The 46,042-nt window shown below is 70.2% G+C and carries 28 protein-coding genes; 15 read left to right on the top strand and 13 right to left on the bottom strand.

Annotated elements, in window-relative coordinates; all coding sequences use genetic code 11:
* Window positions 1–376: 376 nt before the first annotated feature.
* Genes chrA through ACZ5IK_RS25185 form a run of 3 tightly spaced genes read right to left on the bottom strand, consistent with a single transcriptional unit; the run spans window position 377 to window position 3,106 of the window.
* On the bottom strand, window positions 377–1,579 hold the full coding sequence (gene chrA / locus ACZ5IK_RS25195) for a chromate efflux transporter (RefSeq protein ID WP_465489906.1): 1,203 nt from the start codon (window positions 1,577–1,579) through the stop codon (window positions 377–379).
* The gene (locus ACZ5IK_RS25190; protein ID WP_465489943.1) at window positions 1,576–2,313 is read right to left on the bottom strand and encodes an arsenate reductase/protein-tyrosine-phosphatase family protein; all 738 of its coding nucleotides are present in this window, start codon (window positions 2,311–2,313) and stop codon (window positions 1,576–1,578) included. Before ACZ5IK_RS25190 ends, chrA begins: the two co-directional genes overlap by 4 nt.
* A gap of 55 nt (window positions 2,314–2,368) precedes the next feature.
* Window positions 2,369–3,106, bottom strand: coding sequence for a phosphotransferase family protein (locus tag ACZ5IK_RS25185; protein ID WP_465489905.1), 738 nt, complete (start codon window positions 3,104–3,106; stop codon window positions 2,369–2,371).
* 96 nt (window positions 3,107–3,202) lie between these two features.
* Here ACZ5IK_RS25185 and ACZ5IK_RS25180 point away from each other — a divergent pair, with 96 nt between their 5' ends.
* Entirely contained in the window at window positions 3,203–3,697 is a 495-nt protein-coding gene (locus ACZ5IK_RS25180) for a GNAT family N-acetyltransferase (RefSeq protein WP_465489904.1), read from the top strand.
* Window positions 3,698–3,873: 176 nt separating this feature from the next.
* On the opposite strand, the gene ACZ5IK_RS25175 is transcribed toward ACZ5IK_RS25180, so the two are convergent.
* On the bottom strand, window positions 3,874–5,328 hold the full coding sequence (locus tag ACZ5IK_RS25175) for a M28 family peptidase (protein WP_465489903.1): 1,455 nt from the start codon (window positions 5,326–5,328) through the stop codon (window positions 3,874–3,876).
* 250 nt (window positions 5,329–5,578) lie between these two features.
* Window positions 5,579–7,297, bottom strand: coding sequence for a non-ribosomal peptide synthetase (locus ACZ5IK_RS25170; protein WP_465489942.1), 1,719 nt, complete (start codon window positions 7,295–7,297; stop codon window positions 5,579–5,581).
* Window positions 7,298–7,839: 542 nt separating this feature from the next.
* Here ACZ5IK_RS25170 and ACZ5IK_RS25165 point away from each other — a divergent pair.
* The 11 genes from ACZ5IK_RS25165 to ACZ5IK_RS25115 are packed head-to-tail and all read left to right on the top strand — an operon-like array spanning window position 7,840 to window position 25,603.
* Window positions 7,840–11,553, top strand: coding sequence for a condensation domain-containing protein (locus tag ACZ5IK_RS25165; RefSeq protein ID WP_465489902.1), 3,714 nt, complete (start codon window positions 7,840–7,842; stop codon window positions 11,551–11,553).
* 15 nt (window positions 11,554–11,568) lie between these two features.
* Window positions 11,569–15,258, top strand: coding sequence for an amino acid adenylation domain-containing protein (locus ACZ5IK_RS25160; protein ID WP_465489901.1), 3,690 nt, complete (start codon window positions 11,569–11,571; stop codon window positions 15,256–15,258).
* Window positions 15,255–15,434: an MbtH family protein gene (locus ACZ5IK_RS25155; protein ID WP_101607084.1), complete on the top strand. Its 180-nt coding sequence runs from the start codon at window positions 15,255–15,257 to the stop codon at window positions 15,432–15,434. The genes ACZ5IK_RS25160 and ACZ5IK_RS25155 overlap by 4 nt, the downstream gene beginning before the upstream one ends.
* Window positions 15,431–16,705: an ATP-grasp domain-containing protein gene (locus tag ACZ5IK_RS25150; RefSeq protein WP_465489900.1), complete on the top strand. Its 1,275-nt coding sequence runs from the start codon at window positions 15,431–15,433 to the stop codon at window positions 16,703–16,705. Before ACZ5IK_RS25155 ends, ACZ5IK_RS25150 begins: the two co-directional genes overlap by 4 nt.
* A gap of 23 nt (window positions 16,706–16,728) precedes the next feature.
* Window positions 16,729–18,300 carry a condensation domain-containing protein gene (locus tag ACZ5IK_RS25145; RefSeq protein ID WP_465489899.1) on the top strand — a complete coding sequence of 524 codons (1,572 nt, stop codon included), beginning with the start codon at window positions 16,729–16,731 and terminating at the stop codon, window positions 18,298–18,300.
* Complete coding sequence (locus tag ACZ5IK_RS25140; protein ID WP_465489898.1) at window positions 18,297–19,658, top strand: serine hydroxymethyltransferase; 1,362 nt, start codon at window positions 18,297–18,299, stop codon at window positions 19,656–19,658. The genes ACZ5IK_RS25145 and ACZ5IK_RS25140 overlap by 4 nt, the downstream gene beginning before the upstream one ends.
* Window positions 19,658–20,374 carry a hypothetical protein gene (locus ACZ5IK_RS25135; RefSeq protein ID WP_465489897.1) on the top strand — a complete coding sequence of 239 codons (717 nt, stop codon included), beginning with the start codon at window positions 19,658–19,660 and terminating at the stop codon, window positions 20,372–20,374. Before ACZ5IK_RS25140 ends, ACZ5IK_RS25135 begins: the two co-directional genes overlap by 1 nt.
* On the top strand, window positions 20,371–22,188 hold the full coding sequence (locus ACZ5IK_RS25130) for an amino acid adenylation domain-containing protein (RefSeq protein ID WP_465489896.1): 1,818 nt from the start codon (window positions 20,371–20,373) through the stop codon (window positions 22,186–22,188). The genes ACZ5IK_RS25135 and ACZ5IK_RS25130 overlap by 4 nt, the downstream gene beginning before the upstream one ends.
* On the top strand, window positions 22,185–23,483 hold the full coding sequence (locus ACZ5IK_RS25125) for a cytochrome P450 (protein ID WP_465489895.1): 1,299 nt from the start codon (window positions 22,185–22,187) through the stop codon (window positions 23,481–23,483). Before ACZ5IK_RS25130 ends, ACZ5IK_RS25125 begins: the two co-directional genes overlap by 4 nt.
* A 30-nt stretch (window positions 23,484–23,513) precedes the next feature.
* Window positions 23,514–24,308, top strand: a complete 795-nt coding sequence (locus ACZ5IK_RS25120; RefSeq protein ID WP_410598237.1) for a thioesterase II family protein — start codon at window positions 23,514–23,516, stop codon at window positions 24,306–24,308.
* Entirely contained in the window at window positions 24,305–25,603 is a 1,299-nt protein-coding gene (locus ACZ5IK_RS25115) for an MFS transporter (protein ID WP_465489894.1), read from the top strand. The genes ACZ5IK_RS25120 and ACZ5IK_RS25115 overlap by 4 nt, the downstream gene beginning before the upstream one ends.
* A gap of 217 nt (window positions 25,604–25,820) precedes the next feature.
* Here ACZ5IK_RS25115 and ACZ5IK_RS25110 read toward each other — a convergent pair whose 3' ends face one another.
* The 6 genes from ACZ5IK_RS25110 to ACZ5IK_RS25085 all read right to left on the bottom strand — a co-directional run bounded on the left by ACZ5IK_RS25110 (window position 25,821) and on the right by ACZ5IK_RS25085 (window position 34,091).
* Window positions 25,821–26,453 (bottom strand): nucleotidyl cyclase domain-containing protein, encoded by a 633-nt coding sequence (locus ACZ5IK_RS25110; protein WP_465489893.1) that lies wholly within the window; start codon window positions 26,451–26,453, stop codon window positions 25,821–25,823.
* A 151-nt stretch (window positions 26,454–26,604) separates the two neighbouring features.
* The gene (gene sbnB, locus ACZ5IK_RS25105) at window positions 26,605–27,603 is read right to left on the bottom strand and encodes a 2,3-diaminopropionate biosynthesis protein SbnB (protein WP_465489892.1); all 999 of its coding nucleotides are present in this window, start codon (window positions 27,601–27,603) and stop codon (window positions 26,605–26,607) included.
* Between the two features lie 60 nt (window positions 27,604–27,663).
* Window positions 27,664–29,904 (bottom strand): lantibiotic dehydratase, encoded by a 2,241-nt coding sequence (locus ACZ5IK_RS25100; RefSeq protein WP_465489891.1) that lies wholly within the window; start codon window positions 29,902–29,904, stop codon window positions 27,664–27,666.
* A 20-nt stretch (window positions 29,905–29,924) separates the two neighbouring features.
* The gene (locus ACZ5IK_RS25095; protein ID WP_465489890.1) at window positions 29,925–30,854 is read right to left on the bottom strand and encodes a threonine ammonia-lyase; all 930 of its coding nucleotides are present in this window, start codon (window positions 30,852–30,854) and stop codon (window positions 29,925–29,927) included.
* Complete coding sequence (locus ACZ5IK_RS25090) at window positions 30,851–33,148, bottom strand: lantibiotic dehydratase (RefSeq protein WP_465489889.1); 2,298 nt, start codon at window positions 33,146–33,148, stop codon at window positions 30,851–30,853. The genes ACZ5IK_RS25095 and ACZ5IK_RS25090 overlap by 4 nt, the downstream gene beginning before the upstream one ends.
* Window positions 33,141–34,091, bottom strand: a complete 951-nt coding sequence (locus ACZ5IK_RS25085; protein WP_465489888.1) for an ornithine carbamoyltransferase — start codon at window positions 34,089–34,091, stop codon at window positions 33,141–33,143. Before ACZ5IK_RS25085 ends, ACZ5IK_RS25090 begins: the two co-directional genes overlap by 8 nt.
* A gap of 256 nt (window positions 34,092–34,347) precedes the next feature.
* Here ACZ5IK_RS25085 and ACZ5IK_RS25080 point away from each other — a divergent pair, with 256 nt between their 5' ends.
* On the top strand, window positions 34,348–34,968 hold the full coding sequence (locus ACZ5IK_RS25080) for a response regulator transcription factor (protein WP_168214294.1): 621 nt from the start codon (window positions 34,348–34,350) through the stop codon (window positions 34,966–34,968).
* Window positions 34,965–35,555 (top strand): response regulator transcription factor, encoded by a 591-nt coding sequence (locus ACZ5IK_RS25075; RefSeq protein ID WP_465489887.1) that lies wholly within the window; start codon window positions 34,965–34,967, stop codon window positions 35,553–35,555. Before ACZ5IK_RS25080 ends, ACZ5IK_RS25075 begins: the two co-directional genes overlap by 4 nt.
* A 16-nt stretch (window positions 35,556–35,571) precedes the next feature.
* Here the strand turns inward: ACZ5IK_RS25075 and ACZ5IK_RS25070 are convergent, their stop codons facing one another.
* Together ACZ5IK_RS25070 and ACZ5IK_RS25065 are read right to left on the bottom strand one after the other, a co-directional pair.
* Window positions 35,572–37,080 (bottom strand): amidase, encoded by a 1,509-nt coding sequence (locus tag ACZ5IK_RS25070; protein ID WP_465489886.1) that lies wholly within the window; start codon window positions 37,078–37,080, stop codon window positions 35,572–35,574.
* Window positions 37,077–44,345 (bottom strand): amino acid adenylation domain-containing protein, encoded by a 7,269-nt coding sequence (locus ACZ5IK_RS25065; RefSeq protein WP_465489885.1) that lies wholly within the window; start codon window positions 44,343–44,345, stop codon window positions 37,077–37,079. The genes ACZ5IK_RS25070 and ACZ5IK_RS25065 overlap by 4 nt, the downstream gene beginning before the upstream one ends.
* A gap of 178 nt (window positions 44,346–44,523) precedes the next feature.
* On the opposite strand from ACZ5IK_RS25065, the gene ACZ5IK_RS25060 reads away from it, so the two are divergent.
* On the top strand, window positions 44,524–45,768 hold the full coding sequence (locus ACZ5IK_RS25060) for an MFS transporter (protein ID WP_465489884.1): 1,245 nt from the start codon (window positions 44,524–44,526) through the stop codon (window positions 45,766–45,768).
* Window positions 45,769–46,042 lie beyond the last annotated feature (274 nt).

Genomic DNA, 46,042 nt, shown 5'->3' with positions numbered 1-46,042 from the left:
TCCCCCCCTCCGCCCCCCCCCCCCCCCCCCCCCCCCCCCCCCCCCCCCCCCCCCCCCCCCCCCCCCCCCCCCCCCCCCCCCACCCCGGGAGGTCGGATCTGGACTGGCCGACGAGAGCCGACCGCACTCCAACTGTCCATATAGGACATGCTCGGGCGGCTAATGTCTTTTTAGCGCCCATATGCGCGCAACTAAACCGTGAAATGTGTCCCTTAAGGACAGTCAAGGCTCCTCAGGTCTCCCTGGGGAGCCTGCCCCCGCCACCGAGCCCGCCACATTGACTTACCCCCCATAGAACCCGAAACGCCACTCACGACCAACCCGACCCACACGGCCTGCACCTCCAGCCCATGCCAGGCCCGTCCCCTCATTACGTTCAAATCGGCAAGGGCACGCCGGCGAGCGCGAGTACCGTCCCCGCGCCGGCCGCGGCGAGGATCGTGGTCACCACGCCACGCCGTAGCGCGAACAACAGGATCACGGCACCGGCGAGGACGGCGTATTGCCACGCTTGGGTCAGGCTGAGCGCGAGCGGGATCGCCGAACCGAGGATCGCGCCGACAGCGGCAGGACCCGCGCCGTCGAGGAACGCCCGCACGTTCGGATTGCCGCGAAGCCGGTCGAAATGCTTGGCACCGAACAAGATGAACAGGAACGACGGGGTGAAGGCGACCAGTGCGGCCAGGATGCCACCGGCGAGCCCGGCGGCGGCGTAGCCGACGACGGCGACGGTCTGCACCACCGGCCCCGGGGTGACCTGGCCGAGGGCGACCGCGTTGAGGAATTGCCCGGCGCTCATCCAGTGGTAGGTGTTCACCGCGTCGTCCTGCATGAGCGGGATGATCACGAAGCCGCCGCCGTAGGACAGCATCCCGACCTTGAGTGCCACCCACGCCACGGACGCGAACACACCGGCGCCCGCGACCGCGGTGGCCCACGATTGAACAGGTACGGCAAGAAGCGCCGTACCTGCTTCGCCGGTCCGCGCCCGGTGCACGGTCAGTTCGATCAGCCCGCAGCCGAGCAGGACCAGCACCAGCCACGGACCGAGCGTGGCCGCCGACGCGATACCCGCGAGGACGTACAGGGCCCAGCGAATGCGGCCGGTGGTGGCCGCACGTCGCCGGCCCGCCGGGATCAGGCCCATCCCCGCGTGCACCGCGACGGCGGCGACCGCCGCGCCCGCGCCCGCTCCGGCCCCGCGAACCCAGGCAGGCGGAGACCCGGTGAGGAACAGCGCCGCCAGCGCCAAGATCACGATGAGGCCAGGGACGATGAACGCCGCACCTCCGACCAGTGCTCCCGCGCGGCCGCGCACCCGCCAAGCGGTGAAGATCGCCAGCTGGGTCGACGCCGGGCCGGGCAGCAGATTACAGGCGGCGATCGCGTCTTCGAACTCCTGGTCCGACAACCACTTCTGGCGCTGCACGCACAACTTCCGGAGCAGCGCGATGTGAGTCGGCGGGCCGCCGAAGCCGACACACCCGATCCGACCCCATTCCTTCAGCACCTTCCCAAGGCTCGGCGCGACGGTCCCGTCCTCTGTGGACTTTCCCGGCGTCCCGGGCTCCCCTGTCATCGGGCGGGTGAACCGAGCTGGGCGGTGAGAAAACCGATCCGGCGGTCCAGCTCCACGGCGAGGCGACGGAACGCCGGATAGGTCTCTCCCAGTTCGTCCGCTTCCCTGGCCGGGTCCGGCAGACTCCAGTGGACGACGCGCGGATGCCCGGGGAATTCCGGGCAGACCTCGCGGACCCGGTCACACAGGCTGATCACCCACTGGAAACGTTTGCGTCGGAGACCGTCCACAGAGGCCGGTTCGTGAGTCAAGGCGATTCCGCGCTCGGCGAGAGCCCGAACGGCGTGGGGGTGCAACGGTTTCGGATGACTTCCCGCGCTGGACACCTCGACCGACTCACCGGCTCGATGTCGTAGCAACGCCTCGGCCATCGGTGACCGGCCACTGTTGCCGGTGCACAGGAACAGCACCTTGGGCCGGGACGCCGTTCGCTTCTCACTCCCCAGGTTCGGCACGAGACCAGGGTGCAGCGCGCTTCCCGCTTCGGCCAACGAATCCGCGCACCGTTCAAGATCGAGGTGGTAGTAGGTGTCTCGGCCGTCGAAGCTGCTCTGCCGCGCCGTGACCAGCTCCGCCGCCCGCAACTTGCGCAAGTGGTACGACACCAGGTTCTGCGGCTGCCCGACGCTCTCCACCAGCTCCCGCACCCGGCGATCGCCGTGCGCCAGCTCGCGCAGCAATCGCCAGCGCAGCGGTTCACTCGCCAGCCGCACGAACGGCGGCGGCTCGGACATTCCGGTGATCGTCACGAGCCGGAGGATACATCAATCCAGGTTGATGCACCTGGATCTACCTTCCGGATTTCAAGACGTCGATCTCGCAGCCTGGCGCGGCCGGATCGAAGCCGTGCTCGACCAGCCAGCGGATCCCCAGCAAGCTGCGCGTCGACCACCACGCGCGGATCACGGCGAGGTCGACACCGGCGCCGTAGCCGTCGATCACGTCACCGAGGTGCTCCTCGTGTCCGAGCGTCAACGTGGCGAGGTCGAACAGGGCGTCGCCCCGGGCGGCCTCGGTCCAGTCGAGCACACCGGTGACCTCGTCTCCGTCGGTGAAGACGTGCGCGATCTGCAGGTCGCCGTGGATGAACACCGGCGTCCACGGCCGGAGCGCGGCCTCGGCGATCTCGCGGTTACGCGTGACCAGGTCGGCAGGCAGGACGCTGTTCGCGACGAGCCACTCGCATTCCCTGTCGAGGTCTGCCGCGAAATCGCCGGGACTCCGGCCCGGCCACGGGGGCAAGGGCGCGTCGTGCACCCTCCGCACGGCGGCCCCCGCCGCGGCCCAAGCCTCCGGCGACGCGGTGGACGGCTCGCCGAGACGGCCGAGCGCCCTGCCGGGAAGCGCGGCGAGCGCGAGCACGGGCGGTTTCCGCCACAGCACCTCCGGAGTCGGGATCGGCGCCAGGCTCATCGCCTCGACCTCGACATCGGCGCGCGCCTGATCGGTGTCGATCTTCAGGAACAGCTCACCGACCCGCAGAGTCGCGCACTCGTGGTGCGCGACGACGACCTCGACTTCCGCCATGACGGCCATTGTCACCGGGAAGAGCGCGGACGTCGCCGTATTTACGGTCCCTGGTAGAACGGGTGTCGGCCGAGATCATCTCCGAGAGGGAGCGGCATGTCCGAGCTTCGCCAAGCCCGCGTAACCGACCACGGCGCGATCGTCGACCGGGTGCACCGGTGGTGGGGCGACTCACGCACTCCCGCGCAGGCCCGCGAACTCTCCCTCTTGCTCCCCAAGCTGTTCTTGCAGTTCTTCTCCGGCACGAGCCTGGTCCTGGAGGACGAAACCGGCGTCAGGGCTTTCCTTGTCGGCTTCTACGCCGCCGACAATGACGTGGAGGCGTACATCCATTTCGTCGGAGTGGACCCGAAGCTTCGCGGACAGGGCACCGCTCGCCGTCTGTACACGACCTTCTTCCAGCGTGCCGCCGAGGACGGCCGGACGGAGGTGCGGGCGATCACCTCGCCGGGCAACACCGGATCGATCGCCTTTCACCGCGCCATGGGGTTCGCGCTCGAACACGGGGACCGGATGGTCGACGGGCTTCCCCTGCACAGCGACTACGACGGGCCCGGCCATGACCGGGTGTGCTTTCACAAGAAGATCTAGCCGCGAAGGGCGGGCAGATGTCCTGTCGGGTGACAAGTCCGCGTGTGGAACCCGGCTGTCGTTTGACTTACCCCTCAACAGAACCCGAATCGCCACTCACGACCACCCGGAGTTCCCACTACCCGCCCCCTGACCGCGGCGGGCGCCCGTGAGCGCCCGCCGCCGTCACTTCAGGCTCACTTGCGGCCGTTGATGTCCGCCGTCGTGATCGCGAACCGGCCGACCGCCCACGCCATGGACCGGCTGAACTGGTCGAAGATGGTCTGGTTCACGTTGCTGTAGCCGTCGCATCCCTGGTGGTAGCAGGGATCCAGCATCTGCCCTTCGACGCCGCCGAACAGCTTCACCCACTCCGCGGACTTCAACCGGTCCGAGCCCGCGTTCACGCCACCGGCGGCGATCCCGGCGTTGACGAACGCGGTGTGGTCGGATCGGCCGTCCAGCACCAGGTCGACGGTCGGGAGCTTCTGGTCGGCGAAGTAGCCGTGGACCAGCTGCGAGATCTTCGCGGAGCCTGCCGGGGCAGGCCCTTCGGGTGTCTGTCCACTGTAGACCTGGCGGGCGAAGTTCGGGGAGCCGATCATCTCCAGGTTCAGGTACAGGGCGGTCTGCTTCCGCTGTTCCGGGGTCAGCTGGTCGACGTAGTACTGCGACCCGGAAAGGCCCTTCTCCTCCGCCGCCCACCAGGCGAAGCGAACCTTGTTGCGGAGCAACGGCGCATAGCGCTTGAGCTGCAGTGCCGTCTCCAGCACGGTCGCTGCGGCGGCGCCGTTGTCGTTGGCGCCGGGCGTCGTGTCCACGCTGTCGAGGTGCGCGCCCATGACGATCGTGTTGTCCGCGCGGCCGGTCGGGGTGTCGGCCAGCAGGTTGAACGTCCGGGTGGTCGAGTCCTGTCCGCGCAGGTCGAGCCGCACGGTGACCGGACCTGCGGCCACATCGGCGGCGAGCCGTTCGGATTCACCGCGGGGCAGGGTCGCCGACGGGATCTTGGCGTCCTCGGGCGGAACCATCCGGTAGCGGAGGTTGAGATCGGGGTTCGGCGAGTCCGCGTTCATCAGCATGGCCGCCGCGCCCACGGCGGCGGCGGTGTTCTGCTTCTGCGTGATGAAGCAGTCCCCGACCCTGACCAGGACGATCTTGCCCCGCACGTCCTGTCCCGCGTAGTCCTCGGCAGTGCAGCCGGTGTCCTTGACGGCGGGTACGGCGACGGTCGCGGTCAGCCCTTCGGCCGGCGTGGAGACGGCGAACCTGACGATGAGCGGCCGCAGCGCGCGGGCGTTCGGCGAAACCACTTCCGCACGTTCGGAGTGGATGGCGTAGTCACGGAAAGAGAATTCCTGGCGTTGGACCTGGTAGCCCGCGGCCCGGAGTTTTCCGGTCAGATAATCCGCCGAGGCGGTGTAGCCGGGGGACGCCGAATCGCGGTGGCCGCCGTTCGCCGCCGTCGCGGCCATCAATTCGCGCAGGTGGCGAGCCGAATTCGCGCCGGTGACCTGGTCCGACATACGTTCGGCCAGCCAGTTCGCGGGTCCTCCGCCGGTCGCCTGCGCCGTACTCGTGGCCAATTGCGGTATGACCAGCAGGGCGGCGGCGAGAACGGCCGTCGCCTTCCTGAATCGTGATTTCCTCATGCTGTGGTACCCCCATTGTTCATCTCGGTGGTGTCGCCACTGTGGCACCGGGAACGCGCGCAACCGAAATCGCACCGGTAACCCGCCGGTGCGATTTCGGACGTACTCCCCAGTGCGCCAGATGATAGCCGCCCGCTATCCGTGGGCGACCCCGGAGCAGGATAAGCAGCGCCGGGCGGTGGTCTATACCGCCAAAGTGGTGTTCCGCCATCCGGGGCCGATTACCGCCGGTGATATTTCTGTCGGCTGATCAAAGTTCGACGACGGGTACGGCCGCCACCGGTGCACTACCACCCAGCGCTTTGGCCAAATCGGCGATCGTCGGCTGGTCGAAGAGCTGGGCGATGGTGATTCCGGGGTAATGTTTGCGCAGCCGCGCGAATACGGCCAGCGCCTTGAACGAGTCTCCGCCGCTCTCCAGGAATCGGTCGCTCCGCCCGATGTCGGCCCGCCCCAGTACCTCCCACCACACCCGGGCGATGACGTGTTCGTCCGGCGACTCCGGCGGTTCGGCGGGCTCGTTTCCCAGGTCAGACGGTTCCGCGGCGAGGGCACGCAGTTCCGCCGTGTCGACCTTGCCGTTGACCGTGACCGGGATCCGGGGGACCAGATGGAAGCGGCTGGGCACCAGTTCGGAAGGCAGCCGCTCCAGCAGCTTCTTCCCCAGCCCGGCGGGGTTTTCCGGGCCGACCACGTAGGCGGCCAGTTCCAGCGGTCCTTCCGCGGATCGTTCGCCCGCGACCACCGCCTGCCGGATCCCGGGCAGGGCGAGCAGGGCGGCCTCGACCTCGCCAGGCTCGATGCGGTGACCGCGGATCTTCAGCTGGCCGTCGGCGCGGCCGAGGTACTCCAGTTCCCCTCCCTCGCGCCGCACGACGACGTCGTCCGTGCAGTAGAAACGTGTCCCCTCGACCTCGGGGAACTTCGCCGCGGTCAGTTCGGGGTCGTTCCGGTAGCCGCGGGCCAGTGACGCCCCTCCGATGTGGAGGACACCGGGCTCACCGTCCGGGACGGGCGCGCGCCGCTCGTCCAGCACCCGGAATTCGGTACCCGACAAGGGCAGCCCGATCGGTACCCTGGCGGCGCCGGGCTCGACCCGGACCTCGTGCATGGTCACCACGATCGTGGCCTCGGAAGGGCCGTATCCGTTGTAGACCTTGAGATCCGGCCTCGCGGCAAGGATCGCTTCGGCGAGTCTGGGCGGGAACGCCTCCCCGGCGAGCATGACCGCTCGGGCGGGCAACACGTCGGCGACGTCGCCCGTGCCGGCGATCGCCTCCATCTGGGACGGCACCAGCGTGACCCAGTCGACCGGATGCTCCCGGATCTCCGCGGCGAAGGCCACCGGGTCCAGGATGGTCTCACGGTCGTAGATGTCGAGCCGGGCACCGGTGAGCAAGGCGCCGTACACCGAGACTTTGCCCAGGTCGGCCGCGAAGGTCGTGGCCAGGCCGTAGCTGCCGATTTCCAGTCCGGCCAAACCCCGGGTGAAACCCTCGAGGTAATTCGTCACCGCCCCGTGGGTGACCTCGACCGCCTTCGGCTTCCCGGACGAACCCGAGGTGAATACCAGGTAAGCAAGTTCTTCCGGTGTCCGGCCAAGATCGACGCGATAGGGGGCGGGCGGCGTGCGTTCGACCACTACGGCTCGCTCCCGCAAGGCCGCGGGAACCCTACTTTCGTTGTATGAATCGGTGATTATCGCCATGGGTCCCGCGAGCTCGAGTACTTCCGAGATGCGGGAATCGGGATGCGCACTTTCGAGGTGGACATAAGCGGCGCCGACCGCCCAGGCGGCCGCCACACCCACCACCGACAAGGGTGACCGATCCACGAGAATGGCCACTACCGCACCCGGCCGGACCCCGAGTTCGCGCAGGCTTTCTGCCGCGCCACCTGCGGCGGAGCCAAGTTCCGCATAGCTCAACGTCTTTCCGCCGTGGCGCACGGCGGGGCGGGTCCCATTCACTGAAATGATGTCCCGGACCAGCTCCGCCACTGTCGATGCGCAGTTCTCCCGCACGGGTAACGTCGACACTCGCCTACTCCATTCTCGTGAAAACAGTCCGACTCTGCTGACGCGCACGGCATCGCGTGTATGTTCAATTTGAGCAGGAGCGGCAAGACCGAATGCGAGCGTAACACAAATACAGCACTTCACTGGGGCTTATCGATCGTCCGGAGTAATCACTTACCGATTATTCCCGGTCAGATCTCTGGGAGCATCCTCACCCGATCCGGATCTTCACGTTTAATCAACACCACGATCCCGATCGGGCGCCTTGACGAGGACTGCGACGATGTTACAGTCGAATCACGTCGCGATGCGGCGGACTTACTGGGGAACAGGGGGCAAGGCAGCTCGCCATCCGCCCTGCTCACGAACGTGCAGGTACGACCGGGCGGGTAATCGATTAATCGCCGATCAACAGGCCGCCGTATGCCGCGACCTGGTATTCACCATGCCCGGCGAGCGCCGATTGAACCGATATCCGAGAGCGAGGAGAATTCGTGTCAGGCGTGGCCGACATTTCTGTCGCGATCATCGGGGTGTCCTTCGAATTACCGGGGCTCACCGAGTGGGAATCGTTGACCGAACTCTTCCGCTCCGGTACCGATCGCGTCGGGCAGATGCCCGGCGACCGGGCCGGGGAAACAGGGCTGGCGCCGGACTCCTCCGGCCAGCCCGGTGCGTGGCTGAACCACATCACCGGTTTCGACCCCCGGTATTTCGGGATCTCGCGAGCGGACGCCGAACTGATCGATCCGCGGCAACGGCGGATGCTGCACCTCGCCGTCGGCGCGCTCGGGGACGCCGGTTATGCGCCCGCCGAACTGCGGGGCAGCGACACCTCCGTGGTCGTCGCCGCGTACGGCGGAACCGAACCGACGCTGCGAGAACTGCTTCCCGGCGATCGCGCGACCGACGGGCCCGCGGTGATCGGGAGCATGCCCGCCTATTCCGCGGGCCGGATCGCGTATCACCTCGACCTGCGGGGCGCGGCCACGGTCGTGGACACGGCCTGTTCGTCCTTTCTGGTCGCACTGCACGAAGCGCGCCGGAAACTGGCCAACGGTGAGCACGACCTCGCCCTGGTGGGTGGTTTCGAGCTCATCCTCGGACCACCACCACGCCGTCCCGAGAACGGCGACGGCCTCGGCGTGCTGTCACCGACCGGACGCTGCCGTCCGTTCGACGCGGACGCCGACGGCACCACGTTCGGCGAGGGCGGCGGTTTCGTGGTCCTCAAAAGGCTTTCCGACGCCCGCCGGGACGGGGACACCGTGCACGCGGTCCTCCTCGGCAGCGCCGTCAACCAGGACGCGGGGCGCGCGAACGGCCTCACCTCCCCCAGCCCCGCAGGGCAGGCCGAGGTCATCACGAAGGCGTGGCGTGACGCCGCCGTCGAACCCGCCGACATCGGCTACCTGGAAGCGCACGGTACGGCGACCAAGATCGGTGACCCGATCGAACTGCAGGGCATCGGCCAGGCCGTCGCGAACTGGCCCGGGTACGCCGGGCGGATCCCGATCTCCTCCGCGAAGGGCAACTTCGGTCACCTGGACTGCATGGCCGGATTCGCCGGGCTGCTCCGGGTCCTCGCCCAGTTCCGGGCGGGCCAGCTGTTCCCGACCGCGCACTTCCGCGAGGCCAATCCCTTGGCGGACTGGGCATCGGGCCCCGTCCAGGTCGTCGGTGACGTCCGGCCGTGGCCCGCGGACGGTTCGCCGAGGATCGCGGGCATCAGCAGTTTCGGGCTCAGCGGCACCAACGCGCACGTCGTGCTGGAGGAAGGCCCGCGACCGTCCTCACCGTCCACATCGGACCGGGAGACCGCGATCCTGCTGTCCGCCCGCGACCAGGCCGGACTGCGGTCCCTCACCGGACGGTTGCGCTCGGTGATGTCGGAGGCGGGTGCCCCCGGCGTCGGCGACCTCGCCCGGCAACTGGCCGTCGGCCGCGAACACTTCGCGCACCGTGCCGCGTGGGTCGTCCGCGACCGGAACGAGTTGCTGCGGGCGCTCGGGAGCGAGCCGGACGAGACCACCGCGGTCACCCCGCCGCCGGTCGTGCTGGCCGTCGGCGGTGTCCTAGCGCCCGCCGACACGAAGACGTTGCTGGACTGGGCCCGCGACTATCGCGGATTCGCCACAGCCACAGCCTCGTCCACAGCCGGACCGGACGCGACCTGGTCGCCCACCGAGCGGGCGGAGGTCCACACGGCCGGTCTCCGCGCGATCGTCACCGATCTGGGGCTCGCCCCGGCCTTGGTGCTGGCCCATGCGTCCGGCGCCGCGAAGCCGGACACCACGAAACTCGGTGCCGCGCTGGCGTCGGTTCCCGACGGGACGATCGTTCTCGATCTCGCGCCCGGCAGCGCGCTCAGCACCGCGATCCGCGAGCTCCATCCGGCAGCCAACCTGCGGCCGGTCTCCACCCCGGCGGAGTTGCTGCGCGCGTTGTACCTGCTCGGGTTCGATCTGGACCTGCGGGCCGCGGTGCCGCCCCCGCCACTGCGGGCCCGGCTCCCGGTCGCGCCGTTGCTGGACGAGCACTGCTGGCCCCTGGAGACGACACCGTCTTCCCCCGATTCCGCCGGGACACCGGAACTGTCGGTGGCGGACCAGGTGCTCGAGTTCGTCCGCGCGGTGCTCAAGGAGCCGGACACCACGCTGGACGACGACTTCTTCGCGCTGGGCGGCGATTCACTCAACGGCGCTCAGCTGGTCAGCCGGATCAACGAGCACTTCGGCACCGACATCGAGGTGCTCGATCTGTTCGACCACACCGAGATCAGCGGGATCGCCGAAGCCGTCGCCGCCGAGATCCCCGCCGAGATTTCCGCCGGGCCGGCGCCCGCGGCGAGCGTGTCCACCGCCGAGCCCGCCGAAACCGGACCGCTGTCCGGACAGCAACTTTCGATCTGGGCCGCCGGACAGCTCGACCCGGACTCGAACGCCTACAACGTTCCGGAGATCCTGTTGTTCGACGGCGTCGTCGACACGGCGGCCGTCGGCGAGCGGCTGGCGGAGCTGGTCCGCAGGCATCCGATGCTCCGCACTGTCTTACGGGACACCGAATCCGGCCCACGTCAGATAGTGGAAACGGACAGGACCGTCGCGCTGGAAGAGGTCCGCCTCGATCTCTCCCACCTGTCGTACGCCGACGCGCGAGCGGATCTGGAAGCGGGCCTGGCGGAGCTCATCAGCCCGGCGCTTTCGCCCTACGACCGGCCGGTCCGGGCCCAGCTCGTCCGGATCCGGTTCGCCGACACCGAACGGGACGCGCTGGCGCTGACCGTGCACCACCTCTTCTGCGACGGCTGGTCCTGGCGGATCCTGCTGGCCGAACTGACGCGCGGACCGTCGGGCGACGTACCCGCCCGGACCTACTTCGACCTCGTGCGCGAACAGAACGAGGCCCTGGCGGGCGAACGCGGACAGCAGCTCACCCGGTTCTGGACGGAGTACCTCGGCGGCGCGCCCGAGGTGGCCCTGCCCACCGGCCACCCGGAACGGGCGATCGTGCCCGGCTCGGGCGGCGTGCTGCCCCTGGAGCTGGACGGCGCCCTGTTCGACGGGCTCAAGGAACTCGCCCGGCGCGAGCGCGCGACGGTGAACATGGTGCTGCTGGCCGCGTGGTCGGTCCTGCTGTGGCAGATCACCGGCGTGCGCGACCAGAGCGTCGCCATCCCGGTCAGCGGCCGCGAGCGCCGGGACGAAGACGTGGTCGGTTGCTACGTCAACACCGTCGCGATCCGCTCGAAACCGTTGCCCGACACCCTTTTCCGCGACCACCTCGCCGACGTCCGCCGGTCCCAGCTCGCCGCGCTCGCGCACGCCGAACTGCCCACCGACCGGATCGTGCGGCTGGCGCATCCGGGAGGCAGCGCCATGCTCGCCGCGACCAACTTCGCCTATCACGCGGGGGTCGAGCCGATCACGGAGTCCTTCGGTGACGGCGGTCCCGGCGTCGAGCTGCTCGACGTCGACCCGTCGGCGCCCGCGTACCCGGTCAGCGTGTCGGTGCTGGAGTACGGCGGCGAACTGCGCGGCCGCGTCAAGTACGCGGCCGACCTCTTCGAGCGCGCGACGGTCGAAGGGTGGATCGCGGACTTCGAAACCCTGCTGCGACGGCTGGCCGAGAACGGCGAGAAGGAGTCACTCCTGGAGCTGACCGGCACCGCACCGGCCGCCGTCGCCTTGCCCGATTTCCGGTTCTGAGTCCGAGGGAGCGGTATGAGCACCAGTATCAGCCCGTTGACGAGCCGCGACGACGGCGAAGTGCGCGACGGTGACACCGCCGTCGCGGGGCTCTTCGACGCGCTCGGCACCGAGCGGGCCGAAGCCTCCGCCGCTTGGTCCGCGCGCGCGGCCGCCCGGCTGGCCGCGATCACCGGTGGCGACCCCGTCCTCGGCTGGACCGTCGTCGCGGCCGCGACCGCCGTCGTGCTGCGCCGGTTCGGCGCGCACCAGGGCATCACGCTGCTGGCCGGACCTCCTTCGGGTGAGCGGTTCCCGCTGTTCCTCCGGCCCCGGCCGGAACTGACCGTCCAGGAATGGCTCGGCGAGGTGCGCACCGCGGTCGCCGAAGCGATGGCACACGAGACACCCGGCGACAGCCGCACACTGGAGCTCATCTGGGGTGATCGGCCCGGCACCGCCCCGCTGGCACTCGCCTGCGACGCGCGCGGAATCCGAGCAAGCTCGACGATCGCCGATCCGGCACGGCTGCGGTACCTGGTCGACGGGATCGGCGTCGTGCTGGAGGAGGGCCTGCACGACCTGGGCCGGACGGTCAGCGAACTGGGTGTGCTCGACGACGTCACGACGGCACTGCTCGCCGGGTTCAACGAGACCGAACCTTTGAACAGCACCGTTCCGTACCGGGAACTCGTGCTCCGGCAGGCGCCTGACGCACTGGCCGTGGAGGACGACATCGAGTCGTTCACCTATGCCGACCTGTGCCGTCACGCCACCGCGATCGCGCTGCGCCTGCGGGCCGAAGGCATCGGCAAGGAAAGCCTCGTCGCGCTGGCCGCGCCGCGTGACGCCTGGTTCCTGGTGACGGCGGTCGGGATCCTCTTCGCCGGTGCCGCGTACATGCCGGTCGACCCGGCCACTCCCCCGGCGCGGCAGGCGGATCTGATCCGCCGGGCGGACGCGCTGATCGCCGTCCCCGGCGTGGCGGGCGCGGCCGGGCGACCGCGATTCGACTTGGCGGAGCTGCGAAACGCGCCCGCGGGAGAAGTCGCCGACCTCGGTCCGGCACCCGAGCCGGGCGACCTCGCCTACGCCATCTTCACCTCCGGCTCGACGGGGCGGCCCAAGGGCGCCTGCATCGAGCACCGGTCCTTCCTCAACCTGCTGGCCACGCGGGTGCCCGACTACGGGCTGAAACCGGGCGCCACCGTCCCGCAGACCGCGCCGCTGACCTTCGACCTGTCGATCTGGCAGATGTTCGCCGGGCTCACCGCGGGGGCGACCGTGCGGGTCGTCCCCGACGACGTCGTCCGCGATCCGGCCGCGCTGCTCGCGCTCGCCGTCCGGCACCGGTTCGGCTGCCTGGCGCTGGTGCCGACCTACATCGCCGTCCTGCTGGACGAACTCCGCGACGACCCCGGGCTCACCGCGCGCCTGCGCGAGCACCTGCACCTGATGGTCTCGACCGGTGAGGTCCTGAGCCCCGGCCTGGCCGCCCGCTGGCACGCCCAGCTGCCCGGCGTCCCGCTGCTCAACGCCTACGGTCCCGCCGAGGTCGCCGACGACACGACGGGCGGCCCCGTCGGTCCCGACGAGCAGAGGCACACGCCGATCGGGCTGGTCCTGCCGAACGTCACCGTGCACATCCTCGACCCGGACCAGCGGCCGGTGCCGCCCGGCGTCACCGGGGAGATCCACATCGGCGGGCGCAGCGTCGGCCGCGGTTACCTCGGCGAGCCCGGGATGACCGCGTCGGCGTTCGTGCCGGATCCCTTCGCCGCCACCCCCGGCGGCCGCCTGTACCGCACCGGTGACCTCGGCTACTGGCGTGCGGACGGCGCGGTCGTACTGCTCGGCCGGGCCGACAGCCAGGTCAAGATCCGCGGCAGGCGAGTCGAGATCGGCGAGATCGAACACCTGCTGGAGACCTCGCCCGACGTCGCGAGGGCCACCGTCGAATTGCTGGACGAGCACGGTCTCGCCCGCCTGGTCGCCTTCGCGACCGCCGCGACCGGAAGCAGGCTCGACGCCGAGGACCTGCGGCGGTTCGCCGCCGAGCGACTGCCGGACTACATGGTCCCGAACCAGGTGATCGTGCTGGATTCCTTGCCCTGGAACGCGAACGGCAAGGTCGACCGGCGGGCGTTGCGGGCCGTGGCCGCCGAAAGGCGCTCCCGCGAGGAGTACGTCGCGCCGCGCACGCCGGTGGAGGAGACGCTGTGCGAGGTGTGGGCGGCGCATCTGCCCACGGCGGACAAGATCGGGATCCGGCACGGTTTCTTCGCGCTCGGCGGGGACTCGATCGTCGGGATCCGCATCGTGCAGGAGGCCAAGCGGCGCGGTATCGCGTTGCGGCCGCGGCACATCCTGGAACACCCGACGGTGGAGAAGCTCGCCGAGGTCGCCATCCCGTTCGAGGACCCGGCGGACTCGGACGGCGGCGACAGCGGTCCTCTCACACCCGCTCAGCAGTCCTTCCTGGCTCGCGGGGTGCCGAACCCGGATCACTGGAACCACGGCGTCTCCTACGATCTCGGCCGTCACTACGACCTCGGTGAGATCACGGCAGCGGTGCGAGTGCTGGCGAGGCGGCATCCCGCGGTGCGCTCGCGGCTGGACCTGACCGGCGAGCCGCGTCAGTACGCGGTGCCGGAAGCCCCGCCGGTCACCGAAATCGACCTGACCGGGGTGCCCGCAAGCGAGGTGGGCGAGCGGGCGCATCGGGCCGCGACCGGGCTGCACGAAGGGCTCGACCTGCGCTCGGGCCCGGTGGCGCGGTTCGGCCTGCTGCGGATCGACGACGCCCCGGACCGGCTGGTCGCCGTGATCCACCACCTGATGGTCGACCTGTTCTCCTGGGACCTGATCACCGACGAGCTGTCCGTGATCCTCCGCGACGGCGACGACGGCTCGCTGGAGCGTCCCGGCCCGTCCCCGGCGGCGTGGGCCGCGGCCTTGACCGGCTACGTGCGGACCGATCCGGCCCGGCTCGGCGTCGGTCACTGGCTCGACCGGGACTGGTCGGGCTGCGCCCAGGTCGTCCCGGACGGCGTCGCCGGGGTGGAAGGCGCCGTCGGCGACGTCCGCACCGTCCTGGACGAAGCGGCGAGCCGGGCGATCGCCGAGACGGCGCGCGAACGCGGGCTTTCGGTCTACGAATGCCTTCTCGGCACGCTCGGCACCGCGTTGCGCGAGTGGACCGGAGAAGACGGCGAGGCGCTGGTCCAGCTCGGCGGGCACGGCCGCGAGGACGTCCTCGACCTCGATCCCAGCCGGATCGTCGGCTACTTCAACTCGGCCTACCCGTTCGCGTTGCCGCTTTCGGCGAGCACCGACGACATCGCCGCGCTGCACCGCTCGGTGCCCGGCCGGGGATTCGGCTTCGAGACCGCGCGGTTCCTGCATCCCGACGCGGACGTGCGGGCCCGGCTCACGGCGCTGCCCCGGCCGCAGCTGCTGTTCAACTTCTGGGGCACCCCGGCCTATCTGGCGGACGGCCGGGACGACGGCGCGCTCGGTGCCGTGCGCATCGAGGGCACCGGCGCGGACCGCGATCCCGCCATGCCCCGGCCGTACGCGCTGGAGTGCTACGCGGTGTTCGCCGGGTCGCGGTTGTCCGTGTCCTGGTTGCACAGTGCGGATCTGTTGTCCGCCAAGCGGGTCCGCGCGCTCGCTGACGCCTTCACCAAAGCTTTGCCGACCCTTCGAACCGGGAGCCAGTCGTGAACTACACCGTCGTCGTCAATCACGAAGAGCAGTACTCCGTGTGGCCCGCCGCCACCACTCCGCCCGAGGGCTGGCGCGAAGTGGGCTTCAGCGGCACCAGGGAAGCCTGCCTCGCGCACATCGCGACCGTGTGGACCGACATCCGGCCGGCGTCGGCGCGAGCGGCCGCCCGATGACCGGACCACTCGTCGTCGTCTACGACCAGGGCGCGGCGCCACCGGGCGAGATCGCGGTCGGCCTGGCGTCGTGGACGCCCTGCCTGTTCGCGATCCCGGTCAACGAGCACACCACCGCGATGCGCCCGCTGCTGGAGCAGTTCGGCCGGGTCACCGCGATCGAGTCCGTCGACGGCGCCGCGCGGGAACTCGCCGCGCGAGGCGCGGCGGGAATCGTGACCTACAGCGAAAAAGCGCTCCGGCTGACCGGGGCGCTCGCCCGCGCGCTCGACCTGCCGTACCTGGGCGAGCAGACGCTGACCTACCTGACCGACAAGGCGAAGCAGCGGTCCGCGTTGCGGGCCGCGGGTGTCGACGCCGTGCGTTTCCACCCCGTCACCACGCCGGACGAGTGGGCGGCCGCGGTCGCCGAGACCGGTCTGCCCGCCGTGCTCAAGCCCCTCTACGGCGGCGCCAGCATGAACACCTACCTGATCCACGACAGCGCCGACGGCGAAGCGCTGGCCCGGCGGCTGCTCTCCGAGGGCGCGCCCGGCTACGACCCGTCGGGCGGGCTGATCCTGGAGGAATACCTGCCCGGCCGGGATTGCGGTGCCTTCGGCGACTACGTCTCGGTGGAGAACGTCGTCGTGGCGGGCCGGATCGACGATCTCGCGGTCACCGGGAAACTGCCGATGGTCCCGCCGTTCCGGGAGACCGGCCGGTTCTGGCCGTCGCCGCTGGGGCGGGCCGAAGACGACGAGATGCAGGCCGTCGCGCGCCGGGCGATCGCCGCGCTCGGCATCACCACCGGCCTGGTGCACACCGAGTTCAAGCTCACCCCGGACGGCCCCCGGTTGATCGAGGTGAACGGACGGCTCGGCGGCGGCATCAGCGAGCTCTCGATCCGCGCTCTCGGCGTCAACCTGATCGAGATCGGCGGGCGGATCGCCCTCGGCGAGGACGCCCGGGTGCCGCCTCCGCCGCGGGACTCGGTGTTCTTCCAGCAGTTCCATCCGGCACCGCGGCGCAAATGCGTGCTGGACGGCATCGACGGGGGCGAGCGGGTCCGCGAACTGCCCGGCGTGAGCGTGTACCGCCCGTTCGGCAAACCCGGCGCCACGTTGCCCGGCGGGGTGCACACCCACGAACTCGACATGACCATCGGCCGCGTCGGCGACCACGCGGAACTGGCGGGCCTGACCGCGGCGATCAGCGGACGGCTGGTCTTCCGCTTCACCTTCGAGGACGGCCCGCGTGCCGTCAGCGGCGCGGAGATCGGCGCACTGTGACGAATACCCGGAGCGAGAAGACGATGACTGACACCACCGGCCACGCCGAGGACGCGCTGGCCGAGATCTGGCGGGACGTGCTCGGTATCGAGCGGGTCGACGGCGACGCGGACTTCTTCGCCCTCGGCGGTGATTCCCTGCTCGCGCTGAAGGTCATCGGGGCGGCGGCCGAGCGGGGGATGCACCTCACCCTGGTCGACCTGTTCCGGAACCCGACCGTGCGCGGGATGTGTTCGGCGCTGGGTGCCGAACCGGAGGACGACACGGCCGAACTGCTCTCCCCCGAAGACCGGGCTCTCGTCCCGGCGAGCGCGGAGCGGGTCCACCCGGCCACCCGGCTCCAGCTCGGCCTGATCTACGAATCCCTGCTCAGCGGCGGAGAGCTCTACCACGAGGTGGTGTCGCGGGTGGTCGATCGCCCGCTCGTCGAGGAAACCCTCGCGAAGGCACTCTCCACCGTTTCGGCACGCCATCCCGCGCTGCGCTCCGGATTCGACCTGGTGTCGTTCAGCGAGGCGATGCAGGTGGTCGAAAAGCAGGCCACGATCCCGCTCGAGGTCGCCGACCACCGAGGCCTGGCCGAAGACGCCGTCGCCGACCGGCACGAGCAGGTCATGGCGTCGCTCGGGCAGCCGTTCGATCCGGAGACGGCGCCGCTGATCCGCGTGCACGCCGCCGCGCTCGACGACCGTTCTTTCCGGTTCTCCCACGCGTTCCACCACGCGATCATGGACGGCTGGAGCGAATCGCTGTTCGTCAGCGAAGTGGTCCGCGTGTACGCCGCCCTGCTCGACGGCGGTAGCGTGGACCTGGGCACGCCCGCCCCCGCCGAGGACTACGTCCGGCTCGAGCGCGCCGCGCTGCGCGACACGGACGCGCGGGCCTACTTCGAAGGCCTCCGGCCGCATCTGGGCGCGGAACCGCCCTCGGCCACCCCCGAGTACCGCAAGATCGGTTTCGTCCTGCCGACCGACCTCACCGCGGCGCTGACGAAACGCTCGGCGTCGTGGGGGGTGCCCCTGAAATCGCTGATGCTGGTGACCCACGCCGCGGCGGTCGCGTCCCTCACCGGGAACCCGGCGCCGGTGATCGGGATACCGGTCAGCGGCAGGCCGGAGGTGACCGGCGCGGACCTGACCATCGGGCTGTTCCTCAACTATCTCCCGTTGCGCCTGCCGGTCACGGACGGCACCTGGCGGGAGGCCGCGGATTCGGCGCTGGCCGCCGAGAACACGCTGCTCCCGTACCGGCGCTTCCCGGATTCCGAGGTCCGCAAGCTGCTCGGCCGCCGTCCGTTCGACTCGGCCTTCAACTACGTCCACTTCCACGCGCGCGACGGCCTACTCGAGGCCGGTCTGCTGCGCCCGGAGGAGGACATGCGGGAAAAGGCCGAATTCCCGATCCGCATCGAGACGCTCAACGAGCCACGGGCCGGCGGCGTCCGCTGCGAAATCACCGTGGATCTCACCCGGCACGGCAACGACGCCCTGGACCGGCTGCGCGACGACCTGCTCACCGCGGCGGACCGGCTCGCCGGTTCTCCCGCTGACTCGGTGTCTCTGCCGGGCGCTGCCTTCGACAGGAGCAAAGCATGACCCTCGCGAACATCGCGGATTTCGCCGACCGGGCCGCCGACGACCCGCACGGCCACCACCGCGCCGATCCGGAGCTGTTCGGCCTGATCGAACGCGAACGCGTCCGCCAGGACAGCACCCTCGCCATGATCGCGGCCGCCAGCGTGGCGGATCCGTCGGTGCTCGCGGCCGCGGGATCCGTGCTCGGGAACACGACCGCGGAGGGCTATCCGGGCGCGCGGTTCCACGCCGGGAGCGCGATCGTCGACGAGATCGAACAGCTGGCCATCGATCGCGCGCAGCGTGTCTTCCACGCCAGGTACGCCAACGTGCAGCCGCATTCGGGCAGCAACGCCAACCAGATCGTCCTGTTCAGCCTGCTCTCCCCCGGCGACGTCGTCCTGGGCATGGCCCTCAACGCCGGCGGGCATCTGACGCACGGCGCGTCCGCGTCGGTCACCGGCCGGTACTTCACCTCCGTCTCCTACGGCACCGATCGCGCAGGCCTGATCGACTACGACCAGGTCGCCACCCTGGCACGGGAACACCGGCCGCGGGTGATCGTGTGCGGGGCCAGTTCCTATCCCCGGACCATCGACTACGCCCGGTTCCGGGCGATCGCCGACGAGGTCGGCGCGTATCTGCTCGCGGACATCTCGCATGTGGCCGGGCTGATCGCGGCGGGGCTGCACCCGAGCCCCGTCGACCACGCCCACGTCACCACCACCAGTACGTACAAGCAGCTCTACGGCCCCCGCGGCGGCCTGATCCTGCTCGGCAAGGACGCCGACGCGCCGGTCGCGGCGAGGCGGGGCCGCCCGCTCGCCGACGTCATGCGCAACGCCGTCTTCCCCTACTTCCAGGGCACGCCCGCGTTCGATTCGATCGCGGCCAAGGCCCGCGCCCTCGATCTGGTGCTCACGCCCGAATTCCGCGCGCTCGCCCAGCGCATCAGGACCAGCGCCGACGCGCTGGCCGTCGAGCTGATGGGGGCCGGGTACGAGGTGCTCACCGGCGGCACCGACAACCACCTGGTGCTGGTCGACGTCGGCCAGGCAGGGCTGACCGGGGTGATCGCCGAACAGGCGCTGGAGTCGTGCGGCATCGTCGCGAACAAGAACGTGATCGACGGCGACCCGCACGGTCCGCTGGTGACGAGCGGTCTGCGGTTCGGCACGAACATCCTGGCCGCCCGGGGCCTGACCGACGACGCGGTGATCCGCTGTGCCGGGCTGGTCGACCGCGTGCTGTCCGCCGTCCGCCCCGACGGCGACCGGATCTGGCATCTCGACGAGGCGGTCCGTACCGAAGTCGGCGCCGCCGTCCGGGATCTCTGCGCGGAGTTCCCGCTCCGGCAGGTCCACTGGGGACAGTCCTGATGGAGGTCCGGATCGGCGGCGCCTACAACGGGCCCGCGCACAGCGCGAACGGCGGATACGCGTGCGGCGTGTTCGCCGGGCTGGCCGCGTTCCCGGAGACGACCCCGCCCGCGGTCACCCTGCACACGCCACCGCCGCTCCAGACCGATCTCGAGGTACGGGCGGGAGCCCGGCGCACCCAGGTGTGGCACGGAGAACGCCTGATCGCGACCATCGGCCCCGAAGCCGGGAAGGTCGAGGAAGTCGAACCCGTCACGGTGACGGAGGCGAAGCAGGCGGAATCGGCTTTCGAAGGCTGGGAAGGGCATCCGTTCCCCACCTGCTTCGTCTGCGGCGTCGAACGCGCGCCGTCCGGCGGCTTCCCGGTGACCCCCGGCAAGGTCGACGGCCGCGATCTCGTGGCGTGCACCTGGACCCCCGAAGCGGACGACGGCGGCGAAGTGCCCACCGCGCTGGTGTGGAGCGTGCTCGACTGCCCCGGCGGCTGGACCGGCGACCCGGTCCGGGAACCGATGGTGCTCGGCCGGATGAGCGCGATCGTCCACAAGAGACCGCTCCCCGGGCGCACCCATGTGATCGTCGGCAGGCTCCGGCGGCGGCACGGCCGAACGGCCAACGTCGGCACCTCGCTCTACGACGAAACGGGACGGCTGCTGGCCAAAGCGGCCTCGGTCTGGATCGCGCTGGATTCCGGCAAGCGGGAAGAGAAGGGATGACCACAGTGTCCACCACATCCACCATGGAGGAACGCACCCTCGACGCCGCGCCCGCGCGGTCCGTCGTCGACGCGTTCGGACAGCAGGCCAGGAAGAACCCGGGAGCCGTCGCTGTCACCGATGGTGCCAGGGTCTTGAGCTACGGCGCACTCGATCAGTCGTCGGCGAAGCTCGCGACCGCACTGCGTGCGGCCGGTGTCGTACCGGGGGATGCCGTCGGCATCGTCCTGCCGCGTTCGGCGGACCTCGTGGTCCTGCTGCTGGCGGTCCTGAAAGCGGGCGCCGCCTACCTCGTCCTCGATCCGCACACCCCGGACTCCCGGCGCGACACGATCCTGCGGGACGCGGGCCCCAGGATCGTGATCACGGAAGAAACCGTTGCGGCGCCAGGAACTTCGTGGACGACGCTGGCCGAACTGACGGCCGGCGCCGAAAGCGTCGACGATCCAGCCGCGGCGATCGACGTCGGCGGTGAAGACACCGCCTACATCGCGTACACGTCGGGCTCGACCGGTACGCCGAAGGGCGTGGTCGTCCCGCATCGCGCCGTCCTCCGGCTCGTCATCGGCGCGCGTTTCCTGCCGGTCGGTCCGGAAGACGCCTTCCTCCAGCTCGCGCCCGCCGCGTTCGACGCGTCGACCCTCGAATTCTGGGGAGCGCTGCTCAACGGCGGCAGGCTCGTCGTCGCACCGGCGGGAGAACTGCGTCCTGCCGACGTGACCGCGCTCGTCCGCGCGGAGAAGGTCACCGTCCTGTGGCTGACCGCGGGACTGTTCCACCAGGTGATCGAAGCGGGGCCGCGGGACCTGACCGGACTGCGGATCCTGATCGCGGGTGGCGACGTCCTCTCACCGTCCCATGTGGACAAAGCCATCGAGGCGCTGCCGTCCACCACCGTGCTCAACGGCTACGGCCCGACCGAGAACACGACGTTCACCTGCTGCGCCGTCCTCGACCGGCCGGTGGGTACCCGCAGTGTCCCGATCGGCCACGCCATCACCGGGACGAGGGTGTACCTGCTCGACGAGCACGGCGCCCCGGTCCCGGACGGGGAACTGGGCCAGATCTTCGCCGCCGGGCTCGGCCTCGCGCACGGCTACCTCGGTGCGCCCGCCGCCACCGCGGACCGTTTCCTGCCCGATCCCTTCTCCGGTGTCCCCGGCGATCGCATGTACGCGACCGGCGACCTCGGCCGCCGTCTGCCCGACGGGCAGATCGAGTTCGCGGGCCGCAACGACCGACAGGTCAAGATCCGCGGCTTCCGGGTGGAGCCCGCCGAAATCGAGGCCGCGTTGCGGACTCACCCGGAGGTGTACGACGCCGCCGTCCTCGCGCTGCCGTCGGGCACCGGGCACAGCCTGGTCGCGTACTACGCCTGCGACGACACGATCATCACCGCCGGGCTGCGCGCGCACCTCGGGGAGACCCTGCCGCCCTACCTGGTCCCCGGCCGGTTCGTCCGGCTGGACGAACTCCCGCTGACCGCGAACGGGAAGGTCGACCGCGACGCCCTCGCCGGCCTGCCGCTCCCGGAACGCGGAGATCTGAGCACCGACTACCGCGCGCCGGGAACCCCCTTGGAGGCGTGGCTCGCCGAACTCTGGGCGGATCTGCTCCAGATCGACCGGATCGGCGTCGACGACGACTTCTTCGAAGCGGGCGGGCACTCGCTCGTAGCGGTCCGCCTGACCACGGAGATCAGCGAAGCCCACAACGTCGACGTGCCCACCTACGCGTTCTACGAGAACCCGTCCGTGGCGGAACTCGCCGCTCTGATCGACGGTGAAACCTCGATCGAGAAGGAGCCCCGATGAAGATCAGCGCCGACGACACGGCGGTGGCCCCGCACGAGATCGACGAGGCGGACCTCCACGCGCCGACGCTCTACGGGTCCGGTGATCCGCATCCGGTCTGGACGGCGATGCGCCTGCACTCGCCGGTGCACCGCCAGGTGCTGCCCGACGGCCGCTCGTTCTGGTCGGTCACCAAGTACCACGACGTCAACGACGTCCTGCGCGACCACACCCGCTTCACGTCGAACCGGGGCACCCTACTGTCGATCTTGGGCGGCCGCGACCCTGCGGGCGGCAAGATGATGGCGGCCAGCGATCCGCCCGTGCACACGTCGATGCGGCGGCCGATGATGGACATGCTTTCGGCACGGGCCCTGCGGCCGATGGTCCCGAAGGTCCGGCGGGTCGTCAATCGCATGATCGCGCCGCTGGCGACGGGTTCGTGGAACCTCGCCCGCTCCGCCGCCGACTTCCCGATGGCGTTCACCGGGACGCTGATGGGGCTTCCCGAAGCCGACTGGCCGCGGCTCACCCGCCTGACCACGATGGCCGTCGCCCCGGACGACCCGGAATTCCGCCAGGGCAAGGGCGGCGGCACGCTGGCTTCGGCGCACCACGAACTGTTCTCGTACTTCTCGGGCGAGGTCCGGCGCCGGGCGGGCGAACCGGGCGACGACCTCGTGGGCGCGCTGATGCGGATGAGCGTCGGCGGCCGCGCCTTCCGGCACGACGAGATCGTCTACAACTGCTACAGCCTGCTGCTCGGCGCGAACGTCACCACGCCGCACGCGGTCGCGGGAACGGTGCTGGCCCTCATCGAGCACCCCGATGAGTATCGGCGGGTGGCCGAGGATCCCAGGCTGGTGACCAGCGCCGTCGAAGAGGGGCTGCGCTGGTCGTCACCGGCGAACCACTTCATGCGCTACGTCGTGCAGCCCACGGAGATCCGGGGCGTGGAACTGCGGCGCGGTGACGCCGTCGTGGCGTGGCTCGGATCGGCCAACCGGGACGAAGAGGTGTTCGCCGACCCCTTCCGCTTCGACGTCGCCCGCTCCCCCAACCGGCACGTCGCCTTCGGTTTCGGCCCGCACTACTGCATCGGCGCCCCGCTCGCGCGGATCGCGCTGCGGCTGCTGTTCGAGGAAATCGTCGGGAAGGTCGCGGAATTCCGGCTGGACACGCCGGTCGAACACCTCACGTCCAATTTCGTCGCGGGCATCAAGGACATGCGCGTCTCCGCGCGGTTGCGTCAAGGCGCCGAAGAAGAACTGGAGGAAGCGATCGCGGCCGACGGGCCGATTCCAGCAACCCGGTGATCCTCCCTTCGCTCTCTTTCCGAGGTGGTCATGTCTTCCCCCAGTCCAGCCAAGCCGCAACGCGTCCTGTTGCGCAAACCCCGAGCCGATTCGGCCGCTCGCCTGTTCTGTTTCCCCTATTCGGGCGTCGGCGCTTCGATGTACAACCGCTGGCCCGCGTTCGCCGGTCCCGCCGAAATCTGTTTCGTACAGCCACCCGGACGGGAGAACCGCATCAAGGAACCGCACTACGGCACCTATGAGGAGCTGGCCGGGCAGCTGGCGGACCAGCTGCTGCCGTATTTCGATCGCCCGTTCGGCTTCTTCGGGCACTGCGGCGGTGCCCTACCCGGTTTCGCGCTGGCCCTGCACCTGTGGGAACGTGGCCTGCCCACGCCGGACCGGTTGTTCCTCTCGTCGCAAGTTTCCCCGCACGACGGCCCGTTCGGCCGGTTCCTCGAATTGACCAACGCCGAACTCGCCACCGAACTCACCGCGTTCGTGGGGCAGCTCGGCGGAAACGCCAGTCCTGACATGATCGCGATGGGGTTGCGAGTGCTGCGCAAGGATGTTGATGCGAACAAGGCCTACCACCTGGACACCCCGGTGAAACTGCCGTCGACGATCCACGCGATCGGCTGGAGCGACGACGTCGAGATCCGGCCGGAGCAGAGCACCGGCTGGGCCGAGTACGCGGAGCCTGGTCGATTCCGGCAGGTGGTGCTGGAAGGCGAGCATCACGCTTTCCTCCACGCGCCACCGGCGCTGGTGGACGAACTGGGCACCGGGATGGCCGAAGCCGTCGCCGGCCGCCGCGTCGTCGCCACGGCGGGAGGGATCGCGTGAGCACTCCCGTCACCACCGCCGTGCCCGCCACGATCCGCCGTCTCCTCGTCGGCCGGTCGCTGTCGTTGCTCGGCACCGCGATGATCCCGACCGCGCTGATCCTGGCGATCATCGAAGCCACCGATTCCGGCACCGCCGTGGGTGTCGTCCTCGCCTGTGAGCTGATCCCCCAGTTGCTCCTGCTGCCGATCGGCGGGGTGATCGCCGACCGCCTGCGCCCGCAGCGGCTCGCGTTCGCCGCCGACGTGGTGCGCGGCCTGGTGCAACTGGCCATCGGTGTCGAACTACTCCTCGGCTCGATGCAGATCCTGCATCTGGCCATCCTCTCGGCCGTCGCGGGCGCCGCCATCGCCATCGGCACGCCGACGATGTCGCCGCTGGTCATCGCGACCGTGCCGGAACGCGACCGCCTGCGCGTCAACGGGCAGCTCGGCATGGCCAGAGGGCTGGCACTCGTGGTGGGCCCCGGTGTGGTGGGCCTCCTGATCGTGACCGTGGGCGCGGGCTGGCTGTTCGTCGTCATCGCGGCCGTGTTCTTCGCGGGCGGCGCGCTGCTCGGCGGACTCCGCACCGCCGCCCGGCCGGCCAGGAGCAAGGAAGCCACGTTCGTCCGCGACCTGGTCGAGGGCTGGACGGAGGTACGCAAGCGCCGGTGGTTCTGGACGAACCTGCTCGGGCACGGCGTTTCGAACCTCACGGCCGGCATCTTCATGACACTCGGGCCGCTGATCGCCATCCGCGTACTGGGCGGCGAGATCTCGTGGGTGATCATCTATCAGTGCGGCATGGTGGGCATGATCATCGGCTCGTTCCTGGCGCCGCGCCTGCCGATAGCCCGGCCACTGATCGCGACCTCACTGGGTGGCGCGGTGTTCGCCCTGCCACTGGCCGCGTTCGCGATTCCCGGCCCGGTGTGGCTGAACGCCGCGGCCTACTTCGTGGCGATGCTCGGCCTGGGCATTCTGAACACGCTGTGGCAGACGGTGATGCAACAGCAGTTCCCGCCGCAAACCCTGGCCAGGGCCGATTCCTACGACGCGCTCCTGTCCTTCGCCGCCCGTCCACTGGGTCTCGCCCTCGCCGCGCCGGTGGCGATGATGACCAGCGAATCGACCGTCTTGATCTTCGCCGCCGTGCTGGTGGGCGGGTTCAACGTCGCGCTGCTCGCCCTGCCGGACGTCCGGCGGATGCCGTTGCGGTCCGCGCCCGAGACGGCGGTTGCGGTGCCGGTCGAAATGCCGACCACCGCGCAGGCCACCGACACGGAGAAGACGTCGCCGCGGAGCTCTGCCTGACCGGTCTCGTGAGTGGTAAGGACGGTTCTAACCGTCTTTACCACTCACGAGTCTTTAGGGCTCGGTGATCCGGGCCGTCGTGAGGCCGCGCCAGCCATTCCGGATGTCGCGAAAGCCACTTTCGGGACGTCTGATGTCCCGAAAGTGGCTTTCGCGACATAGACGCTGGGCATCACGAAGTCCGTAGAGACCCGGCTCTGGTTCAGTCCTCGGTGATCTACTGGTCCCGCGCGGCCTGGTACACCCTGCCGCTGTCCGACGAGGTTGCGGTCATCGTGACCGTCCCTCCGGATTCGCGATCACCGGGATAAGGCTGGTCCGGACGGCTGATCCACGCGATCGTCGTGATCCCCTGCACAGCCACTCGTACCCGGCTGTAGGCCGCCGGATCCGCGACCGGGCTGTTGCGCACGACCTCTTCGAAGAACCACCCCGACGTGACCATCGCCAGCACACCCGGCGACTCCGCCAACGCTTGCTTCAGTACGGGCGCGTCCAGCAGCCGGAACGTCAGATCGACCGCCGCACCGGTGACCCCGCGCGCGTCGAAGACCACCTCCCCGGCATGCAACGCGAGGCGCAACCGAATCTGCTGCTCCACCGGTCGCGTCGCGTTGTGCGCACGCAACTCCGCGGCCACCGCGTGCGGGAACAGCTCCACGAACAGTGACTTGGGCGCCCGTGAAGGAGCCATCACCATGAGGCCGTCACCGCGGTCCTCTCGGTGACACTCGGCCCACGAAATACCCGTGGCGTTGAAGGCGTTCTCCAGCGCGCGGTACATGCCCTTCCGCACCGCGAGCTGATGCGGTGTGGTCCGCCACCGGTCGCCGAATCCCTGTACATCCACCGCCAGCACGGTCCGATGCACAGCTGATCGCGTTCTCATGATTCATGATTAGCAAGAAGTTTCGACGGGGCTTGTGTCAATTGACGCATTGACCGCGTGGAGGTTCTGCTACCGCTTCCGGAAGGTACAGCGTGAAGGATCCCAGCGCCGGTCAGCCGGACACGTTGCCGAGAAAGTCCGGAACACGGACCCCCAGGCCGAGCTCCCGCGCACGCCGGTGGACGAGGTCCGCGACGGCGAGGTCCAGTACGCCGAGCCCGAACGGCGAGAAGACCGTGAGGTCGTCCGCACTTCGCTGGTAGTCGCCGCCCGCGAGGAGCAGTTCGCCGAGCGAGTGGGCGATGAAGTCGCGGTGGCCGACCTGCTGCTCCGCGAGGTGCGGTGACGTCGCGGCCCGGCAGACGTGGTCGGCGTCGTCAACGATGTTGACGCCGGACAGGATCGTCTCCGGCGTGAGGTCGCGCAGGGAAAGGTGCAGGATCAGCGTTCCCGGCCGGCAGTGCGAACCGTCCAGATGCGGGACCGTCGCGTTGGTCGCCAGGGACACCAACGGGTGCGCGGCGAGGGCGTCCTCGACCCTGGTGGCGATGTCGATCTTCACCTCGGGCCACCGGGCGGCGCACTTGACCGCGAAGGCGGCGGCCCGATCCTGGTCGAGGTCGAACAGCGTAACCGAGTCCAGTCCGGCGTCCACGGCCCGCAGGAACGCCAGGACCTCGAAGTTGATCACGCCGCATCCGATGAGGGTGACCCCGGAGCCGCCGGTGCCGAGGGTGGCGGCGGCGACCGCCGCGCTCGCCGCGGTGCGCCGCGCCGAGATGGTCGCGCCCTCGAGGAACACCTCGGGATGGCCGGTCCGCATCGAGTTGAGGATGATGGCCGCCGACGCCCGGTCCAGCGCGGAGTTCACGTTGCCGGGGAACGACGACACCCATTTGACTCCGGCGACCGCGGTCTCGGGCGAGTCCAGGTAGGCGGGCAGCGCGATGATCCGGTTGCGCTCGTCGCCGGGGAATCGCAGGAACACCGAGTGTGGCACGGCCGTCCGGCCTTGGGCGTGCAGGACGTACGCGGAGCGCACCGCGGCCAGCACATCGTGCTCCGCGCCGTCGAGGATCCGCCGAACGTCGCCATGGGACAGGATCAGCATGTCACCAAGCCTTGCGGACGGCGATCGCCTTGCGGAGGGAAGAACACGCAGACAAACCGGCTATCCGTTGTGGACGGCGACGAAACGCAGTTCGGCGGTGTAGCGAGAACCCGCGTCGTCGGTCAGCCAGACCTGTTCGGGTGACGGCAACATCTCCGTGATCGCCAACCGGCCGCCCGGATCCTGGCGCGCCAATCGCCGAACAGCCTTCGCGAAGACATTCACATACACCGGAGCTTCGAAGTCCACATAGAACGGACGCGGCTCCCCCGGTGACACCACGAAGACAAACCGTGGCAACCCCAACGACTCCCGCCACCGACGACCCAGCACGAACCGCCGCGACTCCGACTTCTCCGCCGTGAATCCCAGTTCCTCCACCGGAACCGACCACGACTCCCGCGCCACCACCAGCCGGTCGATCGTCACCCGAGGTGTGTGGTCCGCGTCCGGCATGATCCGGAACAGGTCCATCGCCAGTGTGGTCAGCACGTGCCCGAACACGTCGAGCACGTCGAACTCCGTGCTGTCGGGCAACACCGCCACCAGCCGGTCACCCCGTGCCTCCACCCGGACGTTTGCGCTCAGCACCGTCCGCCCGCGTTTCGGGTCGGCCGTGTGGTCCACGAGGGCGACGTAGTAGTCCTCCGGCCGGTCGAGCGAATAGCGAATCCGGGCGGACAGCCGGGATCTGTGTTCCTTGGGCAGCATCGGAAGCAGGCGCGGGCCGGGGAAGTCGGCCGCGGTCTCGGCGAGCAGTTCGCCGAGTGCCGGATGCTGATTGACGAACAGCGAGGCGCCGAGGGTGTTCGACGCGACGTGCAGCTCGCCGAGCACCAGCCCGCCGTCGTCGCCGGGGACGACGAACACGTCCGGGCTGAGGTAGCGGGCCATGCCCCAGCCGGGGGACGGCTCGCCGAACTCGTCCCGCACCCGGTCCGCGATGTCCACACTGGACACTCGGACTCGGCGGGCACCGTCGGGGACGTCGAGGATTCTCGCCCACCGCGTGGCCAGTTCGAGACGGAGTGCCGTGGCCTCGGCCACCGCCGAACCGTGCAGGATCGGCATGCACGCGAACCAGAACGCGGCGAGGTCGACCGGTCCAGCGGCCGCGAGGCCGGTGTGGACCCGCCGGGCGTGACTCAGCACCGTGTCGGCGAGCCGGGAGGTCAGCCAGGTCGCGCTGGTCATCAGCAGGTCGAGCGGGGCGAGCTCGGCCAGGGTGCCGGTGCCGAGCCGGGACCGCGCCGCACGGACGGTGTCGGAGTAGACCAGGCCACGGCAGGGGGCGGTGTTCGTGCCCTTGGCGCGGGTCGCCGCCGCGCCGGTCAGGGTCGTGAAGACGGTCTCCAGCGCGCCCAACTCGTCCGGCAGCTCGGCGGACGCCGCCGCCCCGACTCGCTCGCGACCGCGCTCCAGCTCGTCCAGCCGGGCGAGCCAGTGCTCCCGGAACTCGGTGTCCCCGACGGACTCCAGCCAGGCTCGCAGATGCCGTTCGGGGTGTGCGCCCGCCGGGATGTCCAGCCGCCAGACGATCCATCGGCGCAGCACCAACTCCTCCAGCGCGGAGGCCACTGCGGGGCCCAGGCTCTCCTGGATCGCCTGTGCGGTCCGGACTCCGTCGCAGTGGTCGAGCACCCGGCCGAGCTCCGGCGGGATCTCCTGCGGTGCCCGGCCGGGGAGGTGCGCCAGGCCGCCGGAAGTCCGTACGAACGGCACCCGGCGCGGCGCCACCCAGTTCCGCGACCGCGGATCGGCGCTGATCGCCTGGGCCACCGCGTCGATCGCCCAGCTGGCGAAGTAGACGTTCGAAGCCGTGATCAGCCCGGAGCCCGGCTCGACGGCGACGCCCTCGACCGACTCGTCCCACCGGCCCCATCCCACCGGGCCGAAGAAGCCGATCGTGTCGTTCTTCACGCAGAACCGTTGCCAGTACTGCGCCACCAGTTCCTCACGCTGCCGCGGTTTGCTGGTCCGGCCAGCCACCGACGGCTCCCAGGCCAGGAAGGATTCGACACCGGTTCGCCAGATCGTCGAATTCTGCCACTCGACCGCGTCCCGGAACCCCGGCGCGGACGCGATCGCCTGGAGTTCGACGGCTGTTTCCACGGCCGAGGCGGCGAACTGCTTGTCGAACACGTCCCACGCCGGGCCGGACAGCCGCGTGCCCTCGTCGAACTGGTCCGCGGCGGCCGCCAGTCCTTCCGGCGCCAGCCGCAGCACACCGGCGGCGGGGAAACCCGCGCCACGGACCGCGAACTGGTCCCAAAGCCGCCACTTTCCGCTCAACCAGACCATGTCGGCAACGCTCCTCGCGGCTATCGGGGATCAACGGCGCGGAAGCGCCTCGGTGTGTTCCCACCGGAGACGATGGCGACGGCCCGGCCGGTGAACCCGGTCCGCAAAGCTCCGGCGAGAGCGACGCTTCCGCTCGGTTCCGCCTCGACGCCGTTGCGGTGCAACAGGTCCATCGCCGCCAGGATCGCCTCGTCCGTGACCTCGATCATCTCGTCGACCCGGCGCCGGATGATCGGGAACGGGATCGCGCCCGGCCGCTGGCCACGCAGCCCGTCGGCCACCGTGTCGGACGGCGGCACCTCGACCGGGCATCCGGCCGCCAGCGAACGGGCGTAACGCCGCGCCGCCACCGGTTCCACCCCGATGATCCGCGGTGTCCCGCGCGTTCCTTCGGCGGCAAGGCACACACCGGCCAGCAGACCGCCGCCGCCGGTCGGCACGAAGATCGCGTCGAGGTCCGGTATCGCGTCGAAGACCTCCAGCCCCACGGTGCCCGCGCCGGCGACCACCAGCCCGTGGTCCGAGGACGGCACGAACACCGCGCCGGTGCGGTCGGCGAGATCTCGCGCGTGCTGGTCCCGTTGGGCCACCCCACCGGGCACTTCGACCACCTGAGCGCCGAGCCTGCCGATGGCGGCGGCCTTGTCGGCCCGCGCTCCCCCCGCGACGACGACCGTCACCCCCACGCCCAGTTCCGCGCCGATCCGCGCGACCGCGATCCCGTGGTTGCCCGACGAGCCGGTCACGACGTGGGTGGCGGCAAGGTCGAGCATCGCGTTCGCCGCGCCGCGGGTCTTGAACGAGCCGCCGAGCTGCAGATGCTCGGCCTTGAGCAGGATGTGCGGCAGGCCGTCCAGCGGCAGCAGTGGCGTGCGGCGGATCCGGCCGTCGGTCCGCCGCGCCGCCGCCAGTACGTCGGCAGCGCCGAGCCAGGACGCGTGGGCGATCATCGGGCGGACTGGTCGACCGCGACGAAGCGTAGTTCGGAGGTGTAGCGGTTCCCCACGTCGTCGGTCAGCCACACCTGCTCGGGCGACGGCAACATCTCCGTGATCACCAGCCTGCCGCCAGGATCCTGCCGCGCCAGCCGCCGGACGGCCTTCGCGAAGATGTTCACGTACACCGGTGCGTCGAAGTCCACATAGAACGGACGAGGCTCGCCCGGCGAGACGACGAACACGAAACGCGGCAACCCCAACGACTCCCGCCACCGACGGCCCAGCACGAACCGCCGGGCCTCGGACTTCTCCGAAACGAAGTCCATGTCCTCCACCGGGATCGACCACGACTCGCGTGCCACCACCAGCCGATCGACCGTCACCCGGGGTGAGTGGCCCGCGTGCGGCCGCAGGGAGAACCGGTCCATGACCCGGTTGGTCATCGCGTTGCTGAACACGTCCAGCAGGTCGAACTCCGCGCTGTCGGGCAGCACGGCCACCAGCCGGTCGCCCCGTTCTTCGACCAGGACGTCGGCACTCAGCACCGTCCTGTCCCGCTCCGGATCGACCGTGTGGTCCACCAGGGCCACGTAGTAGTCCTCGGGCCGGTCCAGGGAGATCCGGCTGCGCGCCGACCACCGCGGCGGCTGTTCCTTGGGCAGCATCGGCAACAGGCGCGGACTCGGGAAGTCGGTGGCGGTCTCGGCGAGCAGCCGTCCGGCGTCCGGATGCTGCATCACCCACAGCGAGGTGCTGGCGGTGTTCATCGCGACGTGCAGCTCGCCGAGGACCAGCTCGAAATTCCCGCGTGCCACCGCGTCGGCGTCGTCGGCGACGACCATCACGTCCGGGCTGACGTACCGGGACTGCGGCCAGCCGGGGCCGGTTTCCCCGAACTCCTCCCGCACCCGGTCCGCGATGTCCACACTGGACAGACGGACCCGCCGGGCGTCCGCGGGGACGTCCAGGATCCGCGCCCAGCGATCTCTCAGCTCGGCCTGGATCCGGTCGATGTCGGCGATCGACCCACCGTGCGGGGCGGGCAGGCACTCCATCCACAACGACGCGAGATCCACGCTCCCGTGCCGGTCACGCAGGCGCTCGTAAACCTCTCGGACGCGGCGCCCGACGGCCTCTCCGAACCGGCCGGTCAGCCAGCGGGCGGCGGTGAGGCACAGGCCCAGCGGGGTCAGCTCGTCGCGGATCGCGGCGCCGATCCGGACCGTGGCGGACCGGCGGCAGTCGGCGTAGATCAGCGCCCGGCACGGTGCGGTCCGCGTGCCCTTGGCGCGTTGCGCCGCGACCTGGGTCAGCTCCTCGAACTCGGTCTCCAGCTCGGTGAACGCCGCCGAGAGGGCGTTGGCGTCGACACCGGCCGCCTGGATCCGATCCCGGCCGCGTTCGAGTACCGCCACCTTGGCCAGCGCGTCCTGCCGCAGGCCGGGATCCGAGACCCGCTCCAGCACGGCCCGCAGGTAGCGTTCGGGATACGCGCAGGTCGGCACCTCCAGCCGCCACACGATCAGCCGTCGCCGCACCAAGTCGTCCAAGAGGGACACGACCGCGTCTTCGGTCACCCCGAGTTCCGCCGCGAGCTCAGCCGGACGGCGGACACCGTCGCAGCGCGAGAGAATCTCCCGCTCGAGCGGCTCGAGCCGTTGCGGAGGCCGCCCGGGCATCCCTGCCAGGTCTCCGGCGATCCGGACGAAGGACACCCGGCGCGGCGCGATCCACGCCCGCAGCCGGGGATCGGTGCCGACCGTGCGGGCGACCGCGTCGACGGCCCAGCTCGAGAAGTAGATGTTCGACTCGGCGACCAGACCGGAGCCCGGCTCGACGACGACGCCGTCCACCGACTCGTCCCACTTGCCCCATCCCACGGGGCCGAAGAAGCCGATCGTGTCGTTCTTCACGCAGAACCGTTGCCAGTAGTGCGCGACCAGTTCCTCGCGTTCACGCCGTTTGCTGGTGCGTCCCTCCGCCGAAGGATCCCAGCCGAGGAACAAGCCGATACCCCGCTGCAGCAGGGCCGGGTTCTGCCAGGCCACCGCGGCCTGGAAGGCCGGTTGCGCGGCGATCTCCTGCAGTTCCTTGACGTTGTTCACCATCGCGTCCGCGAACAGCTCCTCGAACGCGAGCCACTCGGGACCGGTGAGCCCGGCTCCCCCGGCGAACTTGTCCGCCGCCTCGGCGAGCCCGAGCGGCGCCAGCCGCAGCACCCCGGAGGCGGGAAATCCGGGGCCACGCAAGGCGAACTCGTTCCACAACCGCCATTCGCCGCCCGACAGCAGGACTTCGTCAGCCACGGCCCACCGGATCTCCACCGGTTCCGCACCATTCGAGTACGGCGCGGGCACTGTGATACTTGTTCTCCGCCTGCTGAAACGCGAGACTCGCCGGTCCGTCGAGGACCTCCGCGGTGACCTCCTCGCCGCGATGCGCGGGCAGGTCGTGCAGGAAGACCTCCGCGCCGGTCTCGGCCATCACCTTGGCGTCCACCTGGAACGGGGCGAACACCTCGCGCCAGTCCTCGGTGTGTTTGACCGTTCCCGTGGTCTGCCATCGCGTGGTATAGACCACGTCGACCGTCGGCAGGGCGGCCATGTCGTGCCGCTCCTCCACCAGAGCGCCGCTGCGCCGGGCGTGGACCTCGGCCTTGTCCAGGAAACGTTGATCGAGGCCGTAATCCGGCGGCGTCCGCAGATACAGCTTCGTGCCGGCGTACCGGGACAGCGCCAGGGCCAACGCCGACGCGGTGTTGTTGCCCTCTCCGACGTAGAGCACACGCAGGCCCTCGACCCGGCCGAACCGCTGGGTGAGCGTGGTGAGGTCGGCGAGTGCCTGGGTGGGATGTTCCTCCGCGCACATCGCGTTGATCACCGCCATCCGCCGGTTCACGGCGTACGCGCGAAGCTCGGCCTCGCCTCCGGCCGTCCGCACCACGAGCAGATCGAGCATGCCCGACAGCACGGCGGCGGTGTCCTCGATGGTCTCACCGGTGTTCTCCTGAAGGTCGCCGGGACCGTAGGTGATCAGCCGGGCGCCGAGCCGGAGTGCTCCGGCGGAGAACGAAGTCCGTGTCCTGGTCGAGGTTTTGCGGAACAAAATACCCGCGACCAAATCTCGCAACGGGCGCTCGCCTGTTCGGCGGCCGAGCGTGTGCTCGATCCCGCGGCCGACGATCCAGTGCAGGTCGGCGTCGTCGAGGTCCTCGAGTGAGATCAGGTGGCGGCGTGCCGGGTCGGCCATGGCAACCTCCGAAGTGTGCTCGCCACAGCCTGCTGCCGGAGGTGGTGGGACGGCAGGGAAGGAGCGGCAAGATCCGTGCGGGCACCGGCTGCGCGTTTGTCCCTCCGCTACGAACAGCGCCGTGACAACGGTGAAATTCACGCCAAATGCGAAGAACACCACAGCAAAAGTTCTCGATTTTCATACGTAGCGAGGAAGACAACAGCGTCCTTCCCGATGAGACTGGACGACGGTCGAATGGGGAAGGGAAGTTGGCATGGGAGAGCCCGCAAGGGTCAGTGTGGACGCGGCCGATCCGGTACTCGAGGCGGGCATCGGCTGCACACTGAACGGAAGTCCGGAACTCACGGTCGTGACGAACGGCGAGGAAGCGGACGCCACGGTCGTGGTCGTCGATCTCGTGGACGAGAAGGTACTCGACGTCGTGCACACCATCAGGAACCAGGCCCACCGGCCCGAGGTCGTCCTGCTGGCCACCGAACTGTCGCCGGGCGACGCGCTGCAAGCGATCGCGGCCGGTGCGCACGGCCTGCTGCGCCGCAGGGAGGCCAGCGCGAGCCGGCTCTCCCGCGCCGTCCTCGCCGCCGTCGTCGGCGACTGCACCATGCCGCCGGATCTGATCGACCGGGTTCTCGAACAGGGAATGGAAAACCAGACGCCGGTCGCGCCGCAGGCGTGGGCACGCGCGGGGCTCAGCGAACGCGAGCACGCGGTGCTGCGCCTGGTCGCCGAGGGTTACGAGACCGACGAGATCGCCCGGCGGCTGTCGTACTCGGCGCGCACGGTGACGGCGGTCGTGCACGACATCACCCAGCGATTCCGGCTGCGCAACCGCGCGCACGCCGTCGCTTACGCACTCCGGGCCAGGTTGCTGTGATCAGTGTGCAAGTGACCGCGGCGGGCGCCGCGGTCAGGGAAGCCGTGGTCGCCAAATTGAGACAGGCGGGAGTCCTCGTCGCGTCTACCACGGGCACCGTGGTGGTGGCCGCCGGCAGCACGATCGACGAGGCGCTGACCACCTGTCCCCCCACGCTCCGTACGCGGGGCCAGCGGTTGATCGTCGCCGCCGACACCCTCAACCCGGCCGGTGTGCTGCATGCGGTCCGGGCGGGTGCGCGGATCCTGTTGCAGACCCCCGAAACGACGCCGGACCAGTTCGGCGCCGCCGTGCATTCGGCCGTACACGGGGAGAGCCGGGTGCCGTACGGGGTACTGGTCCGTTTGCTCAGCGGTGGCGCCGAACTGTCCATGCCGATCGGCGACCCCCTGGCCGCACCGCTCACGGAGCGACAGCTGACGGTGCTCACCCTGGTGGCGGACGGGCACGGCAACGCCGACATCGCACGCGAGCTGTCCTGTTCCGAGCACACTGTGAAGAACGTCATCTACGAGCTGATGGCGCGGCTTCAGGTGCGCAACCGGGCCCACGCGGTCGCCCACGCGGTCCGTGCCGGGCTGATCTGACGGCCCGGCTGCCGATCTAGCCGGTCGGGAGGAATTCCGGTGGCCGGCGTGCGCGGGCGGCCTGCTCGAACGCGTACGCCAGCGCCAGTACCGTCGGCTCGCTGTACCGGCCGGCCATGATCGACAGGCCGACCGGCAGCGGGCCGACGAATCCCATGGGGACGGTGATGTTCGGGTAGCCGGACACCGCGGCGGGCGCGGACGAACCGAACCGGTAGTCGTCGCCCCGGCCGAGCGTGGTCTTCCAGGCCGGGGCGTTCGTCGGTGCCACGATCGCGTCCAGGCGGTGTGCGCGGAGCGTGTCGTCCAGCCCGCGGCGCGCCGCTCCGGTCGCCTCCGCGCGCATGCTCAGGTACGCCGGTTCGGTCAGGTCACCGCTCGTGGCCTGCGCCTCCTCGAACAGCTCTTGCCCGAAGAACCCCATCTCGACGTCCGCGTTGGCCTTGTTGAACTCGATCAGGCCTGCCAGGTCCGCCGGGTGGTCGCCGGGGGTCGCCGCCAGGTACTCGTTGATGCCGTGCTTGAACTCGTGCAGCATCGACGGCAATTCGGTGCGGCCCACCACGTCCAGTCCGGGGATCGTCACCTCGACCGTCGTCGCTCCCGAGGATTCCAGCCGGTCCACGGCGCGCGCGAACGCCGCCAGGGTTTCCGGGCTGCTACCTCCGGTGGGATCCCAGAGACCGATCCGCTTGCCGTGCAACGCGGCAGGATCCAAGAAGCGCAGATAGTCCGGCCGGGCCGGACTGTCCGCAGTGGACGGATCGCCGCTGTCGGAACCGTTGAGGACGGCCAGCAGGATGGCCGCGTCGGTCACCGTTCGGGCCATGGGGCCCGCGGTGTCCTGCACCGCCGAGATCGGCACCACGCCGCCCCGGCTCACCAGGCCGATACTCGGCTTGACGCCGACGACCCCGTTCGCGCCCGCCGCGGTGACGATCGAGCCGTTCGTCTCCGTGCCGACCGCGACCGTGGCCAGGTTCGCGGCGATCGCCGCGGCGGAGCCGCTCGACGAGCCACAGGTGTTGCGGTCGAGCACGTAGGGATTGCCGGTCTGCCCGCCGATCGCGCTCCAGCCGCTCGACGACCGCCGGTCACGGAAGTTCGCCCACTCCGAAAGGTTCGTCTTCCCGAGGATCACCGCCCCGGCCGCGCGGAGCCGCTTGACCAGATGGGCGTCGGCGGCCGGACGCGACCCGGCCAGCGCGAACGAGCCCGCCGTGGTCCGCTGCCGGTCCGCGGTGTCGATGTTGTCCTTGAGCAGCACCGGGATCCCGTCCAGGAGACCGAGCATCCGGCGGGCTCTGCGCCGGTCGTCGCTCTCCGCCGCGAGCCGCGGCGCGTCCGGGTTGGTCGTGATGACCGCGTGCAACCGGGGGTCGAGCAGGCGGATGCGGTCCAGGTAGAACCCGGTCAGCTCCACCGAGGTGAGCGGACCGGAGTCCATCGCGCGCTGCAGTTCCGGGATCGTCGCCCGTTCGAGGTCGATCCCGGCGACCGTGGGACTGCCCGACACCAGCGTCACGCCTCCTCCGTCGCCTTCATCAGCGTGGTGAGCAACTCGGCCAGGTTCGCCACGTGCGGCGGGCGCAATACGCCCATGTGGTCGCCGCCGACCCGGTGGACCTTGAGCCCGCCGGGGGCCAGCTTGACCCAGCGATCCTGGTACTGCGCGTAGCTCTGCCCGAAGTTGGTCTCGTGCAGGCCGTCGGCCAGTTCGTCGCCCACCAGCAGGTTGGTCCGGCCGGAATACGGGCGCTGGCGGAAACCGAGCATCGCCTGGGTCAGCTCTCGCCACACCCGGATCCGGCGCGGCCAGAACGGGTCCCCGGGGATCGGCGGCTCCTTGGTGCCCTCGTCGATGATGTAGTCGAGCACTTCCGCGAACTGGCGGTGGATCTCGGCGAGCTCGTCGGGATCCGTCGTGTTGTTCAACTGGTCGAGGAGGTCCTCGCCACGGGCGAACATGGCGGTCTCCTCCCACATGTTCTCCCGCTTGTAGAAGTCCTGCGCCGGGTCGAGCAACATCAGCGTGAGCCGGTCGCCGTCGCGGTGCATGATGCGGGCCATCTCGCCGGTGACCAGCCCGCCGCCGCACCAGCCGAGCAGGTGGTACGGCCCCTCCGGATGCACCGCGCGGATCTGGTCCACGAAGAGCGCGGCCATGCTCGCGATACTCTGCGGAGAGGGCGTGTCGCGATGCAGGCCGGGCCACTCGAGCGCGGCCACCGGACGGTCGGCGCTGATGTGCTCGGTCAGCCGGATGTACCAAAGACCGCCACCGGGGTACATGCAGAACAGCGGCGGCTTCGATCCGGTACGGCGCAGCCACACGACGGCGTCACGTGCCCAGGTCGCGGCGGATTCCATCACCGCCGCCTCGGTCGGCCGGAAGCCGCCTTTGCTGGCCGGGTCGACGGCCGCGGCCAGATCGATCACCGTGCGGTGCTCGTAGAAGTCGCGCAACTCCACCGGCAGGCCGTGTTCTTCGCGGAGTTCGACCAACACGCGGATGATCAGCAACGAGTGCAGGCCCAGGTCGCTGAACGGGACGTCCACGCCCACCTCGTCGATGGCGAGGCCCTTGGCCAGCGCGGTGGCGATGATCTTCTCCACCGCCGTGCGCGGGGCCATCGCGGTCCGGGCGGTGGCCGTCGGTTCGGGCAGGGCCTTGGTGTCGAGTTTGCCGCTGGGGGTGGTGGGCAGTTCGGGCAGCACCACCCACGCGGACGGGATCAGGTATTCGGGCACGGCGCCTGACAGCCGGCCGGGCAGCTCGGACGGATCCAGTCCCTCGTGTGCCGGGACCAGGTAGGCGACCAGTTCTTGGTCTCCGCGAGCGGTCCGGCGGGCGCGTACGGCCACGTCGCGCAGCTCGGCGTGCGCTCGCAGGACCGCCTCCACCTCGCCCAGTTCGACCCGGTAGCCGCGGATCTTGACCTGGTCGTCCACCCGGCCCGCGAACTCCAGCACGCCGTCGTCCCGGTAGCGGGCGAGGTCGCCGGTGCGGTACAGGCGTCGGCCGGTGGCGTAGGGATCGGGCACGAACCGGTCCGCGGTGAGGTCGGGACGGCCACGGTAACCACGGGCCAGCTGCGCGCCGCCGATGTACAGCTCGCCGAGCACGCCGATCGGGACCGGCTCGAGGTCGGCGTCCAGCACGCGCAGCACGGTGTTGGCGCCCGGGCGGCCGATCGGGACCGGCCCCGCCTCGAGGTCACCGGCCGCGCTCACGTGGGAAGCGCAGCCCACGGTGGCCTCGGTCGGCCCGTATTCGTTGTCCACCACCGTGTCCGGGGCGTGCCGGGTCCACGCGGCGAGCATGTCCCTGGTCAGCTCCTCGCCGCCCACGACGAGCCGGGCGGCCGCGCCGGGGAGCGCTTCGGCGGTCAGCATCTGGCTGAGTGCCGCCAGATGCGACGGGGTGAGCTTGACGAGACCGAACCCGCCCTCCCCGAGCGCCGCGACCAGCGCCTCGATGGCCGGGGTGCCGTCGTCGGGCGTGAGGGTGACCGGCCTGCCGGACAGCAGCGCGGAGAACAGGGACGTGACCGGCAGGTCGAAGGCCATCGACGAGTACAGCGGGGAACCCCCGGCGACAGCGGATTCGGCTCGCCAGCACAGGTAGTTGACCAGGTTGCGGTGCTCGACCATGACGCCCTTCGGCGTGCCCGTCGAGCCGGACGTGTAGATGACGTACGCGAGCATCTCCGGCGTCGCGGTCCGGCCGAGGTCTCCGTCCGGACGAGCGGCGATGGCCGGATCCCCGACGAGGACCGTCGTGGCGCCGGGCACCCGGTCGGCGAGGGCGGACTCGGTGACCACCGTGGTCGCGCCGGCCTCGGTGAGCACCGTGGCCAGCCGTTGCGCCGGGTGGCTCGGGTCGAGCGGCAGGTAGGCCGCGCCGGATTTGAGGACCGCGAGCAGCGCGGTCACCAGCTCGGGACCGCGGCGCAGGAGCACGCCGAGCACCGTCTCCGGACCGGCGCCTTGCTCGCGCAGATGATGCGCCAGCCTGTTCGCGCGGGCGTTGAGGTCCGCGTAGGTGACCGTGGTCCCGTCCGCACACCGCAGCGCGGTCTCGTCCGGGGTGCGGGCGGCCTGGCGTTCGAACAGTTCGTGCGCACACGCGTCCGGGTACTCGGCGACCGGACCGTCCGCGAACGACAGCAGCCGTTCGGTCTCGGCCGGGGCGAGCGCGGCACCGCGGACGTCACCTTCCGGGTCGGCGGCCATGGCTTCGAGCACCCGCCGGTACATCGCGGCGAGCGCGGGCCCGTGGACCGGGGCGATCCGGTCGGCCTGTGCCCTGAAGTGCAGGACGCCGGGGAAGCTCCACACGTCCACGCCGAACCCGTTGTAGCTCTCGTCCACGATCTTCGCCGTCTCCACCCGGTCGGTGTCGAAGACGTGGAAGTCCAGGTAGGCGAACGAGATGTCGACCAGCGGCCGTCCCCCGCCCCAGCGTCGCTGCAACTCCCCGATCGGGAAGCGCCGGTGCGGCCAGACGGCCACCTCTTCGGCGAACACCTGCCGGACCAGTCCGGTCCAGTTCGTCGCGGTCAGGTCGACGCAGACCGGCAGCGGGTTGAGGTGCATGCCCCTCGCCAGTTCACCGCCCGGTTCCTCGAGCCTGCCGTTGTGCACCAGTCCGGTGTGGAACCGGCTCGACCCGCTGATCGTGCTCAGCACCTTGAGGTGCGCGGCGAACAGCACGGTCTTCAGCGAGGCGCCCGCCAACGCGGCCAAGGCGCGCAACCTGGGTTCCAGATCGGCGTACCGCACGCTGATCTGGTGGGGAAGGCCGTCCGGGCTCGGTGCCGACGCCCAGCCGGGCGGCAGGCTGACCGGGTCGTGGCGATCAAGCCGGTCGCGCCAGAACTCCTGGTCCACAGTGGACTCAAGGGAGCGCTTCTCGTGGGCGATGAAGTCGGCGAAGCGCACCGGCGCCTGCTCGGGGAACGTCGGCGTGCGCCCGTCCCGAAGGCTCCGGTACGTGTCCAGCAGCTCTTCGAGCAGCGAGTGGTGACTCCAGCCGTCGAGGACCGCGTGACACTCGATGAACGACAGCGTCCACCGGCGTTCCGCCGTCTGGTGCACGTGGAAGCGCACCAACGGCGCCTTCGTGACGTCGAGGGGCTTGCGGCGAGTGTCGGCGACGAACTCCCCCAGCACCTCGTCGGCGCGCGGCCCGGGAGTCCCGCGCAGGTCGTCGTAACCGACCTCCATCGGCGCATTGCGGTGCACCAGCTGCATGGGCTCCCGGTAGGTGGTCAGGTCGAAGGCGGTGCGCAGGATCTCGTGCCGCCGCACCAGAAGCACCGCCGCTTCCCGCAGTGCGGGCAGCGAGAACGGGGCGTCGTCGACGATCGGGAACAGCGTGATGTTGTGGTAGAGGCTGACGTCCTTGTCGGCCACCATCTCGTAGACCATCGCGGTCTGGCCCATGGACATCGGGTAGGCGTCGGCGAGGTCGTCCGGCAACGCCTTCCGGTCGGCCTCGCCGACCAGCTCGAACGGGGCGACCCGGCGGTCCTCGACCGGCCCGTCCGCCGTCCCGGCGAACCGGGTCAGGCTCTCGACCGTCTGATGCAGCAACAGATCCTGCACGGTCACCGGGAGCCCTCGTTTGCGCAGCACCCCCACCACCTGGATGGCCCGGATGGAGTCACCGCCCAGCGCGAAGAAGTTGTCGTGCACACCGACCGATCCGACACCGAGCGCCGTGCCCCACACTTCGGCCATGGCCCGCTCCCCCGGGTCGCGGGGAGCGACCGAACCGGCGGGCGTCGCGTGGCCAGCGACCGGCTCGGGCAAGGCGGTCCGATCGATCTTCCCGTTGGCCGTCACCGGGAACCGGTCCAGCGGCACGAACGCCGCGGGCACCATGTACGCGGGCAGGAGCCGGCTGAGGTGGTCACGCAGGTCCGCCGCGTCCAGCCGGTGGCCCGCGACCGGCACGGCGTAGGCGACGAGGCGGTGTTCCCACTCCCCCGGCCGCCGGTGCGCGAGCACCACGGCACGGGCGACCGCGGCGTGGGCGGCGAGGGCGGCCTCGATCTCGCCCGGCTCGATCCGGTGGCCGCGGATCTTGACCTGCTCGTCGGCCCGGCCCGCGAACTCCAGATCGCCGTCGAGGGTGCGGCGGGCGAGGTCTCCGGTGCGGTACATGCGGGCGCCGGGACGTGGCGAGTACGGATCGGGGCCGAACCGGTCCGCGGTCAGTTCCGGGCGGCCGAGGTACCCGAGGGCGAGCCCCGGCCCGGACACGTAGAGCTCGCCGGGCACGCCGACCGGGACCGGGTCGAGGTTGCCGTCGAGCAGGTAGACGCGCAGGTCGGGCAGCGGCCTGCCGAGGGGGCTGCGCAGGCCCTCGGTGGTGTCCTCGGCACGCAGCCTGCGGTAGGTCACGTGCACGGTCGTCTCGGTGATCCCGTACATGTTGACCACGGCGGGCCGCTCGTCGCCGAAGCGGGCGAACCACGGCGCGACGTCGGCGACGTCGACGGCCTCACCGCCCAGCACCACGAAACGCAGCGCGAGCGACTCGGGCGGGGTCTCCGCCTCGGCGACCGCGTCGATCAGCCGCCGGAACGCCGACGGGGTCTGGTTGAGCACGGTGACGCCCTCGGCGATCAGCAGGTCGAGGAAGTCCCACGGGGAACGGGAAACCGTGAACGGCACGACGACGACGCGCCCGCCGTGCAGCAGCGCGCCCCACAGCTCCCAGACCGAGAAGTCGAAGGCGTAGGAGTGGAACAGGGTCCAGACGTCGTCCGGGCCGAACGCGAAGTCGGCCGCGCTGGATCGCAGCAGCCGCAGCACGTTCGCGTGTGTGACCGGGACGCCCTTCGGCCTCCCGGTGGACCCGGAGGTGTAGATCACGTACGCCACGTCGCCCGGTCCCGCCAGGTGTGCCGGGTCGGTCTCCGGCCACTCGGAGCCGGGCTGGTCGAGCAGGACCGCGGTGACCGGCTCGCCCGCCAGCCACCCGGCGAGCTCACCGGTGCTGACCACCGTGCCGACCTCGGCGTCGGCCCGCATCATGGTCAGCCGCTCGGCGGGCTGGGCGGGATCGAGCGGCACGTAGCCCGCGCCGGACTTGAGCACGCCCAGCAGGGCCACCACGAGATCGAGTCCCCGGTCGAGGCATACGCCGACCAGCTGTCCCGGTGCCGCGCCGTGCAAGCGGAGCCGGTGGGCGAGCCGGTTGGCCCGCGCGTCGAGCTCGGCATAGGTCAGGTGCTCGCCGTCGAAGGAGACGGCCAGGGCGTCCGGCGTGCGGGCGAGCTGTGCCGCGAAGACCTCGGGCAGGCTCTCCTCGGCGGGGAAGGTCAGGTCCGGGCAGTTCCCGGCCGCCAGCAGGCGTTCGCGTTCCTCGTCCGCCAGCATGGCGAGCCCGCCGAGTCTGCCGTTCGGTTCGGCGGCGATGCTTTCCAGCAGCTGGACGAAATGGCCGGACATCCGGTGCGCGGTCGCGGCATCGAACAGGGCCGTGGCGTAGCCCAGCTGCCCGGTGATGGAACCGTCCGGGCGGGTGGCGAGGGTGAGGTCCAGATCGTATTTCGCCACGTCCCAGCCCGGGGATTCCACCTCGGCGCCGAGGCCGGACAGGCGCCGCGGTCCGTCGTCGTCACCGAGCTGGAACACCACCTGGAACAGCGGGGTCCGGGACGGATCCCGCTGTCCCGCGAGTTCGTCGACCACCAGATCGAAGGGGGTGTCCTGGTGGGTGTAGGCGTCCAACGCGGTCGCCCGCACCCGGGTCAGCAGGTCCACAAAGGACTGTTCGGCGGACAGTCCGGCGCGCTGCGCGATCATGTTGACGAACATGCCGAGCAGGCCCTCTGTCCGGTCCTCTTCGCGCCCGGCGACCGGGCTGCCCACCACCACGTCGGACTGTCCGGAGTAGCGGCCGAGCAACACCTGGAAGGCCGCCAGGAGCACCATGTACGGTGTCGCGCCGTGCTCCCGGCCGAGCCGGGTCAGGCTCTCGGCCAGCGGCCCGGGCACGATGACCGACACGGTCGCGCCCGCACTGTCGCGGACCGGTCCGCGGGGCCGATCCGTCGGAAGCTCGAGCGGGGTGATCCCGTCGAGTTGCTTGCGCCAGTACTCGACCTTCTCGGTGAGACGACCGCCGGTGAGCCGCTCCCGCTGCCATACGGCGAAGTCCCCGTACTGCACCGGGAGCGGTCCGAGCGGAGACGGACGACCCGCGGCGAACGCGGCGTACACAGTGTCCAATTCGGACAGAAGAATGTTCTCGGACCACCCGTCCGAGGCGATGTGATGCACGGAAAGGAGGAGCGCATGGTCCACATCGGACAGCCGGACCAGCAGGGCTCGCAGCGGCCACTTTTCGGCCAGGTCGATCGGACGAGCGCCCGCGGCGGCCAGCACCTCGGCGAGCGACTCCGGACGGCCGGCGAGGTCGAGCCGCTCGAAGGGCACCGGCCCCGGCTCGTCGATCACCTGCACGGGCTCGCCGCCGGAACCACCTTCCGGGTACCGGGTGCGCAGCACCTCGTGCCTGGCCACGATCTCGTCCAGGGCCCGGCGCAGCGCGGGTACGTCCACCTCGCCGCGCAGCCGCAACCGCACCGGCATCAGGTAGTCGGCGCCACCGGGCCGGGTCTGGTCGAGCAACCACAACCCGCGCTGCGCGAACGAAAGCGGCAGCGGCCGGTCCCGGGGCACCGAGGTGATCCCGCCGGAAGCCTCGACGTTGCCGATACCTCGCAGCCGTCGCCGCAGCAGTTCGGCACGGGAGTTGCCTCGGGTGTCCATGGTCCGCCTTCCTGTCCTGCCACCAAAGACCGGGAGCCAGGGATGATCGGTCGAGGATGCCCGGCGGCCGTGAACGGGCGTCAGGGTGAAGGTGGTGCCCGTTCACGCAGCGCGCCGGGTGCCGGAGTGCCGATCCTTCTCTGTGCGCGAGTGCCCGTGCCCACGAGCATCGGGGACCATGAGTCCCCCCGTGCCCCCGCTGTATCGAAACCGTGACTTCGTTCTGCTGTGGGCCGGATCGGCGGTGTCGATCCTGGGCTCGAACGTGTCCAATGTGGCGTACCCGCTGCTGGTGCTCGCCCTGACCGGCTCGGCCACCGACGCTGGTCTCACCGGCTTCGTCTCGCTACTGCCGCAACTGCTGTTCCAGCTGCCCGCTGGCGCGCTCGTCGACCGGTTCGACCGCAAGCGCATGATGATCTACTGCGATATCCTGTGCGCACTGGTGCTGAGCACCCTGGTGGCGGCTCTGCTGTTCGGGCGGCTGACCCTGCCGCACATCCTCGTGGTCGGCTTCCTCGAAGGCACCTTCGCGGTGTGCTACCGGTTGGCCGCAGCGGCCGCCGTGCCCAACGTGGTCGACGCGTCGCAACTCCCCCTGGCACTGGCGCGCAACGAGGCACGCCGCCGGGGCGCCGCCATGCTGGGCAAACCTCTCGGCGGGATCTTGTTCGGCTTCGGCCGCGCGGTACCGTTCGTGTTCGACATCGTCAGCTACGCGGTCTCGGTGCTGACACTCGGCCTGATCCGCAAGGACTTCCAGGTTCAGCGGGACACCGCGAGCCGCCGCCCGCGCGCCGCGGAGTTCACCGAAGGCGCCGTCTGGCTGTGGCGGCAACCGTTCCTCCGGGCGACCACGCTCCTGATCGCCGGCAGCAACCTGTTGTTCCAGGGACTTTTCCTGACCGTGATCGTGATCGCGAACAACCGCGGCGCCTCACCGGCGACCGTCGGTTTCATGCTCGGCATCATCGCGGTCGGTGGGGTGCTCGGCTCACTGGTCGCTCCCATGGTGGCGAAACGGCTGTCGCTGAAGACCGTCGTGATCGGGGCGAACTGGGTCTGGCTCCCGCTGGTCCCGCTGCTGGCCGTGGTGGACGAGCCGCTCCTGCTCGGCGTGGTGTTCGGGGCAATGGCCTTCGTCGGTCCACTGTGGAACGTGGGGATCTCGGCCTACCAGCTCGCGGTCACCCCGGACCACCTCCAGGGCCGGGTGCTCGCCGCCGCGGGCATGATCGCCTTCGGGGCCGTCCCGCTCGGGTCGCTGATCGGCGGTTTCCTGCTGGGCGGGGTCGGCGCCACCACGACGGTGTGGCTGTTCACGCTGTGGATGGCCGTACTGGCCCTGGCGACCGTGATCAGTCCGTCCGTCCGGTCGGCACCGGACCTGGCGGAACTCGAAGCACCCGCTCCTGCGAAGTGACAGGGGTCGGGTGCCTGCACAAAAGCGAGGGGATCCTTCGTGGCATCGCCTGGAACCCCCGCCTGTCCTAAAGGGACACTTTTAGCGATGCAAGCGTCCAGTTTAGGGCGCTTTGCGTATTTTAATCAGGCATCCTGCCACCCGGAAGTGTCCCGTGTGGACATTCAGCGCGCGACCGGCTCCCTTTGGCCAGTTCAGGTGTCGGGGAAAAAAACTTCTCTACAGCTGGTGTCCCCAAAAAGGGTTTTTCGAACAAAAAGGCACACACCCCCGA

Source organism: Amycolatopsis sp. NPDC031561, from assembly GCF_055580625.1.
This window is presented reverse-complemented; position numbering and strand designations above follow the sequence as displayed.

Excerpts from the sequence above, each read along its gene's own strand:
- chrA (WP_465489906.1), bottom strand. The coding sequence starts at position 1,579 with ATGACAGGGGAGCCCGGGACGCCGGGAAAGTCCACAGAGGACGGGACC.
- ACZ5IK_RS25190 (WP_465489943.1), bottom strand. The coding sequence starts at position 2,313 with ATGTCCGAGCCGCCGCCGTTCGTGCGGCTGGCGAGTGAACCGCTGCGC.
- ACZ5IK_RS25185 (WP_465489905.1), bottom strand. The coding sequence starts at position 3,106 with ATGGCGGAAGTCGAGGTCGTCGTCGCGCACCACGAGTGCGCGACTCTG.
- ACZ5IK_RS25180 (WP_465489904.1), top strand. The coding sequence starts at position 3,203 with ATGTCCGAGCTTCGCCAAGCCCGCGTAACCGACCACGGCGCGATCGTC.
- ACZ5IK_RS25175 (WP_465489903.1), bottom strand. The coding sequence starts at position 5,328 with ATGAGGAAATCACGATTCAGGAAGGCGACGGCCGTTCTCGCCGCCGCC.
- ACZ5IK_RS25160 (WP_465489901.1), top strand. The coding sequence starts at position 11,569 with ATGAGCACCAGTATCAGCCCGTTGACGAGCCGCGACGACGGCGAAGTG.
- ACZ5IK_RS25150 (WP_465489900.1), top strand. The coding sequence starts at position 15,431 with ATGACCGGACCACTCGTCGTCGTCTACGACCAGGGCGCGGCGCCACCG.
- ACZ5IK_RS25145 (WP_465489899.1), top strand. The coding sequence starts at position 16,729 with ATGACTGACACCACCGGCCACGCCGAGGACGCGCTGGCCGAGATCTGG.
- ACZ5IK_RS25140 (WP_465489898.1), top strand. The coding sequence starts at position 18,297 with ATGACCCTCGCGAACATCGCGGATTTCGCCGACCGGGCCGCCGACGAC.
- ACZ5IK_RS25135 (WP_465489897.1), top strand. The coding sequence starts at position 19,658 with ATGGAGGTCCGGATCGGCGGCGCCTACAACGGGCCCGCGCACAGCGCG.
- ACZ5IK_RS25130 (WP_465489896.1), top strand. The coding sequence starts at position 20,371 with ATGACCACAGTGTCCACCACATCCACCATGGAGGAACGCACCCTCGAC.
- ACZ5IK_RS25125 (WP_465489895.1), top strand. The coding sequence starts at position 22,185 with ATGAAGATCAGCGCCGACGACACGGCGGTGGCCCCGCACGAGATCGAC.
- ACZ5IK_RS25120 (WP_410598237.1), top strand. The coding sequence starts at position 23,514 with ATGTCTTCCCCCAGTCCAGCCAAGCCGCAACGCGTCCTGTTGCGCAAA.
- sbnB (WP_465489892.1), bottom strand. The coding sequence starts at position 27,603 with ATGCTGATCCTGTCCCATGGCGACGTTCGGCGGATCCTCGACGGCGCG.
- ACZ5IK_RS25100 (WP_465489891.1), bottom strand. The coding sequence starts at position 29,904 with ATGGTCTGGTTGAGCGGAAAGTGGCGGCTTTGGGACCAGTTCGCGGTC.
- ACZ5IK_RS25095 (WP_465489890.1), bottom strand. The coding sequence starts at position 30,854 with ATGATCGCCCACGCGTCCTGGCTCGGCGCTGCCGACGTACTGGCGGCG.
- ACZ5IK_RS25085 (WP_465489888.1), bottom strand. The coding sequence starts at position 34,091 with ATGGCCGACCCGGCACGCCGCCACCTGATCTCACTCGAGGACCTCGAC.
- ACZ5IK_RS25080 (WP_168214294.1), top strand. The coding sequence starts at position 34,348 with ATGGGAGAGCCCGCAAGGGTCAGTGTGGACGCGGCCGATCCGGTACTC.
- ACZ5IK_RS25065 (WP_465489885.1), bottom strand. The coding sequence starts at position 44,345 with ATGGACACCCGAGGCAACTCCCGTGCCGAACTGCTGCGGCGACGGCTG.
- ACZ5IK_RS25060 (WP_465489884.1), top strand. The coding sequence starts at position 44,524 with ATGAGTCCCCCCGTGCCCCCGCTGTATCGAAACCGTGACTTCGTTCTG.